The organism is Streptomyces sp. TSRI0107 (genome assembly GCF_001905845.1).
Lineage (GTDB): Bacteria > Actinomycetota > Actinomycetes > Streptomycetales > Streptomycetaceae > Streptomyces.
In genome coordinates, this window is sequence record NZ_LIVZ01000007.1 from 1 (window position 1) to 56,411 (window position 56,411).

Here is a 56,411-nt window from a genome sequence, read left to right on the forward strand (position 1 = left end):
TCCCCTCGCACACAGCGTCCTCGCTGTGTTTTTTCAAAGGAACCTCGACCATCGGTTGTCCGATGGACGGGGTATCAACATATCTGGCGTTGACTTTTGGCACGCTGTTGAGTTCTCAAGGAACGGTCGCTTCCTTTGTACTCACCCTCTCGGGCTTTCCTCCGGGCGCTTCCCTTCGGTGTTCCAAACTCTATCAGTGTTTTTCCGTCTCTCTGACCACCCTCCCGCAGACATGCAGAAGGAGACCCCGAGATAGGATCTGACAAGTTGGGTGCCGCCGGGCAAGGACGCTCGGTCGCGTCGCTCAGCCTCAAGCAGGAGTACGACTGTACACGGGGCCGTCGAGCAGGTGCAAATCGATGGAGGATGTGGTCTAGACCTCTAATCGGGCCCACTCATACGAACCGGTACTTCCTATGACATACCCTGCTGCTCAGTGCGCCGTCCGGGACAGGCAGTGACGGCCCATATATCTCCACCCCTGGGAGGTTTCCCATGACCACCGTGACCTCGCCGCTGGCAGGACGCGCCATCGGACTGGCAGCCGTGCCGGATCCGGTCTTCTCCGGGGCCATGGTCGGCCCGGGTACCGCCATCGACCCCGTGCGTGAGCCTTCCGAAGCGGTCTCGCCCGTCGACGGAGTCATCGTTTCTCTGCACCCGCACGCCTTCGTGGTCGTCGACTCGGACGGGCACGGCGTGCTCACCCACCTCGGCATCGACACCGTGCAGCTCAATGGCGAGGGCTTCGAGCTGCTGGTGAACAAGGGCGACACCGTCACGCGCGGCCAGGCCGTCGTGCGCTGGGACCCGGCGGCCGTCGAGGCGGCGGGCAAGTCCCCGGTCTGCCCGGTCGTGGCGCTGGAGGCCACCGCCGAGGCTCTGTCCGAGCTCCGTGAGGACGGCGACGTCAAGGCCGGCGACAGTCTCTTCGTCTGGAAGTGACGTCACTGCCGTCTTAGGGCGGCCAGGTAGGACAACCACCGCGGCGGCGGGACCCGCCGCACTTATCGGAGACGGGTGAGATGGAGACAACGCTGCGAGGCGTCGGCGTGAGCCACGGAGTGGCGATCGGCGAGGTTCGGCACATGGGAACGGCGGTGCTCGAGCCGCCGGCCAAGCAGATCCCGGCGGAGGAGGCGGAGCGTGAGCAGGGGCGCGCCCGCCAGGCCGTCGAAGCTGTGGCGGCCGACCTGATTGCGCGCGGCAATCTGGCGGGGGGCGAAGCCCAGGCGGTTCTCGAGGCTCAGGCCATGATGGCCCAGGACCCCGAGCTGATCGCTGACGTGGACCGGCGGATCGCCGTGGGCAGCACGGCCGAGCGGGCGGTGTACGACGCGTTCGCGGCGTACCGCGATCTGCTGGCGGGTGCCGGCGAGTACCTGGCCGGTCGTGTGGCCGACCTGGACGACGTGCGGAATCGTATCGTCGCCCGGCTGCTGGGCGTGCCGATGCCGGGTGTGCCGGACAGTGACGAGCCGTACGTCCTGGTCGCCCGTGACCTGGCGCCGGCCGACACTGCGCTGCTGGACCCGACCCTTGTGCTGGGCTTCGTGACCGAGGAGGGTGGACCGACCAGCCACAGCGCGATTCTGGCGCGGGCGCTGGGAGTGCCGGCCGTGGTGGCGCTGCCGGGTGCCGGGGAGCTCGCCGAGGGCACGGTCGTCGCGGTCGACGGCAGCACCGGTGAGATCTTCGTGAACCCCAGTGAGGACAAGAAGGCGCGGCTGACGGCCGCGGCCGCGGAGCGCAAGGCCGCGCTGGCCGCGTCGACCGGCCCGGGTGCCACCTCCGACGGTCACAAGGTGCCGCTGCTCGCCAACATCGGCGGTCCGGCGGATGTGGCCGCCGCGGTCGAGGCGGGTGCCGAGGGTGTCGGTCTCTTCCGGACCGAGTTCCTGTTCCTGGACGACAACAAGAAGGCTCCTTCCGAGGACAAGCAGGTCGAGGCCTACCGGCAGGTGCTCGAGGTGTTCCCCGAGGGCCGGGTCGTGGTGCGCGTGCTGGACGCCGGTGCGGACAAGCCGCTGGACTTCCTGACGCCGGCGGACGAGCCGAACCCGGCGCTGGGTGTGCGTGGTCTGCGGACGCTTCTGGACCACCCGGAGGTGCTGCGCACCCAGCTGACCGCGCTGGCGAAGGCGGCCGAGGGTCTGCCGGTCTACCTCGAGGTGATGGCCCCGATGGTGGCGGACCGTACCGACGCCAAGGCGTTCGCCGACGCCTGCCGGGAGGCCGGGCTGCGGGCCAAGTTCGGCGCGATGGTGGAGATCCCGTCGGCCGCGCTGCGGGCGCGCTCGATCCTTCAGGAGGTCGAGTTCCTGTCGCTGGGGACGAACGACCTCGCGCAGTACACCTTCGCCGCCGACCGCCAGGTGGGCGCGGTGTCGCGGCTGCAGGATCCGTGGCAGCCGGCGCTGCTGGACCTGGTCGCGCTGTCTGCGGAGGCGGCCAAGGCCGAGGGCAAGAGCTGCGGTGTCTGTGGTGAGGCCGCGTCCGACCCGCTGCTGGCCTGTGTGCTGACCGGTCTCGGTGTGACCTCCCTGTCCATGGGGGCGGCGTCCATTCCTTACGTTCGGGCGACGCTGGCGAAGTACACGCTGGCGCAGTGCGAGCGTGCGGCGGCGGCCGCGCGTGCGGCGGACACCGCCGAGGAGGCTCGCAACGCCGCTCAGGCGGTGCTGTCCGGCGAGTGAGTCCGGCCCGGCCGGATGTCGGCGGGTGTGCAGGGGCGCTCCACCTTCGGGTGGGGCGCCCCTGGCGCGTTCAGTGCTGGTGGGCCGGGGCGGGGCCGTCCTCCTCTCCGAGGTCGGGGGGCTCGCAGTAGTCGACTCCCGATTCGGGGGAGATGAGGTCTCCGGTCTGGGCGTCGGTGCAGTAGGCGTCGAAGACCTCGCCGGCGGTGAGGGGTTCCAGCCGGTTGCCGCGCACGCGCCAGCCGTAGACGCGGTCGGCGGTTCCGGGGGCGGTGGTGCGCATGACGAGGCCGCCCGGGCTGTGGGTGGCGAGGCCGAGGGCCAGGACGGTGGTGAATTCGAGGGCTTCGCTCTCGTCGAGTTCGGTGGTGCCGTCGCGGTCGTCGGCGTGCAGGACGGCGACGAGGGTCTCGGCGGTGCTCGAGATGCTGCAGACGAGGTGGTGGCTCCCCTGTGGGGCTGTGTCGAGGATGCGGAGGAGGAGAGCGGAGGCGCGGGTGAAGGCGGAGCGTCCGAAGTCCTCGCCGCAGGTGGGGCAGGAGCCGAGGCGGGCGAGAAGGGTGGAGGCGTAGTCCCAGGTCGCCTGTCGTACGGCCTCGTCGATGAGTGCGGGGACGAGGTCGGTGAGGGGCTGGCCTTCGTAGGCGATGGTGGGGCCTGTGGCGGCCAGTTCGGCTGTGAAGCGGCTCCGGCTCGACGGGATGTCCGGGTCCAGGCCTGTTTCCGCGCAGTAGTCGGCGTACTCCTGGGGGTCGAACAGGGCCACCGCTGTGTGGCTGCCCTGGGACGCTCGGATCTTGAGCAGGGCCTCGATCTGGTCCAGGTAGGTCTGGTGGTCGTCGAAGGTGAAGCTGCGGTAGCGCCGCATGGCACGGAAGTCGTGCTCGTCGGTGAGGAGCCCGATGGTGCCGGCGATCTCGCGGCGCAGGACGCGTCGCATGGTCAGGTGGTCGGTGTGCGCCATGTTTCCCCCTGTGCGCAGTCGATCAATGCTCACTCACAGTAACTGGTGGCACTGACAACGGGCTTCGCGTGACGCTGGACGCGACCGAGCGAGGGGGGAAAGTGCAGGTCAACGCAGTCGCCTCGGGCTCGGTGTGGTGGTCGGCGAGCCCGAGGCCGTCTGCGGAGAGTGGCCGGCGTCGGGGCGTCAGGCGCGCTTGCGGGCCAGGTCCTCGTAGAAGTGCAGCAGGTCGAGGTTGTCGATGGAGCCCGGGTTGACCGCCTTCTCCAGTGGTGTGCCCTGGAGGAGGCGCTTGACCGGGACCTCGATGCGCTTGCCGGTGAGGGTGTGCGGGATGCCGGGCACCTCGATGATCTCGTCGGGGAGGTGGCGCGGTGAGAGCTCGGCGCGGATGGTCTGCTTGATCCGGTCGAGGAGGTCGTCGTCGAGCGCGGCTCCGGGGGCGAGGTGCACGAAGAGGGGCATCCAGTAGCCGCCGTCGGGTTGCTCGATGCCGATGACGAGCGATTCCTTGATCTCGGGGAGGCGTTCGACGGCCTCGTAGATGTCGGCCGACCCCATGCGCACGCCCTGCCGGTTGAGTGTGGAGTCGGAGCGGCCGTGGATGATCACGGAGCCGCGGGAGGTGACGGTGATCCAGTCGCCGTGGCGCCACACGCCGGGGTAGGTGTCGAAGTAGCTGTCGTGGTAGCGGCTGCCGTCGGGGTCGTTCCAGAAGTAGATCGGCATGGACGGCATGGGGTTGGTGACCACCAGCTCGCCGACCTCGTCGGTCAGTGGGTTGCCGCTCGGGTCCCAGGACTGCAGGTCGGTGCCGAGCCCGGGTGCCTGGAGTTCGCCGATGTGCACGGGGAGCGTGGGGACGGCGCCGGCGAAGCAGGAGCAGACGTCGGTGCCGCCGCTGACGGAGGCGATCCACAGGTCGTCGCGGACCTCGTCGTGCAGCCAGCGGAAGCCGTCGGGCGGCAGCGGGGAGCCGGTGGTCGCCACGCAGCGCACCGCGGAGAGGTCGTAGTCCCGTCCGGGGTGCACCTCCGCCTTGCGGCATGCCATGACGTAGGCCGCGGAGGTGCCGTAGAGGGTGGCTCGGGTGCGTTCGGCGATCCGCCACTGGGCGCCGGTGTCGGGGTATCCGGGGCTGCCGTCGTAGAGGACGATCGTGGTGCCGGTGAGGAGGCCGGAGACGAGGAAGTTCCACATCATCCAGCCCGTCGAGGTGTACCAGAAGAAACGGTCCTCGGGGCCCAGGTCGCAGTGCAGGCCGAGCTGCTTCAGGTGCTCGACGAGGATGCCGCCCTGGGACTGGACGATCGGCTTGGGCAGGCCGGTGGTGCCGGAGGAGTACAGCACCCACAGGGGGTGGTCGAAGGGGACCTGTTCGAAGTCGGGTTCCACTTCGGCGCTCGTCAGTGCCGACCATTCCACGGCTCCGGCGGGGGCGTCGGTGCCGAGGAGGGGGATGTGGACGACGGCTCGGAGGGTGGGCAGCTCGCGGCGCAGTTCGGCGACGATGTCGCGGCGGTCGTGCTGCTTGCCGCCGTAGCGGTAGCCGTCGACGGTGAACAGGACGACGGGTTCGACCTGCTGGAAGCGGTCCAGGACGCTGCGGGCGCCGAAGTCGGGGGCGCAGGAAGTCCAGACGCCGCCCACCGCGGCGGTGGCCAGGAGCGCGACGACGGCTTCGGGGATGTTGGGCAGGTAGCCGCTGACGCGGTCGCCGGGGCGCACGCCGAGGGAGCGCAGTTCGGCGGCCAGGGAACCCACCTGGCGGCGCAGCTCGCGCCAGGTCACCGCGCGGGGCTCGTGGGTTTCGTCGACGCAGAGGAGGGCGGGTTCGTCCGCGCGGGTCGCGGTCGCGCGGAGCGCGTGCTCGGCGTAGTTGAGGGTCGCGTCGGGGAACCACTGGGCGCCGGGCATGGTGCGATCGCCCAGCACGCGCGCGTAGGGGGTGGAGAAGCGGACGTCGAACCATTCGGTGACGGCTTTCCAGAACGTGTCCAGCTCGTCGACGGACCAGCGGTGCAGTGCGGCGTAGCCGCCCTCGGCGGGGGCGCCGTGGTGCTCGGCGGCCCAGGCCTGGAATCTGGTGACCTGTGCCTGGGCGATGCGTTCCGGATCTGGCTGCCAGAGCGGCTGCGGGTTGACGGTCGACATGGGCGGCTCCCGGACTGTGCGCGTCGTGTGCGTCCTCCGCGCACGGGCTGGGGTGTGCGCGTGACGCGGCTGACACGGACGATGCCATGTGATCGATTTCTACACCAGGGTCCGCCCCACATACTCCGTGTCGTGAAGATGTGGTCCTGGCACGGGTGAACGGAAGTTGAACGGGACGCGCGCGTCGGCCGGACAGTGGCAGGGTGAGCAGCATGGACGGTCGTGACCTGGTGCGTTCGATAAAGGCGGTCGGTTCATTGGGGGCGGCGCAGGGGTTGCGTACCGTACGGGCGGCGTGGCGCCGGAGCCGTGCCGATGCTGCGGGGCTGCCGCCGCGCGGTGTGGAGCGCGCGCGGGTGCCCGGCGTGCTGCGGGGGGCGGAGCCGGGCCCCGGTGGGGGCATTCTGCGGTTCGACCGTTCCGAGCTGCGGATCACCGTGACGGTGAGCGGGGCGGTGTTCTGGGGCTGGGACGGGGCCGGTCCGGAGCCGTCGTACGCGCTCGCGGGACGCTGTCCGGAGCCTGATCCGCGGGCCGTGCTGGAGCCCGACAAGGACGGTGGCTGGCGGGTCGTGGCCGAGCGCATGACGGTCGTGGTCTCGCGGCACGGGGCGGTCGAGGTGCGGACACCGGGCGGGGTGACCCTGCGTCGTGATCTGCCGCCCCGGTGGTGGGAGCCGGTCGGCGGGGGCGGGGCGCGCTGGATGCAGCGGTCGGAGGTGGCCGCGGACGCGCGGTTCTTCGGGCTGGGCGGGCGGGCATCGGGGCCTCGGCTGCGGGACGGCGTGTACCGGCTCTGGAACACCGACCCGGGGCATGCCTTCGGCCCCGGGGACGATCCGCTGTACGTCACGATGCCGGTGCAGCTGGTGGTGGCGGACGTGGGGACGCATCTGATGTTCCACGACACCACGTGGGACGGCACCGTGCTGCTGCGGGAGGGCGAGGAGGGCGCGGGTTCCGGGCACGACCGGGCCGGTGCGAGCGAGCTGCGGATGGACGGTGGCCCGCTGCGCTGCTGGGTGATGGTGGGGACCCCCGCGCGCGTGCTGCTCACCTGGGCCTCGCTGACGGGGGCGCCCGCGCTGCCGCCGGCCTGGGCGCTCGGCCACCATCACGCGCGGTGGGGTTTCGGCAGCGAGCAGGAGGTGCGGCGGATCGTCGCGGGGTACCAGGAGCGTGGTCTGCCCCTGGACGCGGTGCATCTGGACATCGATCACTACGAGGAGCACCGGGTCTTCACCGTCGATCCCGACCGCTTCCCGAAGCTGCCGCAGCTGGCCGAGGAGCTGCGGCGCGACGGCGTCCGGCTGGTGTCGATCGTCGACCCGGCGGTGAAGGCCGAGCCGGGCGACGCCGTGTACGACGGCGGCGCGGCGGAGGAGGCGTTCGTGCGGGACGCCTCTGGACGGACCGTCCGGGGCGTCGTCTGGGCCGGGGAGTCGGTGTTCCCGGACTTCACGCACGCGCGCGTGCGGCGGTGGTGGGGACGTCTCTACGAGGAGCGGCTGGCCCAGGGCTTCTCCGGCTTCTGGCACGACATGAACGAGCCGACGTCGTTCGCCGCGTTCGGGGAGACGACGCTGCCGCGTTCGGCACGGCACTGTCTGGAGGGGCGCGGGGGCGACCATCGCGAGGCGCACAACGTGTACGCGCTGTGCATGGCGAGGGCCGCGTACGAGGGGCTGGCCGAGCTGGCGCCGGGACAGCGCCCGTTCGTCTTCTCGCGCTCCGGCTGGGCCGGTATGCAGCGCTACGGCGGGACGTGGTCGGGTGATGTGGCGACGGGCTGGCCGGGGCTGCGGGCGTCGCTGTCCCTGGTGATGGGGCTGGGGCTGTGCGGGGTGCCGTACTCGGGTCCCGACGTGGGCGGTTACGACGGGAGTCCGTCGCCCGAGCTGTATCTGCGCTGGTTCCAGCTGGGCGCGTATCTGCCGCTGTTCCGGACCCACGCGAGTATGCGGGCGGGGCGCAGGGAGCCGTGGGAGTTCGGCCCCGAGGTGCTGGAGCACGCGCGCGTGGCGCTGCTGGAGCGTCGCCGGCTGCTGCCGTACTTCGTGACGCTGGCGCATCTGGCGCGGCGTACCGGGGCTCCTTATGTGCGGCCTTTGTGGTGGGGGGCGCCGGAGGACCGGGCGCTGCGGGACTGCGAGGACGCCTTCCTGCTCGGTGACTGTCTGCTGGTGGCGCCGGTGCTCGACCCGGGGACGGACCGGCGGGCGGTGCAGCTGCCGCGGGGGCGGTGGTACGACACGGTGACGGAGCGGGCGTACGAGGGGCCGGCGCAGGTGCTCATGGAGGCGCCCTTGTCGCGTGTCCCGGTATTCGCGCGTGCGGGCTCGGTCGTCCCCGTACGGGGCGACGACGGTGGGCTGGAGCTGGAGGTGTGGGCTCCCGCGCCGGGGCGTACCGGGGGCGGGCTGGTGGTGCCGGACGCCGGGGAGGGCCGGCAGGAGCCGGAGATCGAGCGCTATGTGACCCGCCGGGCGGGCCGGCGGGTGGTGGTCGAGCGGGAGGGCGAGGGCGGCATGGGCGAGCCGTTCTACCCGGTGCGGGTGCGCGGGACTCGGGCGGACCGGCCTCAGACGTAGCGGCCCTCGAACCAGGCCCGCGCGACGAGGGTGTGCAGGGGGAAGGCCAGCTCCTCTGGCCTGCGCAGGAGGTGCCAGCCGCCTGTCTCGTCGGTGACGGCGGAGGCGGGCAGGCCGTCGGCGGGCCGCTCCGGGAGGAGCCCGAACAGCAGCAGGTGGCCGTCGGGAGAGCTCATGGCGTCGATGAGCCGCACGTCGCGGGCCGCGGCGTCGATACCGGTCTCCTCCCCGAGCTCGCGGACGACGGCCTGGCGCCAGTCCTCTCGGTCGTCGATGTAGCCGCCGGGCAACGCGATGCCTCCCCGCGCGGGGGCGATGGTGCGGGTGATGACGACCAGGGCGGTGCCCTGGGTGTCGTAGACGGGCTGGACGGCTACCGCGACCGGCAGTGGGTTGCGGTAGGCGACGGTGCCGCAGGCCGGGCAGGTGCGGGGCCAGCCGGAGACGCCCTCTCCATAGGGCGATCCGCAGCTCGAACAGTGGGAGCCCGGCACGGAGTTGAGGTTGGGGGTTTGGGTTTCGGACACGCCGCGGACTGTATCCGATCGCGGAGAGGGCGTCGTGGGGCGGAGGCTCAGTGCCCGTGGTGGAGGGATTTCGCGGACACGGGGAAGTCGAAGTAGGTGTCCGGGTAGGGCTCGGGCTTGTAGGTGAAGTGCCACCACTCCTCGGCAAGGTTCACGAATCCGAGGTCTTCCAGGGTGCTCTTCAGCAGCAGCCGGTTGGCGCGCTGTTCGCCCTGGACGCGTGGGTCGAGGGTGTGCGAGAGGGTGTCGAAGCAGTCGAATCCGGTGCCCATGTCGACGGAGTTGTCGGGGAATCGCTCGTCCCGCGGCGCGTAGCAGGGCACGAGGGGCTCGCCGGGGAGGTACGGCCGGGTGGGTTTGGCGGGGAGCTTCACGATGGTGAGGTCCACGGTGGAGCCTCGGCTGTGGCCGGATTTCTCGGCGATGTAACCGTCCGCGAACAGACGGGTCTTGTCGACGTTCGGGTAGAACTCGGCCTTCATCCGCTGGTCGTCGAGGTCCTTCGCCCAGCGCACGAAGTGGTCCACCGCGCGCTGCGGCCGGTAGCAGTCGTAGACCTTGAGGGTGTGGCCCTGGCGCAGCAGTTTCGTCTGGGCCTTGTGGAGGGCTTGTGCGGCGGGGCGGGTGAGGACGCACAGGGGCTGCCGGTAGCCGTCGATGCGTTCGCCGACGAAGTTGTGCGGGGTGAAGTAGCGCATCTCCTGGATGATCGTCCGGTCCACGCTGCGCAGCGCCACGAAGTCCTCGGGGGCCGTGGGTTCGGTCTTCGCCTGTGCGGTGGCGGTGGCCGCGGTCATGGTGAGCAGGGCGGCGGCCGCGGTGACGAGGCCGCGGGCCATCAGAGAGAGTCGTGTCATGTCCCCTGCATCTATCAGGCGCGGGTCACAGCAGGGAAGCGATCGGATGCAGTCCGCGCCCGATCGGGGGGACCCGAGTTCCGCTTGCCCTCTGCCGTGCCCGGTCCAGCCGTGACACACTTCTGACGATCCGTCAGACAACGGCTCGGGGAGGACCTTTGGCGCGCACCCGCACTCCTGTGGTCTCCGGCTGGTTCACCGGCGACGGGGACGACCTCCGGCTCCTGGGCACACGCTGCTCGGCGTGCCGCTCGGTGTTCTTTCCGCGCGAGGAGATCCACTGCCGCAACCCCGGCTGTCCCGGCGGGGACCTGGTGGAGGTGCCGCGCTCGCGCGAGGGGCGGATCTGGTCCTACACGGACAGCCGCTACCGGCCTCCGTCACCCTACGTGAGCGACCGGGAACTCTCCTGGGAGCCGTACGCGTTGATCGCTGTGGAGTTGCCGGCCGAGCGGCTGGTGGTGCTGGGGCAGGCGGTGCCCGGGATCACCGTCGACGACCTGGCGGTGGGCATGCCGGTGGAGGCCGTCCCCGGTGTGCTGCACGAGGACGCGGAGACGGTGTGGACGACGTGGAAGTGGCGGCCGAAGGGGGTGACTGCGTGACGGACGAGGTGGCGGTGCTGGGCGTGGGCATGCACCCCTGGGGCAAGTGGGGACGCGGCTTCGTCGAGTACGGCGTGGCGGCGGCCCGCGCGGCGCTCGCGGACGCGGGACTGCGGTGGCAGGACGTCGACTCCGTCGCCGGGGCCGACACGGTGCGCGGCGGCTATCAGGGATATGTGTCCGGGGCGACGTTCGCCAAGGCGCTGGGCTGGCAGGGCGCCCGGGTGACGAGCGTGTACGCGGCGTGCGCGTCGGGGGCGCAGGCCGTGCACACCGCGCGGGCGCAGATCCTGTCCGGGCTGGCGGATGTCGTGCTGGTGGTGGGCGCCGACGCGGCGCCGAAGGGGTTCTTCCGGCCGGCGGGCGGGGACCGGCCGGAAGAACCCGACTGGCTGCGCTTCCGTGTGCTGGGGGGCGACCAATCCGGCGTACCTCGGGCTGTACGCCCGCCGTCGGATGGCGGTGCACGGCGACACCTTGGAGGACTTCGCCCAGGTCAAGGTGAAGAACGCGGCCCTGGGCGCGCTGAATCCGAACGCGCGCTACCGGCGGCGGACCACCGCCGAGGAGGTGGCCGCCTCTCCGGTGGTCGCCGATCCGCTGCGGCTGCTCGACATCTGCGCGACGTCGGACGGCGGAGCGGCAGTGGTGCTGACGGGGATGGACTTCGCCCGTCGGCGCGGACTGACGGAGCCGGTGCGGATCCGGGCGGTGTCCACGGTGACTCCGCGCTACCCGAACACGGTGCTGGACCTCCCGGACATCGCCACCGACTCCGCGGTGGCCGTGGATCCCCCGGCCGGGACCTTCCGCGAGTCGATCGCGCGGGCCGCCTACGAGGAGGCGGGCATAGGCCCGGAGGAGCTGTCGCTCGCCGAGGTGTACGACCTGTCCACCGCGCTCGAGCTGCAGTGGTACGAGGATTTGGGGATGTGCGGCGCGGGCGAGGCGGCGAAGCTGCTGCGCGAGGGCGTGACCGGGCCGGACGGGCGCACACCGGTGAACCCCAGCGGCGGGCTGGCGTCCTTCGGAGAGGCGGTCCGGCCCAGGCGATCGCCCAGACCTGCGAGCTGACCTGGCAGTTGAGGGGCACCGCGGGCGACCGGCAGATCGCGGGGGCGCGCGTCGGCATCGCGGCCAACCAGGGGCTGTTCGGGCACGGATCGGCGGTGATCGCGGTGCGGTGAGGGGGGGTGTCACGCCGGGGCGCGCACTCGGGCAGCGCGTACGCCGGTCCGGCGGGCGTACGAACGCGACCCCGCCCTCGTAGCCCTGACGAGGGAGGCCATACGTACGCTGCGTGACCGACCAGGAATGCTGCGTGAACGTCTCATGAACTGGGCCAGGGCGTGCGCGGGCGGGGCCATCATGCTCCCGTGCGCACCTGGTCGGACACGCTCCGCTTCGCTTTCCAACCGGTGGTCAACCTGTCCACCGGCGGGATCGCGGCACTGGAGATCCTCGCCCGCCCGGAAGCCGGCGACATCCTGGCCGAGGCACGTCGGGACCCCGAACTCGACGGGCGGCTGGCCGTGTCGGCGGTCCGGGCGGCGGTTCGCCACGAGACGCTGCTGCCGCTGCACGTCAACGTGTTCGCGGGGACCCTCGCGGACCTCGGTGGGCTCGCGCCCCTGCACGACGCGGTACGCGCGGCGGGGCGGCTGCCCTGGGAGGTGACCGTCGACATCGGCCCGCCGTACACCCACGTGCCGCAGCAGGCGCTGCTGGAGGCCGTGGCCGCGCTGCGCGAGCAGGGCTTCCGGGTCAGCGCGGACGGTGTCGGCGACGGTGACGTACCGCTGCGGCTGCTCACGGATCTGGCGCCCGACCTGGTCAAGCTGGACGGGTCGTTGCTGGCGCGGCCCGCCGCGGTGCGGGCCATGCGGACGCTCTGCGACGAGTCGGGGGCGCTGCTCGCCGTCGAGGGTGTGGAGACCGAGCTGCAGTGTGCGACGGCGTTGTCGGCCGGGGCGCAACTGGCCCAGGGCCTGCTGTTCGCCCCGCCGGCCAGGCTGCCCGCGGTGGACGTGTACGTTCCGCCCCGTTCCCCGGCCTTCGAGGGGGCGACGCGGTCGGGCCCGTCGGTGCGCGAGTTCGTGCGGCCGGCCGCGCTGCTGCCCGACACCGCGTCCGCGTCCCAGGTGCGGGCCCTGCTGACCGGGTCGCCGGACGTGTCGGGGGTGCTGCTCGTGGACCGGGAGGGCGTGCCGGTCCGGTCCGTGCACCGGTCCCGGTTCCTGCTGTCGATGTCGGGCCGGTACGGGCACGCGTTGTACGCCGACCGGCCCGCCGCCCGGCTGGGCGATCCGCCGCGGACGGTCGGGGTCGACGCCACCGCCTGGGAGGTGCTGGACGTGGTGGCGGACGGCGCGCGGGACCGTACGTCGGACGATGTTGCGGTGGTCGACGTCCACGGGCGGTGCGTGGGGGTCGTACGGCTCGCGGATCTGGTCCGGGCGCTGGCCGAGTCCCGCGTCGAGGAGGCGGCCGGGCTCAATCCGCTGACGCGGCTGCCCGGTTCGGACGCGATCACCGGCGAGGTGGACCGGCGGATCGCGGACGGCCGGGTGTTCGCGGTGAGTTGGCTGGATGTCGATCACTTCAAGCAGGTGAACGACGGCGCCGGGTTCGCCGCGGGCGACGAGTTGATCCGTTCGGTGGGGCGGGCGTTGCAGCTGGCGGCGTCGGGCAGCACTCGCGTGGGGCACATCGGCGGGGACGACTTCCTGGTGCTGGGAGACCCGGAGGGGCTCGATCGGCTCGCCGCCTCGGTGCTCGACGCGCCCTGGTCGGCGGGCGGCCGGCCGGTGACGCTGTCCCTGGCCACGGTGGTGTGCGGGCCGGGCAGTGTGGCGGATCACCGGCAGGTGGCCGCGTCCCTGGCGCCGCTGAAGAGGGCCGCGAAGGCGCTGACCGGGGCGAGTTGGGTGCTGGGGCGGGCGGGGCTGCCGGGGCACGAGGTTCTGCGGGGCGTGGAGTCGGTGCCGCGGCAGGCGGGGTGCGCCGTGTCGGAGCCGGGGCGAGGCTGATCGGCCCGCGGGCGGCCGGTACCGCGGCCGTCGGTACGGCCGTGCCGTGCACGGCGGCACGGCCCGCACAAGTGACCGAAAACCGTTGCGGTCGCCGACCTTGACGGTCCCTGGGCGCCGGTGAACACTTCCCGGTGTCGGCCGACATCGCCGTACATTCTCGGCGTATTCCGGCGCCGCGCCGCATGGGCTCCTGAGCCACGGCCCACTCCCCCACAGGCGTTTCACGCAAGCCACTGAGCCAGAGAGCCACGGGAGCAACGGGAACCGCATCCTGCACAGGGCATCGGGGTCGTTCACCCCGGGACAGGGCCTAGGAGCCGCCATGAGCAACGGAGACATCCTCGTCGGCGAGATCATCGGCACCGCGATCCTGATCCTCTTCGGTGCCGGCGTGTGCGCCGCCGTCACCCTCAGACACTCCAAGGCGCGGGCCTCCGGGTGGATCGTGATCGCGTTCGGCTGGGGGTTCGCGGTGCTGGCGGGCGCGTACACGGCCGCACCGCTCTCCGGCGGGCATCTCAATCCGGCCGTCACCCTCGGGATCGCCGTCGACACCGGTGAGTGGGGCGAGGTCTGGGTCTATCTGCTGGGGCAGATGATCGGTGCGATGCTCGGCGCGGTCCTCGCCTACCTGGTCTACTTCGCGCAGTTCCAGGCCAACGTCCGGACGACGGGAACGACCGAGGGGACGGCCGACGAGCCCACGCCGACGCTCGGCGTGTTCTCCACCGTCCCGGAGATCCGCCACCCGGTCGCCAACCTGGTCACGGAGATCATCGCCACGATCGCGCTGGTCCTGCCGATCCTCGCCTTCGGGCTGACCGAGGGACTCGGCGAGTCCGGCACCACGGCGCTGATCGTCTCCCTGCTCGTCGTCGGCATCGGTCTCTCGCTCGGCGGGCCGACCGGGTACGCCATCAACCCCGCGCGCGACCTCGGCCCGCGCATCGTGCACAGCTTCCTGCCGATACCGAACAAGGGAACCTCCGACTGGGGTTACGCCTGGGTCCCGGTGGCCGGCCCGCTGATCGGAGGAGCACTCGCCGGCCTCGTCTACAACGCAGCCTTCTGAACCGAGCCCGAGAGGTGGCCATGACGGACAACGCCGAGAGGTACGTCGCCGCGATCGACCAGGGCACCACGTCGAGCCGCTGCATCATCTTCGACCACGGCGGCGCGATCGTCGCCGTCGACCAGCGCGAGCACCGCCAGATCTTCCCCAAGCCCGGCTGGGTCGAGCACGACGCCACCGAGATCTGGTCCAAGGTGCAGGCGGTGGTCGCCGGGGCGCTCGCCAAGGCCGGACTGCGGGCCGACCAGCTCAGCGCGCTCGGCATCACCAACCAGCGCGAGACGACGGTGCTGTGGGACCGCGCGACCGGCATGCCCGTGCACAACGCCATCGTGTGGCAGGACACGCGCACCGCCGCGCTCTGCGCCGAACTGGGCGGCGCGGACGGGCAGGACCGCTTCCGTGAGCGGACCGGACTGCCGCTGGCGAGCTACTTCTCCGGGCCCAAGGCCGCCTGGCTGCTCGACAACGTGCCGGGGCTGCGGGCGCGGGCCGAGCGCGGCGAGATCGCCTTCGGCACCGTCGACTCCTGGCTGATCTGGAACCTCACGGGCGGCACGGACGGCGGCCGGCACGTCACCGACGTGACCAACGCCGGGCGCACCATGCTGATGAACCTGAACACCCTTCAGTGGGACTCCTCCATTCTATCCGCGATGAACGTCCCCGAGGCCGTCCTCCCCGAGATCCGGTCGTCCGCCGAGGTGTACGGCACGGCGGTCGGCCCGCTCGCCGGCGTACCCGTCGCGTCGGCGCTCGGTGACCAGCAGGCAGCGGTGTTCGGGCAGGCGTGCTACGACGTGGGGGCGGCGAAGAACACGTACGGCACGGGCAGTTTCCTGCTGCTGAACACCGGCAACCGGCCGGTGCCGTCGAAGAACGGGCTGCTGACGACGATGGGCTACAAGATCGGCGAAGCGGCGCCGGTCTACTGCCTGGAGGGCTCGATCGCCATAACGGGCGCGCTCGTCCAGTGGTTCCGGGATCAGCTCGGGATCATCCGTACCGCCGACGAGATCGAGCCACTGGCGGCGAGTGTCGAGGACAACGGCGGCGCGTACGTCGTGCCCGCCTTCTCTGGGCTGTTCGCGCCGTACTGGCGCTCCGACGCGCGCGGAGTCGTCACGGGGCTGACCCGGTACGTGACGAAGGCGCATCTCGCCCGCGCGGTGCTGGAGGCCACGAGCTGGCAGACGCGTGAGGTCGTGGACGCCATGTACCAGGACTCGGGGGTGCCCATCACCACCCTGAAGGTCGACGGCGGGATGACGAGGAACAATCTGCTGATGCAGCACCAGGCGGACGTGCTGGGCGTGCCCGTGATCCGGCCCCGGGTGTCGGAGACGACCTGCCTGGGCGCCGCGTACGCCGCCGGACTCGCCACCGGGGTGTGGAACGACCTGGACGAGCTCAAGGCGCACTGGCGGAAGGACGCCGAGTGGGTTCCGGCCATGGAGGAATCGGTGCGGGAACGCGAGTACCACAACTGGCGCAAGGCCGTGGAGAAGAGCCTGTGCTGGGTCGAGGACGGCGACGGCTAGGTCCGCGCGGGCGGGGTATCCGATGTGGACCACGGTCCGTACCCCAGTCGGCGGGGGTACGGGCCGTGCCTGTGGGCCGCGTCAGGTGGTGACGGCCTGACGGCGGTCCGCCGCGTGGGCCATCGCGTGGCGGACCACGCCGACCAGGACGTCCTTCACCGACTCGCGGTCCCGGGCGTCGCAGAGCAGCAGCGGAACCGCGTCGTCCAGATCGAGGGCCCTGCGGACCTCGTCCGCCGGGTAACGGGCGGCTCCCTCGAAGCAGTTGACGCCGACGAGGAAGGGTATGGACCGTCGCTCGAAGTAGTCGACGGCGGCGAAGCAGTCCTCCAGCCGACGGGTGTCGGCGAGGACGACCGCGCCGAGCGCGCCCTCGGAGAGTTCGTCCCACATGAACCAGAAGCGCTCCTGACCGGGCGTGCCGAAGAGGTACAGCACCAGGTCCTCGCGCAGCGTGATGCGGCCGAAGTCCATCGCCACGGTGGTGGTGTGCTTGCCTTCCACACCGCTGAGGTCGTCGACCGGGCGTCCGGCCTCGGTGAGTGGTTCCTCGGTGCGCAGTGGTCGGATCTCGCTGACCGCTCCGACGAGGGTGGTCTTGCCGACGCCGAAGCCGCCGGCCACCAGGATCTTGAGCGTGACGGGCTCGACCGGGGGCTTGCCGCGCTCAGAACGCCCGAAGATCATCGATCTGTTCTCCTGCTCGCTGGGGGTGGGTGGACGGGGGGCCGTAGCCTCCGCCGCCGGGGGTTTCGACGACGAGTACGTCGTCGGGGCCGACGGACGCGGTGTCGCTGCCGGCGAGGGCGGTGACCGTGCCGTCGGCGTGCTCTACGCGGTTGGCGCCCAGGGCGCCGGGCTCGCCGCCAGCCATGCCGTACGGCGGGACGCGGCGGTGCTGGGAGAGCGTGGTGACCGTCATCGGCTCGCGGAAGCGGATGCGGCGCACGGCTCCGTCGCCGCCGCGCCAGCGGCCCGCTCCCCCGCTGCCGCGGCGGACCGAGAACTCCTCCAGCAGCACGGGCAGCCGCCATTCGAGGACTTCCGGGTCGGTCAGCCGGGAGTTGGTCATGTGGGTCTGCACGACGCTCGCGCCGGGGAAGCCGTCACCGGCGCCGGAGCCGGAGGCGATGGTTTCGTAGTACTGGTGGCGTTCGTTGCCGAAGGTGACGTTGTTCATCGTGCCGGAGCCCTCCGCCTGGACGCCGAGCGCCGCGTACAGGGCGCCGGTGATGGCCTGGGAGGTCTCCACGTTGCCGGCGACGACCGCCGCAGGCGGTTCCGGCGCGAGCATCGAGCCCGGCGGCACGACGATCCGGATCGGGCGCAGGCAGCCGTCGTTGAGCGGGATGTCGTCGGCCACCAGGGTGCGGAACACGTAGAGGACGGCCGCGTTGACGACGGCGTACGGCGCGTTGAAGTTGGTGGCCAGCTGGGCTGAGGTACCGGTGAAGTCGACGGTGGCGGAGCGGTTTTCGCGGTCCACGCGCACGCGTACGCGGATGACGGCGCCGGAGTCGGTCTCGTAGGCGTACTCGCCGTCGTCGAGGGCGTCGATGACGCGGCGCACCGCTTCCTCGGCGTTGTCCTGGACGTGCCGCATGTAGGCCTGGACGACGTCGAGGCCGAAGTCCTCGATCATGCGGGTGACTTCGTCGACGCCTTTCTGGTTGGCGGCGATCTGGGCGCGCAGGTCGGCGAGATTGGTCCGCGGATTGCGGGAGGGGTGGGGCGCCTCGGTGAGCAGGCGGTGGGTCTCCGTCTCGCGGAAGCGGCCGTTCTCGGCGAGCAGCCAGTTGTCGAAGAGGACGCCTTCCTCCTCGATGGTGCGGCTGTCGGCGGGCATCGAGCCGGGGGCGATGCCGCCGATCTCGGCGTGGTGACCGCGGGAGGCGACGTAGAACAGGATCCGGTCACCCTCTGTGTCCGACGGGCGGTTGGTGTCGAAGACGGGGGTGATCACGGTGACGTCGGGCAGGTGGGTGCCGCCGTGGTACGGGTCGTTGACGGCGTAGGTGTCGCCGGGGCGCATCCGGGAGCCGCGCCGGCGGATGACCTCCTTGACGCTGGTTCCCATGGAGCCCAGGTGGACGGGGATGTGCGGGGCGTTGGCCACCAGGTTTCCGTCCGGGTCGAAGAGGGCGCAGGAGAAGTCCAGGCGTTCCTTGATGTTGACGGACTGGGCGGTCGATTCCAGGCGGGCGCCCATCTGTTCGGCGATCGACATGAAGAGGTTGTTGAAGACTTCGAGGAGAACGGGATCGACTTTTGTGTCGATGTCGGAACTCTCCGTAATCGCGGTGCGTTCCATGACCAGATGCCCGTCGTCGGTGGCCGTGGCCTGCCAGCCGTGGTCGACGACGGTCGTCGCACTGGCCTCGGTGATGATCGCGGGGCCGGTGACGGTCTCGCCGGGCGGCAGTGCCTCCCGGCGGTGCAGGGGTACGTCGCGCCAGGTTCCGCGGGTGTGGAGGCGGACCGTGTCCGGGGTGGCGGTGCGGCCCTCGTACGGGGCGAGGGCGGAGAGATCGGGGGGTGTGGTGAGGCCGGTGGCTTCCACGGAGAGGGCTTCGACGACGATCGGGCGGTCGAGGGTGAAGGAGTACGTGGCGCGATGACGTGCTTCGAAGTCCTGCCGCATGCCGGTGGGGTCGGTGAGCCGGACGGTGAGGGCGGTGTCGGTGCCGTCGTAGCGGAGCTGGGCGCGTCGGGTGACCTCGACACGGTCCTCGGGGATGTCCTCGGCGAGGAGTTCCGCGCGGGCGGCGGCCTCCAGGTCGTCCGCGGTCTTGAGGACGCCGGGCATCGCCGCGGGCTCCAGTGGCGCCTCGACGGACTGTTCCCGCATGGCGGTGGTGTCGGCGAGGCCGATGCCGAGGGCCGAGAGGACTCCCGCCATGGGCGGGACGAGGACGGTGCGGATGCCGAGCGAGTCGGCGACCATGCAGGCGTGCTGGCCGCCCGCCCCGCCGAAGGTGGTGAAGGCGTAGCGGGTGACGTCGTGGCCTTTCTGGACGGAGATCCGCTTGACGGCGTTGGCGATGTTGGCGACGGCGATCCGCAGGTATCCCTCGGCGACCTGCTCGGCGGTGCGGTCGTCGCCCGTGCGTTCGTGGATCTCCCGTGTGAGGGCCGCGAAGCGGTCGCGGACCAGGGCAGCGTCCAGCGGCTGGTCGCCGCCGGGGCCGAACACGCGGGGGAAGTACGCGGGCTGGATGCGGCCGAGCATGACGTTGGCGTCGGTGACGGTGAGCGGACCGCCGCGGCGGTAGCAGGCGGGGCCCGGGTCCGCGCCCGCCGAGTCCGGCCCTACGCGGTAGCGGGAGCCGTCGAAGTGCAGCACCGAACCGCCGCCCGCCGCGACGGTGTGGATGTCGAGCATCGGCGCGCGCAGCCGGACGCCGGCGATCCGCGTGGTGAAGACGCGTTCGTAGGCGCCGGCGAAGTGGGACACGTCCGTGGAGGTGCCGCCCATGTCGAAGCCGATGACGCGGTCGAAGCCGGCCAGCTGCGACATCCGGGCCATGCCGACGATGCCGCCGGCCGGTCCGGACAGGATGGCGTCCTTGCCGCGGAACTGGCCGGCCTCGGTGAGGCCGCCGTTGGACTGCATGAACATCAGCCGTACGCCGTGGAGCTCGTCGGCGACCTGCCGGACGTAGCGGCGCAGCACCGGCGACAGGTAGGCGTCGACGACTGCGGTGTCGCCGCGCGGCACGAGCTTCATCAGCGGGCTGACCTCGCTGGACAGCGAGATCTGCGGGAAGCCGATGCGGGCGGCGAGGTCGCCGACGGCGCGTTCGTGCGCCGGGTGGAGGTGACTGTGCAGGCAGACCACGGCGACGGCACGGATCCCGTCGTCGTACGCCTGCCGGAGCGGCCCGGCGAGGGCCTCCAGGTCGGGCGCGCGCAGCACCGTGCCGTCGGCGGCGATGCGCTCGTCGACCTCGACGACCCGCTCGTGCAGCAGCTCGGGCAGGTCGATGCGGCGGGCGAAGATGTGGGGGCGGTTCTGGTAGGCGATGCGCAGGGCGTCGCGGAAGCCGCGGGTGACGACCAGGAGGGTGCGTTCGCCCTTGCGCTCCAGCAGGGCGTTGGTGGCGACGGTCGTCCCCATGCGTACGGCGTCGACGGGCTCCTCGGAGCCCGCCAGCAGCTCACGTACGCCGGCGACGGCCGCGTCGGACCAGGCCGGGCTGTCCGACAGCAGCTTGTGGGTCAGCAGCCGGCCGTCCGGACGCCGCGCGACGATGTCGGTGAAGGTGCCGCCCCGGTCCACCCAGAACTGCCAGCCTGTCACGTCTCCACCTCGCTTCCGCGCTGCTCACAGCGCCCGGAGGCCGTTGATCACGTCGCGCAGAATACTCTCGTCCGGCAGCTCGGCAGGGGGTACGGGGCGGGTCACGTGGACCAGTTCCGCGTCCACCAGGTCGCCGATCAGGACCCGTACGACACCGATCGGAATGTCGAGTTCCGCGGCGAGTTCGGCGACCGACTGCGGAGTGTCACGGCACAGTCCGACGATGTCCACGTGTTCCGGGGACAGCGTCGGGTCCGTGTCCGGGTCGTCCGCGTGGGGTTCCGTCACGACCACCGCGATCAGATCGAGGCGGTGCTGGGCCGCATGGCTGGTGCGGCCGCGCGTCATGGCGTAGGGACGGACGACCGGTCCTGCCTCGTCGTCGAACCAGTGGCTTCTTGCCTGACCGTCTGCGCTCATGTCATCCCACTACCCGCCCGCGGGCAGGTCGGTGCGCGGGGCGGTGGCGAGATGCGTCCCGACGCGCTTCACCAGGAGCGTCATCTCGTAGGCGACCTGGCCGATGTCCGAGTCGGCGTCGGAGAGGACGGCGAGGCAGCTGCCGTCGCCGGCGGCCGTGACGAACAGGAAGGCGTCGTCGAGCTCGACCATCGTCTGCCGGACGCTGCCCGCCTCGAAATGGCGGCCGACGCCCTTGGCGAGGCTGTGGAATCCGGAGGCCACGGCGGCCAGGTGCTCGCTGTCCTCGCGGGTCAGGCTCTTGGACACCCCCGTGGGCAGTCCGTCGCCGGACAGGACGACGGCCTTGCGGATGCTTGCCACGCGGTCCACCAGGTCGTCGAGGAGCCAGTTCAGCTCGCCGGACTTGCCGGTCGTGACATGGTCGGTCGCCTTCGGTGCGGTCATCGACCGTCCCCCTTAGTCGTTCCCTGTGGTGCTGTGCCGCTGTGGGCGTCGTCGCCCGCGGCGTTCTCCTCGCGGCCGCGCCGCCAGCCGCGCTGGAGCGAGGCCATACGGCTGCGGACCTCGTCGGCGTCCCGCTCGGCGGGTGCCGCTGCGCCGTCGGTGCCACGGCGTGCCGGGTCGTTTTTGAGCTGCGGCGCGAGGCTGGCCTGCCGTACGCGTCGGGGCAGCGGGTCGGAGCCGGTACCGGGCTCCTCGGGTGCGGGGCGCCGGCTGGTGCCTGGTGCGTCGGTCCGGGGGGCGCCGGTGCCAGGGCCTCCGGAGCGGGCGGTGGTGTGGTCGCCAGGGGCTGGGGCCTGCGGGTCGGCGTGGCTGCCCGGGGCCTGCGTTTCGGTGGGACGGCCCAGGGCTCGCGGTGGCGAGTCGGCGGGGCCGGTCAGGGCCCGGGGCGGGGAAGCGGTGGGGCCACTGAGGGCGCGGCGCGGGGGTGCGGTGTCGTCGTTCGGCTCGCGGGCCGGGGAGGTGGAGTCCCGGCGGCTCTGCGCGGTGGTGGGATCGGGGCGGTCCCGGGAGTCGGTGCGGCCGTCGAGGGGTCCCGGCGAGCCAGCGGTGCGGCCGTCGACGGGCCCCGGCGAGCCCGCGGTGCGGCCGAGCGGGGAGCTGCCGCGGCGGCGGGTCGGCAGCGGAGCCAGGTGGTCCGCTTCCGGTCGGCGCGAGGTCGGGCCGGTCGCGGGCTCGTCGTCCCGTTCCGCTCGGCGCGGCCGCTGCTCGGTGACCGGGCGGCCGTGCGAGCTGACCAGCTTGGGTGTGCGTCGGCGGGGCAGCGGGACGGGAGCGTCGAGGCGGTCGTCGTCGTCCCGGCCCTCGGTGGCGGACGTGTCACGGATGCCGGAGGCGGTGTGGTGACGGTCGCCGGGGCGGCCCGGCGTCTCCTCGTCCATGGGGACGAGGGAGCGGCGCGGGCGGAACAGCCCGCCGCGTTCGCTCTCCTCGCTGTCGAGCACTCCGGGGAAGTCCTCGATCGTGTCGAGGTCGACGGGCGCCTCCAGTTCGACCGGTCCGTCCAGCAGCGAGGCGGGCAGCCCGGGCAGTTTCACCGGTACCTGGGAGAGCGCGGTCCTGCGTCCGCTCTCGGCGTCGGCGTCCTTGGGGGGCCGCGGCCGGTCGAGGCGGAAGCCGACGCCGTTGGTGTCCGGGACGTCGTCCGTCAGCAGCGTGTCGGGGATGAAGACGACAGCGGTGGTGCCCCCGTAGGGGGAGGGCTGGAGGGAGACCCGGACGTTCTGCCGCTGGGCGAGCCGGCTGACCACGAACAGTCCGAGCCGGTCGGTGTCGGACAGTTCGAACTCCGGGGTCTCGGCGAGCCGGAGGTTGGCGTCGAGGAGCGCCTCGGCCGCCATGCCGAGGCCCCGGTCGTGGATCTCCAGGGTGAAGCCGTTGGCGACCCGTTCCCCCACGACCTGGACGGCGGTGTGCGGAGGAGAGAACACGGTGGCGTTCTCCAGGAGTTCGGCCACGAGATGGGTGAGGTCCGCGACGGCCGGGCCGGTGACGGCGACGCGCGGCAGCCGGCGGACCTCGATCCGCTCGTAGTCCTCGACCTCGCCGACGGCGGCGCGCACGATGTCCATGAGCTGGATCGGTTTGCGCCACTGCCGCGACGGGGCCGCGCCGGAGAGGATCACCAGGCCCTCGGCGTGCCGGCGCATGCGGGTGGTCAGGTGGTCGAGGCGGAACAGGTCGGCCAGTTCCTCGGTGTCCTCGGTCCTGCGCTCCATGGTGTCCAGCAGAGTGAGCTGCTTGTGCAGGAGGACCTGGCTGCGACGGGCGAGGTTGACGAAAACCTCGGAGACACCGGCGCGCAATTCGGCCTGTTTCACGGCGGCTTCGACGGCGGCGCGCTGGAGGGTGTTGAGTGCCTGGCCGACCTCGCCGATCTCATTCTTGTCGTACTCCAGCCGCGGGACCTCGGTCTCCACGTCGACTTGCTCGCCCACGGAGAGCCGGCGCATCACGCTGGGCAGCCGGACGCCGGACGCCTCATGGGCATCCAGCCGCAGCTGGCGCAGATCGCGGATGAGTCCGCGGCCGATGCGCACGGAGACGAAGAGGGAGACGAGCAGTGCGGCCAGGCCGAGGACGCCGGCGACGACGACCTTGACGATGACGCCGGTCGCGATGGGACGGACGCGTTCCTGGTAGCGGTCGGCCGCCTCGTCGTCGAGTGTGCCGAGTTCTTCGAGCACACTCCCGGCGGCGGTGTCCCAGCTCTGAGCGGTGACGCCGCTGGGCATGCCGGACCGGATCTTCACCGCGGCCTCTTCGGCGACCCGCAGGGGCGCGGTCTCGGCGTTCTTCCAGAACCGCTCGTACCGGTCCCGGTCCGCGGTCGGCAGCAGGGACCGGTTGACGTCGTACAACAGGGTGCGCTGGGCGATGAGGTCGGAGATCTGGCGGATCTCGCCGGGGGTGAGCCTGCCGACGACCAGGGCGGAGCCGAGCAGGGCGTCCTCGCGGGAGAGCAGTTCGCGGGCGCGGGAGAGATTGACGAGGGCGCGGTGCTGGGTGTCCATCTCCACGTTGTCGACGACGTGGATGTTGCTCAGCAGGGAGTAGCAGGGGTCGACCAGCCGGTTGTACAGGACGAATGCCTGGGAGCGGTTGACGGTGCCGTCGGCGACGCTGCGCCGCAGGGCCTCGATACCCTCGAACGCGTCCAGTACGGCGGTCAGCCGCTCGTCGGCGTCACCCAGGGCGTCGCGCACCTCGGAGTCCCGGGCGTTCTCACGGATCTCGGCGACGGCCTCGTCCGTGGCGGCCTGACTGCGTTTCAGGGCGGCGAGGCCGTTGGAGGCGCGGGGATCGGCGAGGTAGACGAGGGTCTGGCGGCGTTCCTGCTGGAGGACGCGGACGGTGTCCTCGGTGGGGTACCCGATCTCTTCGACGAGGGACGACACACTGAACAGTCGGCCTGCCTCGCGGCCCGTGAGTACCGTGGCGAAGGCCCAGATCGCGGTCAGGGACACCAGCGGCACGAGAAGCAGCGCCACGATCTTCCGGCGGATGGACTTCCCGCGAAAGCGCATGGCCTCCCCCAGCTCGACCCCCACCGGCAGGGGGCACACCTGTGCGTCAACAAACGGCGCGAGCCTACTACCGACGCACACGTAACTCGAAGGACGATCCGGAAGGCGAACTTCCGTACTGGACGCGGAGCAGGGGGAGTTGTCGGGTCATTGCGGGAGATTGCCTCCCCGATTCCGGCACCGGGGGAGCTGCCTGGCGCGATCGTCTGGACCGGACGATTGGCCGGAATTTTTCGCCGGTCGGGAATCTTCGGGGAGTGCCGTTCGTCCTTCATGGCAGGGAATGGGGGCGGAATCGGCCACAGGAGCCGCAACCCGCACCCCGGCGGCGTAAAACAGCGCAAGCCGGGCAGCCACTGGGGAGTCGGGGTCTTCGGACCGGCGAGCGGGCTGCTGGCGGTGGGGAGTGACACGGTGATGGGCACGGCGGAGCGACGCGAGGCACCCGCGCGGGGTACGGCGGCGCACGTGACGGTGGAGCGGGGCACCAAGGTTCCGGATCGCGACGTTCCGGTCGGCACGCGGGCGGATGCGATCGCGGACGAGGGTGCTGTTCGGGCCGTGAGTACGGTGGTCGCCCCCAGGTCGGGGGAGCGCGACGACGTCCAGGAACGGTCGCAGTACCGGCCGTTGTGGGTCGAGGAGCCCGCGAAGCGGCGAAGGCTGCCCGACCCGGTGCGTACCGCCGCTGTGCGGGCGGTGCTCATCATCGCCGTGACGCTGATCCAGGCGATGGTGGCCTTCCTGAGCACCTTGGCCGGATCCTGGCTGGCGTTCCCCATGGTGCTGAGCAGCGTGGCCAGCACGGTGGTGGCCACCTGGGGAGTGCTCGACGTGTGGGTGACGCGCCAGGTGTGGAGCCAGCGCAACGGCGTGGTGTCCGCACCGAGCAGCACCGCACGGGCGCTGCGCCGCGAGCGGCGCCGGATGCGCCGGCAGGCCCGGGCCGCCGAGCGGACGCAGGAGCGAATACGCCGGACCGGCGGCGCGGAGCAGCTGTCCCATTCGTGAGGGGGTGACCCTTCCTTCCGGGAGGTTCAGAGCCCGGAGCGGTCCATCTGCCCCTCTCCACGCGCTACGCGTGAGTTCGCGACGGGCCCGCATGAAGGGGCGGGGCCGGTCGACGGCGAGGACGGCGGTCGTACGCCCGTGCCGCTCGTAGAGCGCGAGGAAGCCGCGGGTGGCGGGGGCCGGTGTCGGCGCCGGGACCACTGTCGGTGCCGGGGCTCGAATCGACGCCGAGGCAAAAGTCGACGTCGAGGCCGGTGTCGACGCCGAGGAAACCGGTGCTCCCGCGCAGGGCCAGGGCACCTCCCCCTCGACGACCCGCACCGCATCCCCCTCGCGCCGCCGCCCCGGCGAACTGGATGCGCGCCCCGGATTGATCGGACCAGAAATAGCGCACGGACTGGATGCTCTTGACGGTGTGCCCGGCGAGGAGGTTGGCCACGGCGACCCGGGGCTGCTCGGTGGCGGAGGTCCAGTGCTCGGTGCGGGTGCCGGCGACGCGGGCGGCATCGCCGACGGCGACGACCTGAGGCAGGGAGGTGACACAGCCGTCGTCGCACAGGACTCCGTCGTGCAGGGCGAGTGCCGAGCCCGTCGGCCAGGCGGTGCCGGGGGTGGCGCCGATGCCGACGATCACCGTGCCGGCGGGGAGGGTACGGCCGTCGGTGAGGTCGACGCCGGTCACGGTGACCGTGCCGCGCAGGCCGGCCACTCCGACACCAGTAGCCAGCTCCACTCCCCCGCGTCGATGCAGTGTGGCGCACACCGCGGCCATCTCGGCGCCGACTTGGGCACGAGCGGCAGCGGGGCGGCCTCGACGACGGTGACGGAGTGCCCGAGGGCGGCGCACCAGGACGCCGTCTCCGCACCGATGAAACCGGCGCCGATGATGACGACCCGGCGCGGGTCGGCGGCGAGGTCCTCGCGCAGGGCACGGGCGTCATCGAGGGTGCGCAGGGTGTGGACGCCGGCCGGCCGAACGCCGGGCAAGCGGCGGGCCGAGGCGCCGGTGGCGATGACGACGCCGTCGCTGGGGACGGTGCGGCCGTCGGCGAGCAGGACGGCGCGGCCCCGGGCGTCGAGGCCGTGGGCGCGGACGCCGAGCAGCCACTCGGCGGCGAGTTCGGCGCGTTCCTCGTCGTCCGGCAGGGCCAGCCGGGTCTCGTCGGCGCTTCCGGTGAGGAAGTCCTTGGACAGAGGTGGCCGGTCGTAGGGCGGGTGGGGTTCGGCCCCGATGATCACCAGTCGGCCGTCGAAGCCCTGGGCACGCAGTTGACGGGCCGCGTAGAGGCCGGAGAGGGAGGCGCCGACGACGGTCAAGGTTTTCATGGGGTGCCGCTCCTCTCAGCTGCGCACCGGGGGCGGTCATGCGGCGGTGCCCTCCTCCGCGGCGAGGTGGGTGCAGGTGCCGTCGATGGCGTAGAGCTCGCCGTCGTCAGTGTGGAACACGGCGACGGGGGGTGTCGTCTCGACGCGGATGGACTCGCCCTCGGGGAGGTCTTCGAAGCGGCAGACGGGTATCACGGGCCCCCTCTCGATCCACGCGGGGTCCGGGACCTCTTGCTCCAGGCAGTCGGGAAGTTCAAGGGGTGACTGACCGTCATCGGTCCGGGAGGTCCGGGAGATCCGGCCGGTCGGGTGCCCTGGCCCAGGACCGCCGTTCGGGTGCCCTGTTCGGGACACGGCCCCTTCTGGGATCCGGACGCTTCGATAACATGATGTTTCACATGGCGCATGAACGAGCGCTGTGCGCAACAGAAGACGGGCGGGGCGACCATCGCGTCAAGGGTTTCCCGCAGATGCGGCCCAAACCGGGCCGTCAGGTGGTGAGAGTCGAACTATGGCCCGCACGCAGAAACAGTCCGACCACGGCGACGCGGAAGCCGGGAGCGCGGCGAGGCAGGGCGGACGGGGTGCCCCCAGCGCCGTGCAGTCGGTGGACCGTGCCGTGAGCGTCCTGGAGATCCTCGCCCGGCACGGCGAGGCGGGGGTCACCGAGATCGCCGACGAGCTGGAGGTGCACAAGTCCACGGCGTTCCGGCTGCTCGGCGTCCTGGAGAACCGCGGCCTGGTGGCCCAGGCGAAGGACCGCGGCAAGTACTACCTGGGGGCCGGCATCCTGCGGCTGGCGGGTGCGGCGGCCGTCCGGCTGGACATCTCGCAGGAGGGCGTCCCGGTGTGCCGGGAACTCGCCGACGAGCTGGGCGAGACGGTGAACATCGCGGTCCTGGACGACGACGCGGCCGTCAACATCATGCAGGCCCGCGGCACCGCGTCCGTGACCGCGCAGAACTGGCTCGGCCGGCGCACGCCCCTGCACGCCACCTCCAGCGGCAAGGTGCTGTTCGCGCACATGCCGCCCACCCTGCGCGAGGGTCTGCTGGCGAGGCCGCTGCCCCGCTTCACGGACCGCACGGTGACCGGCGCCTCCATGCTGCGCGGCGAGTTGGAAGCGGTGGTCGAGCAGGGCTACGGGGTCACCGTCGAGGAGCTGGAGCTTGGGCTGGCGGCCGTGGCGGCGCCGGTGCGGGCGCACGACGGCAAGGTCATCGCCGCGATCAGCGTCTCGGGTCCGGTGTACCGGCTGAATGCCGACCGGCTGCCGGAACTGGCCAAGCGCACGGTGGCGGCGGGCGCCGAGCTGTCGCGCCGGATGGGCTACGGCTTCTGACAGACGCACAAGACGGCGCCGCACAAGACGGCGTTCTCAGTATGTTCCCCACCACGCAACCCATCGTTTATTGCGCAACAGCAGAAGAGCTTGTCGCGCCACACGAGGTCCGTGCCGTAGTCGCTGTGAAGAAGGGCGCGCCTGTCGAGGTGCACACAACCGCGGCGCTCGGCGGCTGGGCGGGCGCGGAGCCGGCCTCCGGGCCGGACGTGCGCACCGACGACGAGCTGCTGGACTACATCCGCAAGACCCACAACACCGCCCACCACCCGTCCTGCACGGTGAGGATGGGCGCCGACGACGACCCCTCGGCCCCACTCGACGCGCGACTGCGGTCAAGGGGGTCGAGGGGCTGCGGTGGCGGACGGATCGGTGATGCCGGATCTCGTCACCGTGAACCCGTGCATCACGACGATGGTGATCGGCGAGAAGTGCGCGGACCTTCTGAAGGAGGACCGCCAGGCGGCCGTCTGGACGGGCGCTAGGCGGGCGCTAGGCAGGCGCTAGGCAGGCCGCTTGAACATCCGCGTCGCCGTGATCTCGCTGTGCACCGCCTCGCCCGCCTGGGGCTGCTGGGGCAGACCCGGGCGGAGGTGTTCCTCCACGCTGATGTACTTCAGGCCGGCACGCAGGTCGGCGTCGTTGCGCAGGCGGATGACCAGCGGGAACTCGGCGAGCGCGGTGGTGTCGAACAGGCCGGTGGTGTACAGCAGCTGCACGCCGAGCGCGTCCGAGACCGCCCGCTGGAGCTCCAGCAGGTACGTCGCGTTGGCGCGGCCGATCGGGTTGTCGAGGAACAGCGTGCCCGCGTGGCGGTGCTTGTCGCGGCCCCGGTCGTTGGAGCGCAGTGCCGCCATCGTGCAGTACAGGGCGATGGCGGCGGTGAGCAGCTGGCCGCCGGAGAACACGTCGCCCATCTGCCCGACGGGGACGCGCTCGGCGCGCAGCACGGCGTCCGGCTTGAGGATCTCGACGGCGACGCCCTTGGGCTGGAGCGCGGCGGCGACTCCGCGCAGCAGCAGGGACATGCCGTCGCGCCGCAGGTCGGAGTTCTTCTTGACCGCGGCCCGGGTGGCCTCGTCGACGACCTCGCCGAGCCGTTCGGTGAGGGTGGCCTGGTCGGGTTCCTCGAAGCGGATCCGCAGGAACTCCTGCCCGGACCACTCCCCCAGTCCCTCCGGCAGCCGGGACAGCCGCTGCGCGGAACGCAGGGTGGCCAGCGACGACTCGACCAGTCCGCGCAGCCGGTCCACGATCGAGTCCCGGTTGCGTTCCAGCTGTGCCAGCTCGTCGGTGAGGACGCGCAGCCGGGGCGCGAAGGCGTCGGCCCAGCGCTGGGCGTGCTCGGGCAGCGCGGCGGCGGGCAGTTCGCGGATCTGCTGCCGTGCGGGGGTGCGCACCTGCTCGTAGCGGGTGGAGTTGGCGTGCCGGACGAGGACGTCGCTGGCCTCGCGGACGGCGGCCTCGGCGGCGGACAGGTCGGCGGCGCAGCCGCGCAGCGACCGGCGGGCCTCGGCGGCGGACTGCCGGGCCTCCTCCAGGGTGCCCGGGTAAGGCTCCGGCTGCTCCTGCTCGTCCTCGGCGGCGTGCTCGCGCAGCAGGTCCCGCAGGAGCGCGGCGATCTCGTCGAAGCCGCCGGCGGCGTCCTCGGCGGCGCGGTGGGCGGCGAGCAGTTCGGCGTGCGCCTCGCGGGCCTGGGCCAGCGCCTCGGTGCGGGAGGCGAGTTCGCCGGTGGCGGTGCGCAGCAGGCCCTGGGCGTGCTCGGCGTCGCGCGGGATCAGTTCCTCGGGCAGTTCGGTGTGCGCCTCGGCGTCCTCGGGGGCGTGCCGTTCGGCCTCGCCGCGCAGCCGGCCCAGCTGCTCGCTGGCGCTGGACATGCGGGTCTCCAGCAGCTGCACCAGTTCCTCCGCGCGGGCGGCGGCGGCCTGCCGGGACGGCCCGTCGGAGCCGTCGGGTGACTGCAGGAGCTGTTCGGCGCGGGTGCGGACCTTGTTGCTCAGCCGGTCCAGTTCGGCGCGCGCCGCGCTCTCGTCGCTCTCCGCGCGGGCCTGCTCGGCGCGCAGGTCGGCGCCGACGCCGACCTTCTCGTACACCTGGGAGGCCGCGCGGTAGGCCTCGCGCAGGGCCGGCAGGGACGACTTCGGCGCGTCGGTGTCGTCGTCCGGTACGTCGTCGGGGGCGCCCGCGATCTCGGCGCGCTCGGCGCGCAGGGCCCGCGCGGTGCGGCGGGCGTCGTCGGCGGCGCGCTGGGCGGCGCGGCGGTCCTCGTCGGCGGCGCGGGCGCGCTCCAGGCAGGTCTGGGCGCGGGCCTCCGACTCGGTGGCCTCGTCGGCGAGTTCGCGCAGCTTGACCTGCCAGCCGGCGCGCTCGCGCAGCCGGAAGGCGAGTCCGGCGAGGGCGTCGGCGGCGCGCCGGGCCTTCTGCGCGGCCTCCTGCTTCTCGTCGCGGACCTGGGCCGCCTCGGCGGCGGCCTCCTCGGCCTCGGCCCGCGCGCTGCGCGCCTCGGCGAGTTCGGCTTCGGTCTCCTCGGCGAACGCGCGTGCCTCCCGGGCGGCCTGGGCGAGTTCGCTGAGCCGTCCGGCGGGGCAGCCGGTGCGCCAGGAGGCGAGCCGGGCGGCCAGTTCGCGGTCCTTGCCGAGGCGGGCCGCGAGGGCGCGGATCTCCTCGTCGCGTTCGGTGGCCCGGGCGCGCAGCGCCTGCCGCTCCTCGTCGGCGGCGTGCTCGTCGTGCATGGCCGGGTTCGGCGGTACGAGGAAGACGTCGCCGGTGTCGGGGCCGGCGGCCGGTGTCGGGGCGAGCAGGGCGGCGGCGGTGCCGACGGCCACGGCGGACCGGGGCAGCAGGGCGGCGTCGCTCAGCGCGTCCCGGGCGCGGGCGTGCGAGTCGGGGTCGGTGATGATGACGCCGTCGACCAGTTCGGGGCGTGCGGCGAGGACGCGGGCGTGGTCGGCGGGGTCGACGGCCTGGGCGAGGTAGCGCCAGCCGGGCAGTGCCGGGATGCCGTGTTCGCCGAGGTATTCGACGGTGGCCAGCACGTCCGGGCCGGGCGGGAGCAGTCCGCCGTCGCCGAGGGCGCCGAGGATGCGGGAGTCGTCGGCGGCGGCGGTGCGCAGGTCGAAGAGCTGGCGTTCGGCGGAGGAGACGGTGTCGTCGAGGAGTTCGCGCAGTTCGTCGGCGAAGCGGTCCAGTTCCTCGGGAGTGAGGGTGGCCTCGGGGGTGAGGGTGCCCTCGCGGCGGGCGGCGTCCTCGGCGGGGGTGTCCGTGCCCGTGCGCGGTGCCGGAACCAGGGCTCGTGCCCCGGCGGAGGCCCCGGGCAGGCTCAGCAGTTCCGCCAGCCGTTCCTCGGCTGCCAGCGCCTCGGCGGTGCGCCGCTCGCCCTCGTAGGACCGTTCCGCGGCGGTGGCCGCGTCGGCCGCGCGGGCGGCGGTGAGTTCGGCGCGGGACTCGGCGGAGGCCGCCTCCCGCGCGTGTTCGGTCGCCCGGCGGGAGGCCTCGCGGGCGGTGTCCCAGGCGGCGACGGCGGTCTTCTCGGCGTCGCTGGCGGCGAGGGCCGCCCGCGCGGGGTCGGCGTCGGGCGCGCTGTCGTCGAGCCAGCCCGCGCGGACCGCCTCGGCGGTCTCCTGCTCGACCTCGTCGAGCCGCTGGCGCAGGTGTCCGGCCTCGCTCCGGGCGCGCTGCGCCTCGGTGGCGGCGGCGGTGGAGTCCCGGTAGGCGGAGTCGCCGGCCTCCTGGAGCGCGGCGGAGCGCTCCTCCTCCTCGTTGGCGAGGGTCTCGGCGCTCTCGGCGGCGGCGTGCAGCGCGCGGACGAGGTCGACGGCGGCCTTGGTGCGGGCGGCGAGCGCGGGGGCGGCGTCCCGCTCGGCCTCCTGGATGGCGGCGGCCACGCGGGCGACCCGGTCGGCGGCCGCGCGGTGGCGCAGTACGGCCTCGGCGGCCTGCCACGCGGAGTGCAGGGTGCGCGCGTCGGCGAGTTCGCGTTTCTGCGCGGCGGCCGACTTCTCCGCGGCGGCGAGCGCCAGGGAGGCGTGCCGGTAGGCGAGTTCGGCGGTGATCAGGGCGCTGCGCTCACGGGCGTTCTCGGCGTGGGTGACGGCGTAGGCGGCGGCCGTGACCCGCTGGGCGAGGTCGGCGGCCCGCACCCGTTCCTGCGCGCCCCGCGCGGAGAGCCGGCGGGCGAGGACGCGGGTCCTCCGCTCGGCCCCGGCGTGCACGTCCCGGGCGCGGGAGCGGGCCTCGGCGGCCTCCACGATGCGGCCGAGCAGGTCCACCGACCCGGCGGTGAAGTCCCGTTCGGCGATCAGTTCGGAGCGCCGGCCCAGCTTGTTGCCGAAGCCGCTGACGAGGTCGGCGAGCCCGTCGGTGTCGCGGGTGTCGGTGACGGCGCGCAGCAGCAGGTCGGTGAAGTCGGAGTCCTTCTTCACCGCGAACAGGCCGGCGGCCTCACCCTCGTCGGCGTTCATCTCCCGCTGGTAGCGGAAGAGTTCGGGGTCGAGGCCGAGGTCGCCCAGGTGCTCGATCCACCGGTCGTGGATCTCCTCCCAGTGCACCTCCAGGTGCGGGTAGGCCTTGCCGGCCTCGGTGAGCGCGTCCCGGAAGCCCTTCATGGTGCGGCGGCGGCCCTGGGCGCCGGACTGGCCCTCGGCGGGCGGCCGTACGGCGGTGGCCTCGGCGACGGGCAGGTTGTCCAGGGTGAGTCCGGGGCCGGGCCGGAAGGAGTACCAGGCCTCGGCGAACTTCCGCGGGTCGTTGGAGACCTGCCGGCCGCGCCACTCGCTGACCTTGCCGACGACCACGCACTCGCCGGTCTGCACGTGCTGCCACTCCAGGGCGACGTGGCCGCAGTCGTCGGCGAGCAGGAACTTGCGCAGCACGCCGGAGCTGGCGCCGCCGAGGGTGTTGCGGTGGCCCGGCAGCATCACGGAGAAGATCAGCTTGAGCAGGACGGACTTGCCGCCGCCGTTCTCCAGGAAGAGGACCCCGGCGGGCGCGGGCCGGCGCGGCGGTCCGACGGGCTCCTCCTCGAAGAACTCCGCCTGGGTGGGTGCGGGGTCGGGCACGGGCTCGCCCACACCGCGCAGGTCAAGCACGGTGTCGGCGTAGCGGGCACCGGCGGGTCCGATGGAGTAGAGGCGGACCCGGGACAGCTCGTACATGGCGGACTCTCGTAAGGCTTCGTCAGATCGGGGAGGTTCTTGGTGCGGGGGCGGGGGGTCAGCCGGAGTGGAACGGCAGTCCCGCGTCGGCCACCAGCTCGAGGTCGTCGGTCTCGTCCGCGGGCAGCAGGGTCGGTGTGCCGTCGGTGACCGGGACGACGCCCAGTTCCAGCAGTTCGGCCATCGCGGCGCTGCCCGCCATGTCGCGGACCTGGAGCTGGTAGCGGGCGGTGGTGCGGTAGGTGCCGCCGCTCTCGTCGCCGGTGCGCTGGAGGAAGCCGGAGTCGGTGAGGAAGGTGACGGCCTTGGCGACGATGCCGGTGGTGGAGGCGGCCGGCCGGCGGGCGTCCTTCGTCGCGCCGGTGGCGCTGCGTCTGGCCCAGATCCGCCAGGCGGCCTCCAGTCCGGGCGCGTCGGTCGCGGGGTCGGTGTTCTCGCCCTGTTCGGCGGCGCGTTCCTCCAGGCGGCGGCAGGCCTGCCGGACGAAGGCGTCGACGCCGTTGACGGTGACGCGGCCGATGTAGCCGTCGTCGGCCAGGTCCTCGGGGCGCGGGAACGCCATCGCGGCAACGGCGAGGTGGGCCAGTCCGTGCAGGAACCGGTCGCCGGAGTCGGCGGCGGTGCGACGCGCGTAGTCGCTCATGCGCACGGCGAACACCGAGTCCTCGGCGGCGGTGACCGCCATGCCGGCGCGCGGGGACACCTCCAGGACGACCAGGCCGAGGCCGGCGGCGACGGCGTCCGCGAGGCGGGCGAACGGCGGGTCCTCCCGGTAGCGGCGCAGCAGGTCGGCGTACTCCTGGTCGCGGGCGGGCAGCAGCTTGGGCTGGAGCCCGAAGGCGACGAGCCGCGCCGCGTCGGCGGCGTCGGCGGGGGTGACGGGGGCCTGCGCCGCGGGGGCAGGTGCCTCCGGCTCACTCCACTCGACGTGCTCGGTCACGGTCGGTGCTCCTTGTTGCGCTGGTGCTCACTCATGCTGCTTCCGTCCTGTCCGCCGCCATGCCGGCCGCGTCCAGCAGGGCCGTGCCGACGATGAGGTCGGCGCCGCCGAACTCGGGATCGTCGAGTTCGGTGCCGTCGTCCACGGCGAACAGGAGTTTCTCCTCGCCCTGCCGGTAGGCGGTGCCGACGGGCGGGCTGGCCGCGTGGACGGCCAGCAGGGCGACCAGGTACGGCAGGTCGGGGTCCTGCCGCCGGGCCTGGGCCAGCAGGCCCGACAGCCTGCGCGGCGCGTCGGCCGGGAGGTCCAGCAGTTCCATCGCGGCGGCCAGCTGTTCCTCGCTGAACCGGCTGTCGTCCGGGGTGGCGATGAGGTCGGGCTCGGGCATCTCGGCGCCCAGGTGCTCCCGCTCGACGGGCGGGGTCAGCAGGATGTCGACCAGGTCCCCGACCCGGACGGACACCGGGGTGCGCAGGCCGGTGCCCTTGGCGAAGTACGCGTCGGTGACGCGGATCGCCTGTTCCAAGGGCAGCGGCAGGATCGGGGCGAGGAGGTGGCCGTACAGGTCCGTCCCCGAGGTGGCGGCGGGGGTCGCGAAGGCCTGCCGGTCCTGCTCGGCGCGGAACAGCGGGCCGGCCTCCAGCAGGCGGGACTGGAGCTGGGTGTGGCGGCGGATGCAGTCCTTGACGATGTCGACGAGCTCGGCGGCGCGCCGCTTGTGCTCGGGGTCCTCGGACTCGTCGCGGGCCTTGCGGATGTTGGTGAGGATCGCGTTCTCGTGGCGGTAGCGGTCGGCCACGTGGTCCAGGGCCTCGGCGATCATGTCGGGGACGGCGGTGAGCCAGTCCACCGCGCGGACGTTGCGCCGGGTGGCGTCCAGCGCCTTGCGCAGGGTCTCCGAGTACTGCACGGTGCGGTACCGGGCCTGTTCGGCGGCGAGCTGGGCGTCGGCGAGACGGCCGCGGCTGATCAGCACCTCCAGTTTGACCTCGGCGGCGATCTGCGCGCTGGTGACATCGGTGTCGAGGGCGCCGACGAGGACGTTGACCGCCTCGTCCGTGGTCCGCAGGTAGACGCTGCCGCCGGGGCCGGGGACCTCCTCGATCAGCTTGAAGTCGTAGTCGCGGCGGACGTACGTGCCGTCGGGGGCGAAGGTGCCGTACACCGCGCGGAAGCCGCGGTCGACGCTGCCGACGTTGATCAGGTTCTCCAGGACCCAGCGGGCCACCCGCTCGTGCTCGGCGGCGGGCCGTCCCGGGGCCTGCGCGGCGACGCGGGGGACGAGCCGGGCGACGACCTGGTCGTGGTCGGCGCCGGTGTCGAAGTCCATGTTGAGGGTGACGAGGTCGATCGCGGCGAGGGCGATCTCCGCCATGCCGTACACCGTGTACTCACCCGCGAGGTTCGCCTTGCGCGCGTCGAGGTCGTGCAGCGGCGCGGTGCAGGCGAGCGCGCGCAGCCGCCGCGCCAGTCCCTCGTCGGCGGCCGGGCCCGGTGCGGGGCGCGGCCCCGCGCTGAGCTGGGGCGGAACGCTGTCCGTCGATGCAGGCGAAGTCACGGTGCACAGACTAGGTCCTCGGTCTGACAACGACCCAAACGACGCAGAGGGGGCCCACCGCCGCGCTGTCAAACCGGCCGTTCTCCGCCGGGCTCCCCGCCCGTGGCCCGGATGGTCCAACTCCGCACGCGCTCGCTGGGCGCACCGGCGAGAGTGGGCAGCATGACGGAACCTGGCGAGCGACGGCGCCGCACGGCCACCGCCCCGGAGCGCGGGCACGCGCCGCGGGGCGCCGGCGGCGCCGCCGAGCGGGCCGCCGAGGGCTTGAGCGCTCTCATCCGGCACCGCCTGGAGGGCGTTTCCGCGGTGCGGCGCACCGACGACGACGGCTGGATCGTCAACATCGACGTCCTGGAGCTGGCGCGCATCCCCGACACGACCAGTCTGCTCGCCGTCTACGAGGTGGAACTGGACTCGACGGGCGAGTTGACGCAGTACCGCCGGATCGCGCGCTACCGGCGCGGCGCCCAGGACCAGTGACCGGCCCCTCGCGGCCCGCCCGGAAGGACAGCACATGATCACGTACGAAGAAGAGGTCGTCTGCGCCCCCCGCGCCGGAAACCTCTACGACGTCCTGGATCTCATACTCGACCGCGGGATGGTGATCGACGTCTTCGTCCGCGTCTCCCTCGTCGGCATCGAGATCCTGAAGGTCGACGCCCGGATCGTGGTCGCCAGCGTCGACACCTACCTGCGGTTCGCGGAGGCGTGCAACCGCCTCGACCTGGAGCACGACGCGCGCAGCAAGACCGTGCCGGAGCTGTTCGGCGCGCCGATGGCCAAGTCGCTCGGCAAGGCGGGCGCGAAGCGGGCCGGGCGGACGCTGAGCGACAAGGTGCGCGGCCTGCTCACTCCCCCCGAGGGCCGGGCCGAGGACGAGGACGAATACGAACGCGGGTACGGCGAGTACGGCGACTACGGGGACTACGGGGACGCGCACGAGGACGAGGTGCCGGAGCGGGAGCCCGTGGGCCGTCGCGGCGGCCAGGGGCGGCGGCCGGAGCGTCGGCCCGACCGTCCGCGCCGCAGGCCGCCCGCGGAACGCCCCGCACGCGGTGAGCGCGACCGCCCGGCCCGCCCCCGTCCCCGCCCCCGCCGACGCGCGGAGGAGGAAGAGGAGGAATGACGGTGAGCACTGCCGTCACCACGCTCGGCACCCTGTACGTCTACGGCATCACCCCCGCCGGCGTGGCCGCGCCGCGCACCGCGGGCGTGGCCGGCGCGCCGGTCCGGCTGCTGACCGAGTCCGGGCTGTGCGCGGTGGTCTCCACGCCGCCGGAGCGGCTGCGTCCCCGGCGCCGTGACCTGGCGGCCCATCAGGCGGTGCTGGCGGAACTCGCCGGCCAGGGACCGCTCCTGCCCATGCGGTTCGCGGTGGTCAGCCCCGGCTCCGACGCCCTGCGCGCCCAGCTGCGCCGGGACCGGCGGACCCTGCTCCGCCAGCTGGACGGCGTCCGGGGCTGCGTGGAGATGAACCTCAAGGGCACGGTCGTCCCCGGCTACTTCGCCCAGCTCGTACGCCGCGACGAGCACCTGGGCGCCCTGGCCGCCCGCGCCCGCCGTAGCCCCGACTACCAGACGAACGTACGGCTGGGCGAGGCGCTCGCCCGCGGTGTGCGCGGCGAGGCGCGGCGCGCCGCGCGGCAGGTCCTCGCCCGGCTGGCCCCCCTGGCCCGGCGCACGGCGGCGGGCCAGGTCGACGACGACCAGGTGCTGAGCACGTCGTTCCTGCTGCGCGCCGCGGACGAGCGGCGGTTCCGGGACGCCGTCGCGGACCAGGCCCGCGCCTACGGCGACCGGCTGGCGCTCAGCGTCACCGGGCCCCTGCCGTGCTACAGCTTCGTCGACCCGCGGCCCACCCCGGCGGGGCGGTGACGCGATGGGACTGGTGAGCGGTCTCCTGCTGCTGCCCCTGGCGCCGGTGCGGGGCACCCTGTGGGTCGCCGACCACCTGCTGGCCGAGTCCCGGCGTCAGGCCCACGATCCGCGGCGCGTGCGGGCCCGCCTCGCCGCGCTCAACGAGGCCCTGGACAAGGGCGTCATCGACGAGGCCGCCTTCGAGCGCGAGGAGGAGCGGCTGCTCACCCTGCTGGACGGCCTCCCGGACACCCCCGGCCGCGCTCGGACGAAGCCCGAGCCCCCACAGAGGACTAAGCCCGAACGCCCGCAGAGGACGAAGCCCGAACGCCGACAGAGAAGGCAACCATGAACGAGATGAAGGTGGCCATGGCAGCGGCCGTGGCAGGCGGCTACCTCCTGGGACGGACGAAGAAGGGGAAGCTGGCCCTGGTCGTCGGCTCCTACCTCGCGGGACGGCGCCTCGGTGTCTCCCCCGCCCAGCTGGTCTCCCAGGGCCTGGCGAGGCTCCAGGAGGCCCCGCAGTTCCAGGAGTTGTCGGACCAGGTGCGCGGCGAGCTGATGCAGGCGGGCCGCACGGCGGTCTCCGGCGCGGCCAACCGCCGGCTCACGGGCCTCGCCGACGCCCTCCGGGACCGCACCGACGCCCTCAACGGCGCGCCGGGCTCCGTCGGCGCACGGGGCGGGCGCCGGGACGACGACTACGGGGAGGACGACTACGAGGACTACCCGGAGGACGAGTACGCGGACGACGACGAGTACGACGAGGCGTACGACGACGAGGCCCGTGATCTGAAGCCGCCCGCCCGGACGGCCCCGGCCCGCGAGTCGGCCCCGAAGCCCCCGGCGAAGAAGGCCGCCGCCAAGAAGACCGCGGCCAAGAGGGCTCCTTCGGGCGGCGGCGCCACCCGTTCGCGGCGAGGACGGTGACCCCGGATGGCGACGACGCGGGAACGGGGCGACCGGGCGAGCGGGCACACGGCCCTTCCGCTGGACGACCTCAAGGACGCGCTGAGCGGTTACGTCTCCGCCCTGGGCGGCAGCCTCATGAAGAAGGCGGTGCACGGGGTCGGCAAGCTGGCCACCCGGCTGACGGAGGGCGGCGCGGGCGGCCGGAGCGGCAGCGGAGGCGTCAAGGCCACCCACATCATGGAGGCCGTGGACGTCGGCGTGCCTCTGCGCACCGCCTACGACCAGTGGACCGCCTTCGAGGACTTCAGCGGTTTCACCAAGGGCGTGCGCAGCGTCAGCAAGTCCGACGACGTCGAGTCCACCTGGCACGCCAAGGTCGGTCCCTCCAAGCGCAGTTGGCGGGCGACCGTCCAGGAGCAGGTGCCCGACGAGCGGATCGTGTGGACGTCCGAGGGCGCCAAGGGCACCACCCGCGGCGTCGTCACCTTCCACGAGCTGGCGCCCCGCCTGACCAGGATCGTCGTGGTCGTCGAGTACGACCCGGCGGGCCTCTTCGAGAAGACCGGCAATCTCTGGCGCGCCCAGGGGCGCCGGCTGCGCCTCGACCTGAAGCACTTCGCACGGCACGTCACGCTGCACGCCGACGAGGAGGTGGAGGGCTGGCGCGGCGAGATCCGCGACGGCGAAGTGGTCCGCACGCCCGAGGACGTGCGGGCCGACGAGGAAGGCGACGAAGAAGGCGACGAGTACGAGGCGGACGCCGAGGAGGACAGGGAGGACGAGGAGGCCGGGGAAGAAGACGAGGAAGAAGACGCCGATGAGGACGAGTACGACGACGAGGACGAGGACGGCGACTACGACGAAGAGGACGAATACGACGAGGGCGAAGAGGGCGAGGGCGACAGAGCCCGCCGTACGCGTCGCTGACCACCCGGGGAGCGCGCAGTGACCGACGTGAGCACCTGGCCGCCGGGCGCGGAGACGCAGCAGTACGCACCCGTCACCGGCAACCTCGCCGACCTTCTCGAACGAGTCCTCGACAAAGGCATCGTCATCGCGGGCGACATCAAGATCGATCTGCTCGACATCGAGCTGCTGACCATCCGGCTGCGCCTGTTCATCGCCTCGGTCGACACCGCGCGGAAGGCGGGCATCGACTGGTGGGAGACGGACCCGGCGCTGTCCTCCCGGGCCGCGAGGGACGCGCTCGCGCAGGAGAACGCCCTGCTGCGGGAGCGTCTCGCGGCGCTGGAGGAGGCCGTACGGGAGGCTCTGGACGAGGAGCCGGAGGAGGTCCGATGAACGCCGACGCCACCCTCGTGTGCGCCTTCGCCGTGCTGTCCGCCCGCCCGGCCGGCGCGGAGCCGCACGCCCACCCCGGTCACGACGGGGGCGGACCGCTGCGCGTCCTGCCGGCCGGGGACCTCTTCCTGCTCGTCCAGGACGTACCGGCGGCCGGGTTCGGCGAGGCGGCGCTCGCCCAGCGGCTGGAACGTCCGGACGAGCTGGAGCGCGTCGCCCGCGCGCACCACCGGGCCGTGGAGACGGCCGCGCGGTGGGGTCCTGCCGTACCGCTTCCGCTCGCGACGCTGTACCTCACCGACGACACCGCCGTACGAGCGGTCGTGGAGCGGGAGGCGGAGCTGGCCGCGCTGCTCGACCGGTTGCGAGGCCGTACGGAGTGGGCGGTGAAGGTCCATGCCGCCACGGCCGCCACCACCTCGCCGCCCTCCGACGCAGGCATAAGGCACAACGGCGACGCAGGCATAAGGAACAACGGCACCGAGAACGACGGCACCGGGACCGACCGAGGTGTCGCGGGACGCGCCTACCTGCGCCGGGTCAGCGCGCGGCGCCGCACCCGGCAGGAGGAGCACGAGCAAGCCCTGGCCGAGGCCCGGGCGGTGGACCGGGAGCTGAGGCGGCACGCCGTCGCCGCGACCCGGCACCGGCCGCAGAGCAGCGAGCTGACCGGAAAGGACGCCCCGCAACTACTGAACGGGGCCTACCTCGTCGACGACGCCGACCGGGCGGCCTTCACCGGGGCGCTGGAGCGGCTGACCGCCGCGGGTCGGCTCCGGGGCGTCGAGGTCGTGGCGTCGGGGCCGTGGGTCCCGTACTCCTTCGCGCGCCTGGACGAGCAGCGGCAATGCGCGGAACGGGACCCGGAGCAACAGCGGGAGGTCGGCGCATGACCGTGCCCGACACCCGGGAACCGGGGCGGCCGTTCGTCCCGTGGGACGAGCCGGAGCCCTACGCGCCGGTCGGCGTGCCGCTGGTCGACCTGCTGGACCGGGTGCTGGCGACCGGGGTCGTGGTCAGCGGGGACCTGGTCCTCGCCATCGCCGACGTGCCGCTGGTGCGGATCTCGCTGCACGCCCTGCTGTCGTCGGTCAACGAGCGGGTGCCCGCTCCCTGGCCGGACAGCGGGCCGCTGTGAGCGCGCGGCGGGCCGGGAACGTCGACCTGGACCCGGAGCGGGTGGCGAACGACCTGGCGGCCCTGGTCCTGACGGTGGTCGAGCTGTTGCGGCAGCTCATGGAACGCCAGGCGGTGCGCCGGTTCGACGAGGGCACGCTGAGTGAGGAGCAGGAGGAGCGGCTCGGGACGGCCCTGATGCTGCTCGACCGGCGGATGGACGAGCTGTGTGAGCAGCACGGGCTGAGCCGCAGCGACCTCAACCTCGACCTGGGTCCGCTCGGACCGCTGCTGGCGGACCCCGAGCCGTGAGCCGGCCGGCGGATCCGGCAACCCCGCGTGCGGCGGCGGGACGGGCCCGCCGCTCACCTTCGACGCCCGGACGACCCGGTCCCGGATGATCCGGACGGCTAGGCTCTGTCGTTTGGATCAGCCCAGCTGCGAGGGACGGTGCGTCCTGGCCGGGTCGAGCGGGGTCTGGTGCGTGCAGCTGCAAGGCGGAGGAGGCGGCGCGTCGGCGACTGACGACAACGCGGCAGATGTGCGTGCCAGATCCTGCGACGCCGGGATGATCCAAACGACAGGGCCTAGCCCTGGCCCTCTTCCCCGACCCGCCTCCGGTACACCTCCACCACCCGTTCCAGCGAGTCGTCGAGATAGCCCGCGAGCAGCCGCTCGGCCTTGACGCGGTCGCCTTCCCGCAACGCCTCGAGAATCACGGCGTTGCGCGCGATGTACGGCTCGTGCAGGCGCCGTGGTTCGTCCACGACGTGGAAGGCCAGGCGCAGTTCGGCGAAGACGCTGCGCATCAGCTCGTCGGTGCGCTCGCTGCCGGCGAGGGCGACCAGCTCCCGGTGGAAGTGGATGTTGGCCGTACCCACCGCTTTCCAGTCACCTTCGCGCGCCGCCCGCCGGCCCGCCTCGACGGCCGCGGCGAGCGCGCCGACGTCGTACGGCGGGGCGCCCAGCCCCCGGACGACGGCGCACTCGACGAGCCGGCGGGTGCGGTAGATGTCCTCGACGTCCTCCACGGTCAGCACCCGGACGAAGACCCCCCGGTTCAGTTCGTGGACGAGCAGCCGTTCGTGCGTGAGCAGGCGGAACGCCTCGCGCAGCGTGTTGCGGGAGACGCCGAGCGCCCCGCCGATGCTGTCCTCGGACAGCCGCGTGCCGGGCGGGAAGTACCCGTCGGCGATACGGCTCCTGAGGATGTCCGAGACCCGCTCGGCGGTGCTGGTGCGCCCGAGGAGCGCGCGGTCGTCGGCGAGATCCGTCAGCTGCTCTGCCATGCCCGGAATTCAAGCGCAGCCAACAGGACGAAACAACAGGGGTATTGAAGGATCGTTGAACGATCCTCTACGTTGCTGTGCGTTGGCTCACTTCTGAAGCACCCTCCGTCCTCCCCTTGCGAGGTGCCCATGAGCACGACTCCTCCACCGAAGGCCCTGACCGGCGACACACGCGGCGAAGCGGATCAACACACCGACGACACAGGCCCGTTGGGCTGGCTGCGCGCGCTGGGGCCGCGCGGCCGACGCGCCTTCGCCGGCGCGTTCGGCGGCTATGCCCTGGACTCGTACGACTACTTCACGCTGCCGCTCAGCATGGTCGCGCTGTCGGCGTACTTCGGCCTGGACAGCGGCCAGACCGGCCTGTTCACCACCGTCACCCTCGTCGTGTCCGCGATCGGCGGCGCGCTCGCCGGGGTGCTCGCGGACCGCGTCGGCCGGGTCAAGGCGCTGATGATCACCGTGATCACGTACGCCGTGTTCACCGTGGCCTGCGGCTTCGCCCCCACCTACGAGACGCTGCTGGTCTTCCGGGCGCTGCAGGGCCTCGGGTTCGGCGGCGAGTGGGCGGTCGGCGCCATCCTGGTCGCCGAGTACTCCAGCGCCAGGCACCGCGGCCGCACCCTCGGCGCCGTCCAGAGCTCCTGGGCCGTGGGCTGGGCGCTCGCGGCGATCGTGTACACGCTGGTCTTCTCGGTCCTCGACGACGACCTGGCCTGGCGGGTGATGTTCTGGACCGGCGCGCTGCCCGCGCTGCTGGTCGTGTGGATGCGCCGCCGGGTGCACGACGCGCCCCAGGCCGTCGCCGTACGCGAACACAACCCCGTGAAGGGGTCGTTCACGGCCATCTTCAAACCCGGACTGCTGCGCACCACGCTCTTCGCCGTGCTGCTGTCCACCGGCGTCCAGGGCGGCTACTACACCCTCGCCACCTGGGTGCCGACCTACCTGAAGACGGAACGCGACCTCTCGGTCGTCGGCACCGGCGGCTACCTGGCCTTCCTGATCTCCGGTGCCTTCATCGGCTATCTGACGGGCGGTCACCTCACCGACCGGCTGGGCCGACGGCGCAACATCTGGCTGTTCGCGCTGCTGTCGGCGGTCTGCATCCTGGCGTACGCGAACATCCCGAGCGGCGCCGACTCCCTGCTGCTCGTGCTCGGATTCCCGCTCGGGTTCTGCATGTCGGCGATCTTCAGCGGCTTCGGCTCCTTCCTGAGCGAGCTGTACCCGACGGCGGTGCGCGGCACCGGCCAGGGCTTCACGTACAACACCGGCCGCGCGGTGGGCGCCGTCTTCCCCACGACGGTCGGCTTCCTCGCCGACAGCTGGGGCGTGGGCGGCGCGCTGGTCTTCGGCGCGGTCGGCTACGGCATCGCCGCGCTGGCGCTGCTCGGTCTGCCGGAGACCCGTGGAAAGGAGCTGACGTGACCCGCCCGCGGCACCACTCCCCCGCCGTCACCGCCACCGGGGACCGCCCCCTGACCCTGGTCGACGCCCGCGCGCACGCGTGGACCCCCCGTGAGGCCCGCGCCCGCATCCGCGCGGGGCTGGCCGGCCCCACCGCCGGGGTGGCGGCGGGCCACACCCAGGTGAACCTGATCTCGGTGCCCGCGGACTGGGCGTACGACATGCTGCTGTTCTGCCAGCGCAACCCCAAGCCGTGCCCGGTGCTCGACGTCACCGACGCGGGCTCCTGGACGACGGTGCTCGCCGACGGCGCGGACCTGCGCACCGATCTGCCGCGCTACCGGGTGTGGCGGGACGGCGAGCTGGTCGACGAGCCGACGGACGTCCTCGGCCACTGGCGGGACGACCTGGTGTCGTTCCTGATCGGGTGCAGCTTCACCTTCGAGTGGGCGCTGACCCGGGCGGGTGTCCCGGTCCGCCATGTCGAGCAGGGCCGCAACGTCCCGATGTACGTCACCAGCCGCCCCTGCCGGCCCGCCGGCCGGCTGCACGGCCCCATGGTGGTGTCCATGCGGCCGGTACCGCCGGAGCACCTGGCGGCGGCGATCCGGGAGACCAGTCTGCTCCCGGCCGTGCACGGCGGCCCCGTACACTGCGGCGACCCGTCGGCACTCGGCATCGACGACCTCGGCCGACCCGACTTCGGCGAACCGGTGACGGCCGAGCCGGACGACATCCCGGTGTTCTGGGCCTGCGGTGTGACCCCGCAGGCGGCGGTGACGGCCTCGCGCCCGCCGTTCGCGATCACCCACGCACCGGGCCGGATGTTCCTCACCGACGCCCGCGACGAGCAGTACCGCGTGGGCTGATCCGAGCCCGACCGAGCCTGACCAAGCAAGAGGGGACCATGACCGCGATCGATCTGAACGCCGACCTCGGCGAGGGCTTCGGCCGCTGGCGGCTGACCGACGACGAACAGCTGCTGTCCGTCGTCACCAGCGCCAACGTGGCCTGCGGCTTCCACGCGGGTGACGCGGCCACCATGCGCCGGGTGTGCGAGCTGGCGGCCGGGCGCGGGGTGACGATCGGCGCCCAGGTCTCCTACCGGGACCTCGCCGGGTTCGGGCGCCGCGCGATGGACGTGCCGCCCGCCGAGCTGGCGGCCGAGGTGGCCTACCAGATCGGCGCCCTGGAGGTCTTCGCGCGGGCGGCGGGCGCCCGCGTGGCCTACGTCAAACCGCACGGCGCGCTGTACAACCGCGTGGTGCACGACGAGCAGCAGGCCGGCGCCGTCGTCGAGGGGGTGCTCCTCGCGGACGCCGCGCTGCCCGTGCTGGGACTGCCCGGCTCGCGGCTGCTGGAGCTGGCCGCCAAGGCGGGCCTCCCGGCCGTCACGGAGGCGTTCGCCGACCGCGCGTACACCGAGGAGGGCACGCTGGTGCCGCGCGGGCAGGAAGGTGCCGTGATCACCGACCCGGAGGCCGTCGTGGAGCGGTCTGTGGGCCTCGCCCGGTCCGGGACCGTGACCGCCCGCTCCGGCGTTCCGATCGAGGTCCGCGCGCGGTCCCTGTGCCTGCACGGGGACACGCCCGGCGCGGTGGAACTGGCCCGGCGGGTCCGGCGGCGGCTGGAGTCGGCGGGCGTACGGGTGGAGGCCTTCGCATGAGGGTGCTGCCCGTCGGGGCCACCGCGCTGCTCGTCGAGGTGGCCTCCGGTGAGGAGGCGCAGGCCCTCCACGCGGAGCTGCTGCGCCGCCGCGCGGAGGGCTCGCTGGCGGTGCGGGAGATCGTGCCCGCCGCGCGGACCGTCCTTCTCGACGGGCTGACCGACCCCGGCCGGCTGGCCGCCGAGCTCGCCGCCGCCGACGTACCGCCCGCGCCGCCGCGCCCCGGGGCGGTCGTCGACATCCCGGTGCGCTACGACGGCCCCGACCTGGCCGACGTCGCCGCCCACTGGGGCGTGTCCGCACAGGAGGTGGCCCGCATCCACGCCGGGACCGAGTTCCGGGTCGCCTTCTGCGGGTTCGCCCCCGGCTTCGGCTACCTCACCGGACTGCCGCCGCGCTACGACGTCCCGCGCCGGGCCACGCCGCGCACCGCGGTGCCGGCCGGGGCGGTGGCGCTGGCGGGCCCGTACACCGGCGTCTACCCGAGGTCGTCGCCCGGCGGCTGGCAGCTCATCGGCAGCACGGAGGCGGTGCTGTGGGACCACGCGCGCGTACCGGCCGCGCTGCTCGCACCGGGCACGCGGGTGCGTTTCGTCCCGGCGGGGACGGGTGCGGGGGCGAGGGCGGGGGCGGTGGCGACATGACGGACCGCGCACTCGCCGTCGTACGGGCCGGAGCGCTGACCACCGTCCAGGACCTCGGGCGCCCAGGCCACGCCCACCTCGGCGTGCCGCGCTCCGGGGCGCTGGACGCCCCCGCGGCAGCCCTGGTCAACCGGCTGGTCGGCAATCCGCCGGAGGCGGCCGTCCTGGAGACGACCCTCACCGGCTGCGCTGTCCGGCCGCGCTCGGCCGTCACCGTGGCGGTCGGTGGTGCCCCCTGCGCGGTGACCGTGGACGGCCGGCCCGCCGCCTGGGGCGCCCCCGTACGGGTGCCCGCCGGGGCGCTCCTGGACGTGGGCGCGGCGCGGGCCGGCCTGCGGAGCTACGTCGCCGTCTCCGGGGGCGTGGCCGTCGAACCGGTGCTCGGCAGCCGCTCCACGGACCTGCTGTCGGGGCTGGGCCCGGCGCCGCTCACCGACGGCGCCGTGCTGCCGCTCGGCGCGCCGGGCGAGCCGCACGCGCGCGTGGACGCCGCTCCGCAGCCCGCGCCGCCCTCCGAGCTGGTCCTGCGGGTCACCTTCGGGCCCCGCGACGACTGGTTCACGCCGGAGGCGCTGCGCGCGTTCACGTCCCGTCCCTACCGGGTGTCCGCGGCGAGCAACCGCATCGGGCTGCGCACGGAGGGCCCCGCCCTGGCGCGGGCCCTCACGGGTGAGCTGCCCAGCGAGGGCATGGTGCTGGGCGCGGTCCAGGTGCCCCCGGACGGCCGCCCGGTCGTCTTCCTGGCCGACCACCCGACCACGGGCGGCTACCCGGTGATCGCGGTCGTCCGTCCCACCGACCTCGCGCCGGCAGCCCAGGCGGTCCCCGGCACCCCGGTCCGTTTCGTGGCGGTACGCCGCCGCTGACGGGCCCGGGGCGGCACGGCCGCTGCACGGCGGAACACCGCCACCGACAGGCCCAGGACGACCCGACCGCTCCACGACGGAACACCGCCACCGACAGGCCCAGGACGACCCGACCGCTCCACGACGGCACACCGCCACCCACGGCCCCGGACCCGCCCAGGGCACCCCTACGCCGCGCCCGTCCGTCCCACCACCGGCAGCGCGGCCAGTGCCGTCGACACCGCCTGGGTCGCGCGCAGGTCGAGGCGGGCGCTGGTGCCGCGGGCGTCGTGGTGGAGCTCGTCGGCGGCGAGCCGCAGCAGTTGGGGCAGCAGGTCGGTGCACCGGCGGGCCACCCAGCCGGTGCCCGCGGTGGCCAGCCACCACAGTGCGGCTCCTCGGGTCGGCGCCGGCGAGGCGGGCTCCGGCGAGGGGGCCGGGCCGGTCGCGAGGCCCGCCCCGGCCAGCAGCGCGTGGAAGCGGACCGCCAGCTGCCGGTGGCCCCTCTCTCCGGGGTGCAGCCGGTCCGCGCTCCACATCGCCCGGTCGCCGAGCCAGGCGTCCTCGCAGGCGTGCAGGTGCACGGCGCCGTAGCGCTCGGAGAGGGCGTGGACCACGGTGTTGACCGCCCGCTGGCGCCGGGCGAGGGGGCGGGCGAGCGCCCCGGGCAGCCGCAGCATGGCGCCGGGGTCGGGCAGACAGGCGGTGAGCAGGACCGCGCCCTGCGCGGTGAACGCCGCGTACACCGCGTCGAGCCGCGCGGCGACCGCGTGGATGTCGAAGGTGCGGCGCAGGGTGTCGTTGACCCCGACGACGACGGACACCAGGTCCGGGCGCAGGGCCAGCCCGGCGGGCAGCTGGGTCTCCAGCACGTCCCTGGTCTGCGCCCCGCTGACCGCGAGGTTGGTGAACCGGACCGGCTCGGGGGCGAGGCCGGGGGCGAGCAGCGCGGCCCAGCCGCGCCACCCGCCGGCCACGGGATCGCCCACCCCTTCGGTCAGCGAGTCGCCGAGCGCGACGAACCGCGGGGGTCTCATCCGACGCCCTCCGCGACTCCGGCGGCCTCCGCGACTCCGGCGCCCTCGGCGACTTCGACGCCCTGCCCGACTCCGGCGCCCCGCCCGACTCCGGCGCCCTCCCCGACTCCGGCGCCCTCCTCGGCGAAGGCACCGCTCAAAACCGTCGTGTCGTGCGCGGCGAGGAACGCCTCCACCGCGGTGCCCCAGCCGAAGCACTCCGCACGCGCGCGTGCCGCGTCGCGCCGCTCCCGCACGGGTCGCTCCAGCAGCGCCTCCACGGCGTCCGCGAAGCCCTCCCCGGTGTCCGCCGCTACGGCCCCGGCGGATCCGACGACCTCCGGCAGGGCGGAGGACGCGCTCACCGCGACGGGCGTCCCGCAGGCCATGGCCTCCAGCGCGGCCAGCCCGAACGTCTCCGCGGGCCCGGGCGCCAGGCAGACGTCGGCGCCGGCCTGGAGCGCCCCGAGCAGCCCTCGGTCGAGGACGTGCCCGAGGAAGGTGACCGGCAGCTCCCTTTCACGCGCCCGCTGTTCGAGCCGTCCGCGCAGCGGCCCGTCCCCGGCGACCACGAGCACCGCCCGCCTGCCCCGCCGGCGCAGCTCGGCGAGGGCGTCCAGCGCGGTCCCGGGCCGCTTCTCCACGGACAGCCGGGAGCACATCACCAGCAGTTCCTCGTCCACGCGTGCGTGGCGGCCGCGTATCTCCGGGTCCCGCAGCGAGGGGTGCCGGTGCGTCAGATCGACGCCGAGAGGGGCCCGTACGACGTTGCGGGCCCCGATGCGCACGAACTCCCGCTCGGCGAACTCGGTGGTGCACACGACCTTGGAGTAGGTGTGCGCGGTCCGCGTGTTGAGCGCGTCGGCGGCGCGCCGGGCCGCCCCTTCGGGCAGGCCCCAGGTACGCAGCACCCCGTCGGCGGTCTCGTGGGACACCATCACGGCGGGCACCCGCGCGCGCCGCGCCCACCGGCCGGTCCACCGCAGCGTGGTGCGGTCGGAGACCTCCAGGCGGTCGGGCGCCAGGTCCTCCAGGAGGGCGGCGACGCGGCGTCGGTCGGTAAGGACGCGGTAGCCGCCGGTGCCCGGCAGCAGCGGTCCGGGCAGGGTGATGACCCGGCCCTGCTCGGTGTCCTCGTCGGTGTGCCGTTCGCCGGGCACGATCAGGACAGGTTCGTGGCCGGCCGCCCGGTAGCCCTTGCCAAGTTCGCGCAGCGCGGTGCGCAGGCCGCCGGACGCGGGGGCGACGAAGTTGGCCAGCCGGACGATCCGCAGCGGGGTGCCGGTCATGCCGCCAGCACCGCCTTCCGCGCGGCGAGCACGTCCTCGTAGTGCTCGATGAGCCGGTCCCCGACGGCCGCCCAGGTGCGGTCCTCGACGGTCGCCCGCGCGGCGGCGCCGTACGCGGCGCGCCGCACCGGGTCGGCGGCGAGGGACGCCACGGCGTCCCGTACGGCGTCCGCGTCGCGTGGCGGGACCAGCAGCCCGGTGCGGCCGTGGTCCACCAGGTCGAGCGGGCCGCCGGCGGCGGGCGCGACGACGGGCACCCCGCTGGCCATGGCCTCCTGCACGGTCTGGCAGAAGGTCTCGAAGGGGCCGGTGTGCGCGAAGACGTCGAGCGAGGCGAAGATCCGGGCGAGGTCGTCGCCGGTGCGGCGGCCGAGGAAGGCCGCGCCGGGCAGCGCCTCCTCCAGGCCGGGCCGGCTGGGGCCGTCGCCGACGACAACGACCCGCACGCCGGGCAGCCCGCAGACACCGGCGAGCAGTTCGACCTGCTTCTCGGGGGCGAGCCGCCCGACGTAGCCGACGATCAGCTCGCCGCCGGGGGCGAGTTCGCAGCGCAGCGCCTCGTCCCGGTGGCCGGGCCGGAAGCGCACGGTGTCCACACCGCGCGGCCACAGCTCCACGCGGGGCACGCCGTGTGCCTCCAGGTCGCGCAGGGAGGCGGTGGACGGCGCGAGGGTGCGGTCGGCGGCCGCGTGCACGGAGCGGATGCGCCGCCAGGCGGCGGCCTCGCCGGCGCCCATGTAGGTGCGGGCGTATCCGGCCAGGTCGGTCTGGTAGACGGCCAGGGCGGGGACGCCGAGCCGGGCGGCGGCGGCCATGCCTCGGACGCCGAGCACGAAGGGGCTGGCGAGGTGGACGATGTCCGCGCGGTGGTCGACGAGTGCGGCGGCGAGGCGGCGGCTGGGCAGGGCGACGCGGACCTGGGGGTAGCCCGGGAGCGGGAGGGAGGGGACGTGGACGACGGGGCACGGCGCGAGGGCGTCGGGCCGCTGTCCGGGAGCGGGGGCCGGGGCGACGACGATGGGTGCGTGACCGCGATCGACGAGGTGCCGGGCGGTCTGGAGCGCGCAGTGGGCCACGCCGTTCACATCGGGGGGAAAGGATTCGGTCACGATGACGACACGCATAGGGGTGTTGTCGCCGCGCTGGACGTGGCCGCGTCAACGTGGATCTTTCCGGCCGAGGAACGTCCCATGAGCGTTGGCACCCGCACCCGGGCGGGTCAGACCGCGGCCATGCGGGGCTGACCCCCGGGTCACCCCGTGTTCACACGAGGGGGCGCACCGGCCCTGCCCGGGGTCGGGTGTCGTCCGCCTGGGGTCGTGCCGTCCGGCGCGCGCCGGACCTCGGTTCACACGGCGGGCGCGTCCGGTCCGATGCGGCTGCGTACGGCCGTCTGGACCTCGGCCTCCTCGGCCGGGTCGGCGGCGAGCCGGCGCAGTTGCTCCACGACCCGGGTGTCACCGGTCTCGGCGTGCCGGGCGGCGAGTTCGCGGGTGGTCTCCTCGCAGTCCCACAGGCACTCGACGGCGAATCCGGCGGGGAAGGAGGGGTCGGTGGCGGCGAGCGCGCGGGCGGCGCGGCCGCGGAGGTGGGAGGAGGCGGTCTCCCGGTAGATATGGCGCAGGACCGGGGCCGCGCAGCCGATGCCGAGGCGTCCGGCGCCGTCGACGAGGGTCCACAGGGTCGGCGCGTCGGGGCCCTCGCCCCGGATCGCCTCGCGCAGGGCACCGAGGACCAGGTCGCAGTCCTGGGCTCCGCCCCGGCAGGCGAGCACCCGGCCGGCGGCGGCGCCCAGCTGATCGGGCCGGCGGGCCCAGCCGCGCGCCCGGTCCACGGCGGCGACGCTGCTCATGCGTTCGAAGGCGTCCACGGCGGCGTCCACGACGGCCGGGGAGCCGGTGCTCACGGCGGCCTCGATCAGATCGAGGGCGTCGGGATCGCCGCTGTCGGCGAGGTACCGCAGCGCGGTGCTGCGGGCGCCGTCCGTGCCCTCCTTGGCCGCCTGCACGATCTCGGGCCGGTCCTCGGGGCCGGCGACGGCGACCAGGCAGCGGGCGGCCGGTACATGGAGGGCGGCGCCGCGTTCGAGGCCCTGCTGAGCCCATTCGAACACCGCTCGCACGCTCCAGCCCGGGCGTGGCCCGGTGGGCCGCATCTGCCGCTGCCAGCGGTCGAAGCAGCCGGTCTCCTGGGCGGCGCGCACCCGCGCGGAGATCCATTCGCGGGGGTCCTCGGCCCACAGCCGCCAGGGCCGGGGTTCGAAGGAGTCCCGTACGGCGGCGGCCAGCTCGGCGTCGCCCTCGGGGTCGGCGGGGAAGCGCGCGAGGACGGGGGCGGCGAGGCCGCGCAGGGCGGCGTCGTCGTCGCGCAGGGCGAGTTCGTCCAGGGCCCATGCCCAGTTGGTGCCGTGGGCGGCGTACCTGCGCAGCAGTTCCAGGGCGTCCCGCCTGCCGTAGGAGGCGAGGTGGCCGAGGACGGCCAGGGCGAGCCCGGTGCGCGACTCGTCGCCGTCGAGGATGTCCTCGGGGTCGAAGAGATGCGCCTCGATGGCGTCCAGCTCGCCGTTCAGGTCCAGGTAGAGACGGGCGTAGTAAAGGGAGCGGTTCTCCACCTGCCAGTCGTGGCGGGGGTCGCGGAGCACGCAGTGGTTCAGGGCCGTCAGGGCCTCGTCACGGGGGGCGGTGAGCGCGTGGAGCGTACCGTCGCCGCGGCCCCGCTGGAGCAGGCCGAGCAGCGTACCGCTGGGCGCTATGACCGGATCGAACATGGGAAACAGCCTCACATCAAGCGTCGACGCAACCGGGAAACGTGCACTACCTGGCCGCGTGACAACACGTCGGGGCGCCCGCCGTCTCTAGCTTGCTGTAGACCATCTTCCTCTGCCTCTCGTCGGTGGCCCATGCGGACCGCATCACGGCCCGCGCGGTGCGGCAACACCTGCCCAGCCATCGCGTCCGTGAATCACGACGTCATGATGACTCGGCAGTTCTCGATGCCGCGACCGAAATTTCCGGCGGCCCCGTACCGCCTCCCCCGTGGTCGTTGTCTTCCCTGGTCGGAACGTGCGTTTTACCTGATCAGGCGCTGTGAATCAATCCGCGCCGAACAGCTTCAGCAGCTCGGCCTTGCCGAACATCCGGGCGGTGTCGACGGCTGAGGGCGTGCCGGCGGAAGGGTTGGCTCCGCCTTCCAGCAGTGCCCTGATGACCGCTTCCTCGCCCTTGAAGACCGCCCCGGCGAGCGGTGTCTGGCCTCGGTCGTTGACATGGTCGGCCTCGGCGCCCCGGGCGAGCAGCGCCCGTACGGTCTCGGCGTGGCCGTGATAGGCGGCGAGCATCACCAGGGAGTCGCCGCGGTCGTTCGTGAGGTTGGCCGGAACGCCCGCGTCCACGTACGCCACGAGCGCCTCGGTCTGTCCCTGCCGGGCCAGATCGAAGATCTTCGTCGCCAGCTCCACGACCTCGGGGTCGGGGGCTTCACTCATCGGCCGGACCGCCTCTCACTACAACCGTTCAGGTGAATCGCCAGGGTACTGGCTCCCACGGCACATGACCCGATGTGCCCGAGGTAAAGATCACCACAGACCCGGTCGGGCGCAACCGCGCTGCTCAACCGGCCGAAGACGGCTCGGCCGGCCGGGGGAAATCCACCGAATTTCACCCAGTTGCACCTTTTATCGTATGGATACATCCTGTGAGCCTGGAAGTACTCATGGTGACTGTCCCCACGAACCAGGAGATCTCAAATGATCCTGTCCATCTCAGGCGTGGTCCTGCTCGGCGTCATCGTCTTCCTCTTCTTCCGCAAGGACGGCCTCAAGGCCTCGCACTGCCTGGTCTCCGTCCTGTTCGGCTTCTACCTGGCGAGCACGGCGATCGCCCCCGGCATCAAGGCCGGCGGCGAGAGTCTCGCGAGCCTCCTCGGAGGCCTCAAGTTCTGACGTCCGTCCCGCCCGTACGCACCTTCAGGAGACAGCAGTGGCCCGGCGCCCCCTCCCCCGCATCCTGAGCACAGGCAGCGCGCAGATCGCCCGGAGCCGGGAGCTGGCCCGGACGGCGGCCGACAGCGCCACCGACGTCCTCCATCCGCTGATCACGATCACCCGGGGTCTGCGCCGGCTGGCGGCGGCCGGACGGCGCAGATGGGCCGAGACCCCCAAGGACAGGCGCGGGCCGCTGCTGTTCCTGATGGCCTCGGCGGTCATGGTCGTGGCACTGGTGCCGTACGGACCGCTGCTCGCCGTCATCACCCTGATGGCGGCGGCAGCCTGGCAGGGCCGGGACCGCGGCCCGGACGAGCCCGACGGCCCCGACGAGTCGCAGGCCGAGCGGCTGAAGTCGTTGTACGAGGCGCTCGTCCCGTACTTCTCGACCGCCGAGGACCCCGAACCGCTGTACTCCCACGGCGGCGACTGGGACAAGGCCTTCCCCGGATACGAGTTCGACGGCTCGGGCCGGGTCGCCCACCTGGTGGTCCGCTATCCGGCCTACTTCCCGGACGGCGAGGCGGAGGCCCGCCGCCGCATCGAGTACCTGCTCACCGCGAAGTCGGGCCGCGGCCGGGAGTACCACTTCGCCTGGGACGAGGAGGGCAACCAGCTCGCCGTCACCGCCCTCGCCCCGCTGCCCACCGACATCGCCGCCCAGCGTTTCGTCACCGCCCCCGGCGAGACGGTCCTCGGCTTCACCGACCCCTCCGAGGTCCAGCGCACCCTCCCCCTCACCCACGGCGAGGAGCGGCGCGACGTCCCCCCGGTCGTCTGGCGCACCGGCGTCCGCTCGACCGAGCCGCACCTCCTGGTCGCCGGCCAGCCGGGCACCGGCGCGACCACCCTGTTGCGCTCCATCGCGCTCCAGGCGCTGCAGCACGGTGACGTCCTCATCGTCGACGGCGGCGGCACCGGCGAGTACGCCTGCCTGACCGGACGCGACGGCGTGCTGGCCGTCGAGTGCGGACTGGCCGGCGCGCTGGCCGGCCTGGAGTGGGCGGCGACCGAGACCGAGCGCCGCCTGATCGCCGCGAACGAGGCCCGGCAGGAGGGCAACCCGCCGCCGGAGGACATCAGGCGGCCGCTGTGGCTGCTGCTGGACCGGCCGACGGTACTCACCCACATCGCCGCCGCCGACGGTCACAAGGACCCGCAGTCGCTGCTCCAGGTGCCGCTGCGGCACGGCAGGGCCGCGGGGGTCACGGTGGTCGTCGCCGAGCAGTTCGACAGCCTGGACGCCCTCGGCGACGCCGTACGCCAGCACACCCGCGCGCGCGTCGTCCTCGGCCCGGCCACCGCCGGCCGGCTGGAGTCGTTCCTGGGCGCCCCCGCGCAGACCACGCCGGTCACCCATGTCCCCCCGGGCCGCGGCTACGCCCGTCTCGGCGCGGGTCCGGTGCTGCGCCTCCAGGTCCCGGCGACGCCCGACCCGTACGACGACGCCACCAGCGACGCCCACCGGCAGGCCGTGCTGGAGCTGCTGCCCCCGCGCACGACCCCGGCGGAGGACGTCGAACCGGAGAGCGCGGAGCCGACGGCCGCGGGACCGACGACCGCGGAGCCGACGACCACGGAGCCGGTGAAGGGCACGCAGCCGGAGCCCGCGGTGGAGCAGGTCCCCGATCCGGTACCGGCCAAGGCCGTCGTGGCGGAGAGTTCCTGACGCCCCCCGACCGGAGGCATGCGAAGAGGCGGGTCCGCACCGGCGGGCCCGCCTCTTCGGGTCACGCGACGAAGGTCCGCGGCGCCTCCGCGCCCACCGTTCCCCCGCTCTCCACCAGCCGGGCCGCCGCGGCCAGCCGCACCGCGGCCTCCTCCGCCACCGCGCCGCCCACGGTGAACGGCAGCCGCACATACCCCTCGAACGCCCCGTCGACACCGAAGCGCGGCCCGGACGGCACCCGCACCCCGACCCGCTCGCCCGCCTCGGCGAGCCGCGACCCGGACAGCCCGCCGGCGCGCACCCACAGGGTCAGACCGCCCTTGGGCACCTCGAACTCCCACTCGGGCAGCTCCCGCCGCACCGCGGCGACCAGCGCGTCCCGGTTCTCCCGGGCCTGCCGCCGCCGCAGCTCGACGGCCTGCTGCCAGCCCCCGGTGCTGAACAGCCAGTGCACCGCCAGCTGCTCCAGCACCGGTGTCCCCAGGTCGGCGTAGGCCCGCGCGGCGACCAGGCTGCGGATCACGTCCGGTGCCGCCCGAACCCAGCCGATGCGCATCCCGGCCCAGAAGGCCTTGCTGGCCGATCCGACCGTGATCACCGTGGACCCGGCGGGGTCGAAGGAGCACACCGGCGGCGGCATCGCGCCCTGCATGTCCTCGTCGAGCCACAGCTCGCTCATCGTCTCGTCGGCGACCAGCACGGTCCCGGCCGACCGGGCCGCCTCCACCAGCCGCCGCCGCTGGTGCTCGCCGGCGAGCGCGCCGGTGGGGTTGTGGAAGTCGGCGACGACGTAGGCGATCCGGGGCGCGGCGTCCCGCAGCACCTGCCGCCAGCGGTCCATGTCCCAGCCCGTCAGCCCCTCGGCCATCGCGACGGGCACCAGCCGGGCGCCGGCCTCCCGCATCAGCTGGAGGATGTTGGCGTACGAGGGCGACTCCACGGCGATCCGCTCGCCCCGTCCCGCGAAGAGATGACAGATCGCGTCGATGGCGCCCATCGCACCGGTCGTCACCATGATCTGCTCGGGCATCGTGGAGATGCCCCGCGCGGTGTAGCGCTCGGCGATCATCGCGCGCAGGGCGGGCAGCCCGGCCGGGTAGTCGCCGTGCGTGTGCGCGTACGGGGGCAGTTCCTCCAGAGCGCCTTGCACCGCGCGGGTGAGCCACGGCTCTGGGGCGGGGAGCGCCGCGCAGCCGAGATCGATCATCGAGCCCAGCGCCTCGGGCGGCAGCGGTTCCAGGCCCCGCGCGGGGAGGGGGTTCCCGGCCGGTACGGCGGTCCAGCTGCCGGCGCCGCGCCGGGACTCCAGGAAGCCCTCGCCGCGCAGCGCCTCGTAGGCGGCCGCGACCGTCGTACGGCTCACGGACAGCGCGAGGGCCAGTTCACGCTCGGCGGGCAGCCGGGCGGCGACCGGCACGCGGCCTTCGAGGACCAGCAGCCGGATGCCGTCGGCGAGCGCCCGGTAGGCGGGCGGACGCCTGCTGCCGGGGCCGGCCGGGCGGTCTTGCTGGGACTTGAGCAGCCGGGCAAGCTGTGCGGCACCCACCGCCGAGGTCCACTGCGCCATGGTTACCAGTCCACCTTCCCCGAATTGGCCATGGATGGCGTTTCATCCCAAGCCACAGAGTGTCATGTGTCAGTCCACCATCACCAATCAGGGGGGAACGTCTTGTCCACTCAGGGCCATCTCATACGCCGGCTGGTCCAGCTGTACCTCGGTCTCGCGCTGTACGGCGCGAGCTCCGCCCTCCTGGTGGAGTCGGGACTCGGGCTGGAGCCGTGGAACGTGCTCCAC

At 73.2% G+C, this 56,411-nt stretch carries 46 protein-coding genes and 4 pseudogenes (1 of these 50 running past the window's edge); 29 read left to right on the forward strand and 21 right to left on the reverse strand.

Going from position 1 to position 56,411, the window contains the following annotated elements; translation table 11 throughout:
- Positions 1–495: 495 nt before the first annotated feature.
- Together AMK31_RS19240 and ptsP are read left to right on the forward strand one after the other, a co-directional pair.
- Positions 496–945 (forward strand): PTS sugar transporter subunit IIA, encoded by a 450-nt coding sequence (locus AMK31_RS19240; RefSeq protein ID WP_073941818.1) that lies wholly within the window; start codon positions 496–498, stop codon positions 943–945.
- 80 nt (positions 946–1,025) lie between these two features.
- Complete coding sequence (gene ptsP, locus AMK31_RS19245; protein ID WP_073941819.1) at positions 1,026–2,696, forward strand: phosphoenolpyruvate--protein phosphotransferase; 1,671 nt, start codon at positions 1,026–1,028, stop codon at positions 2,694–2,696.
- A 70-nt stretch (positions 2,697–2,766) separates the two neighbouring features.
- On the opposite strand, the gene AMK31_RS19250 is transcribed toward ptsP, so the two are convergent.
- Together AMK31_RS19250 and AMK31_RS19255 are read right to left on the reverse strand one after the other, a co-directional pair.
- Positions 2,767–3,660, reverse strand: a complete 894-nt coding sequence (locus tag AMK31_RS19250; protein ID WP_073941820.1) for a hypothetical protein — start codon at positions 3,658–3,660, stop codon at positions 2,767–2,769.
- A gap of 186 nt (positions 3,661–3,846) precedes the next feature.
- Complete coding sequence (locus tag AMK31_RS19255; protein WP_073941821.1) at positions 3,847–5,814, reverse strand: acetoacetate--CoA ligase; 1,968 nt, start codon at positions 5,812–5,814, stop codon at positions 3,847–3,849.
- Between the two features lie 212 nt (positions 5,815–6,026).
- On the opposite strand from AMK31_RS19255, the gene AMK31_RS19260 reads away from it, so the two are divergent.
- The gene (locus tag AMK31_RS19260) at positions 6,027–8,405 is read left to right on the forward strand and encodes a glycoside hydrolase family 31 protein (protein WP_073941822.1); all 2,379 of its coding nucleotides are present in this window, start codon (positions 6,027–6,029) and stop codon (positions 8,403–8,405) included.
- On the opposite strand, the gene AMK31_RS19265 is transcribed toward AMK31_RS19260, so the two are convergent.
- Together AMK31_RS19265 and AMK31_RS19270 are read right to left on the reverse strand one after the other, a co-directional pair.
- On the reverse strand, positions 8,396–8,932 hold the full coding sequence (locus AMK31_RS19265) for an NUDIX domain-containing protein (protein ID WP_073941823.1): 537 nt from the start codon (positions 8,930–8,932) through the stop codon (positions 8,396–8,398). The two genes, AMK31_RS19260 and AMK31_RS19265, sit on opposite strands and share 10 nt — an antisense overlap.
- Positions 8,933–8,979: 47 nt before the next feature.
- Positions 8,980–9,789 (reverse strand): M15 family metallopeptidase, encoded by an 810-nt coding sequence (locus AMK31_RS19270; RefSeq protein ID WP_079186876.1) that lies wholly within the window; start codon positions 9,787–9,789, stop codon positions 8,980–8,982.
- Positions 9,790–9,968: 179 nt separating this feature from the next.
- Here AMK31_RS19270 and AMK31_RS19275 point away from each other — a divergent pair, with 179 nt between their 5' ends.
- The 5 genes and pseudogenes from AMK31_RS19275 to glpK all read left to right on the forward strand — a co-directional run bounded on the left by AMK31_RS19275 (position 9,969) and on the right by glpK (position 16,039).
- Positions 9,969–10,394, forward strand: coding sequence for a Zn-ribbon domain-containing OB-fold protein (locus tag AMK31_RS19275; protein ID WP_073941824.1), 426 nt, complete (start codon positions 9,969–9,971; stop codon positions 10,392–10,394).
- Positions 10,391–11,581: pseudogene (locus AMK31_RS19280) on the forward strand (lipid-transfer protein). Before AMK31_RS19275 ends, AMK31_RS19280 begins: the two are co-directional and overlap by 4 nt.
- A 189-nt stretch (positions 11,582–11,770) precedes the next feature.
- Positions 11,771–13,423: a GGDEF domain-containing protein gene (locus AMK31_RS19285; RefSeq protein ID WP_073941825.1), complete on the forward strand. Its 1,653-nt coding sequence runs from the start codon at positions 11,771–11,773 to the stop codon at positions 13,421–13,423.
- Positions 13,424–13,748: 325 nt separating this feature from the next.
- Entirely contained in the window at positions 13,749–14,498 is a 750-nt protein-coding gene (locus AMK31_RS19290) for an MIP/aquaporin family protein (protein WP_073941826.1), read from the forward strand.
- 20 nt (positions 14,499–14,518) lie between these two features.
- On the forward strand, positions 14,519–16,039 hold the full coding sequence (gene glpK, locus AMK31_RS19295) for a glycerol kinase GlpK (protein WP_073941827.1): 1,521 nt from the start codon (positions 14,519–14,521) through the stop codon (positions 16,037–16,039).
- Positions 16,040–16,120: 81 nt separating this feature from the next.
- Here glpK and AMK31_RS19300 read toward each other — a convergent pair whose 3' ends face one another.
- The 5 genes from AMK31_RS19300 to AMK31_RS19320 are packed head-to-tail and all read right to left on the reverse strand — an operon-like array spanning position 16,121 to position 24,289.
- On the reverse strand, positions 16,121–16,726 hold the full coding sequence (locus AMK31_RS19300; protein ID WP_073941828.1) for a GTP-binding protein: 606 nt from the start codon (positions 16,724–16,726) through the stop codon (positions 16,121–16,123).
- Positions 16,707–20,339, reverse strand: coding sequence for a hydantoinase B/oxoprolinase family protein (locus AMK31_RS19305; RefSeq protein ID WP_073941829.1), 3,633 nt, complete (start codon positions 20,337–20,339; stop codon positions 16,707–16,709). The genes AMK31_RS19300 and AMK31_RS19305 overlap by 20 nt, the downstream gene beginning before the upstream one ends.
- A 24-nt stretch (positions 20,340–20,363) precedes the next feature.
- Positions 20,364–20,759: a DUF742 domain-containing protein gene (locus AMK31_RS19310; RefSeq protein ID WP_073941830.1), complete on the reverse strand. Its 396-nt coding sequence runs from the start codon at positions 20,757–20,759 to the stop codon at positions 20,364–20,366.
- 9 nt (positions 20,760–20,768) lie between these two features.
- Positions 20,769–21,206, reverse strand: coding sequence for a roadblock/LC7 domain-containing protein (locus tag AMK31_RS19315; protein WP_073941831.1), 438 nt, complete (start codon positions 21,204–21,206; stop codon positions 20,769–20,771).
- Entirely contained in the window at positions 21,203–24,289 is a 3,087-nt protein-coding gene (locus AMK31_RS19320) for a sensor histidine kinase (protein ID WP_073942406.1), read from the reverse strand. The genes AMK31_RS19315 and AMK31_RS19320 overlap by 4 nt, the downstream gene beginning before the upstream one ends.
- A gap of 417 nt (positions 24,290–24,706) precedes the next feature.
- On the opposite strand from AMK31_RS19320, the gene AMK31_RS19325 reads away from it, so the two are divergent.
- On the forward strand, positions 24,707–25,300 hold the full coding sequence (locus tag AMK31_RS19325) for a hypothetical protein (RefSeq protein ID WP_073941832.1): 594 nt from the start codon (positions 24,707–24,709) through the stop codon (positions 25,298–25,300).
- A gap of 63 nt (positions 25,301–25,363) precedes the next feature.
- Here AMK31_RS19325 and AMK31_RS19330 read toward each other — a convergent pair.
- Both AMK31_RS19330 and AMK31_RS19335 read right to left on the reverse strand, forming a co-directional pair.
- Positions 25,364–26,626: pseudogene (locus AMK31_RS19330) on the reverse strand (FAD-dependent oxidoreductase); the annotation flags it as partial.
- A 66-nt stretch (positions 26,627–26,692) separates the two neighbouring features.
- Positions 26,693–26,821 (reverse strand): annotated as a pseudogene (locus tag AMK31_RS19335) (Rieske 2Fe-2S domain-containing protein); the annotation flags it as partial.
- Positions 26,822–27,137: 316 nt separating this feature from the next.
- Between AMK31_RS19335 and AMK31_RS19340 the strand changes: the two are divergent.
- Entirely contained in the window at positions 27,138–27,968 is an 831-nt protein-coding gene (locus AMK31_RS19340; RefSeq protein WP_198948521.1) for an IclR family transcriptional regulator, read from the forward strand.
- 164 nt (positions 27,969–28,132) lie between these two features.
- Positions 28,133–28,475 (forward strand): annotated as a pseudogene (locus AMK31_RS19345) (GMC oxidoreductase); the annotation flags it as partial.
- Here the strand turns inward: AMK31_RS19345 and AMK31_RS19350 are convergent.
- Genes AMK31_RS19350 through AMK31_RS19360 form a run of 3 tightly spaced genes read right to left on the reverse strand, consistent with a single transcriptional unit; the run spans position 28,472 to position 35,619 of the window.
- Complete coding sequence (locus AMK31_RS19350) at positions 28,472–33,121, reverse strand: hypothetical protein (RefSeq protein WP_073941833.1); 4,650 nt, start codon at positions 33,119–33,121, stop codon at positions 28,472–28,474. The pseudogene AMK31_RS19345 and the gene AMK31_RS19350 sit on opposite strands and share 4 nt — an antisense overlap.
- Positions 33,122–33,179: 58 nt before the next feature.
- The gene (locus AMK31_RS19355; RefSeq protein WP_073941834.1) at positions 33,180–34,061 is read right to left on the reverse strand and encodes a hypothetical protein; all 882 of its coding nucleotides are present in this window, start codon (positions 34,059–34,061) and stop codon (positions 33,180–33,182) included.
- A 31-nt stretch (positions 34,062–34,092) separates the two neighbouring features.
- Positions 34,093–35,619, reverse strand: a complete 1,527-nt coding sequence (locus tag AMK31_RS19360) for a hypothetical protein (RefSeq protein WP_073941835.1) — start codon at positions 35,617–35,619, stop codon at positions 34,093–34,095.
- A gap of 162 nt (positions 35,620–35,781) precedes the next feature.
- Here AMK31_RS19360 and AMK31_RS19365 point away from each other — a divergent pair, with 162 nt between their 5' ends.
- The 10 genes from AMK31_RS19365 to AMK31_RS19410 are packed head-to-tail and all read left to right on the forward strand — an operon-like array spanning position 35,782 to position 41,118.
- Complete coding sequence (locus AMK31_RS19365; RefSeq protein WP_073941836.1) at positions 35,782–36,099, forward strand: gas vesicle protein GvpO; 318 nt, start codon at positions 35,782–35,784, stop codon at positions 36,097–36,099.
- 34 nt (positions 36,100–36,133) lie between these two features.
- A complete protein-coding gene (locus tag AMK31_RS19370) occupies positions 36,134–36,745 on the forward strand; it encodes a gas vesicle structural protein GvpA (protein ID WP_073941837.1) in 612 nt (203 codons plus the stop codon).
- Positions 36,742–37,494: a GvpL/GvpF family gas vesicle protein gene (locus AMK31_RS19375; protein WP_073941838.1), complete on the forward strand. Its 753-nt coding sequence runs from the start codon at positions 36,742–36,744 to the stop codon at positions 37,492–37,494. Before AMK31_RS19370 ends, AMK31_RS19375 begins: the two co-directional genes overlap by 4 nt.
- Before the next feature lie 4 nt (positions 37,495–37,498).
- Positions 37,499–37,828 carry a gas vesicle protein GvpG gene (locus AMK31_RS19380; RefSeq protein ID WP_079186878.1) on the forward strand — a complete coding sequence of 110 codons (330 nt, stop codon included), beginning with the start codon at positions 37,499–37,501 and terminating at the stop codon, positions 37,826–37,828.
- The gene (locus AMK31_RS40705) at positions 37,825–38,406 is read left to right on the forward strand and encodes a hypothetical protein (RefSeq protein ID WP_073941839.1); all 582 of its coding nucleotides are present in this window, start codon (positions 37,825–37,827) and stop codon (positions 38,404–38,406) included. The genes AMK31_RS19380 and AMK31_RS40705 overlap by 4 nt, the downstream gene beginning before the upstream one ends.
- A 6-nt stretch (positions 38,407–38,412) precedes the next feature.
- A complete protein-coding gene (locus tag AMK31_RS19390) occupies positions 38,413–39,315 on the forward strand; it encodes an SRPBCC family protein (RefSeq protein ID WP_073941840.1) in 903 nt (300 codons plus the stop codon).
- Between the two features lie 18 nt (positions 39,316–39,333).
- Positions 39,334–39,690 carry a gas vesicle protein gene (locus tag AMK31_RS19395; protein WP_073941841.1) on the forward strand — a complete coding sequence of 119 codons (357 nt, stop codon included), beginning with the start codon at positions 39,334–39,336 and terminating at the stop codon, positions 39,688–39,690.
- Positions 39,687–40,583: a GvpL/GvpF family gas vesicle protein gene (locus AMK31_RS19400; RefSeq protein WP_079186879.1), complete on the forward strand. Its 897-nt coding sequence runs from the start codon at positions 39,687–39,689 to the stop codon at positions 40,581–40,583. The genes AMK31_RS19395 and AMK31_RS19400 overlap by 4 nt, the downstream gene beginning before the upstream one ends.
- Positions 40,580–40,828 (forward strand): gas vesicle protein, encoded by a 249-nt coding sequence (locus AMK31_RS19405; protein WP_073941842.1) that lies wholly within the window; start codon positions 40,580–40,582, stop codon positions 40,826–40,828. Before AMK31_RS19400 ends, AMK31_RS19405 begins: the two co-directional genes overlap by 4 nt.
- Entirely contained in the window at positions 40,825–41,118 is a 294-nt protein-coding gene (locus AMK31_RS19410; protein ID WP_073941843.1) for a gas vesicle protein K, read from the forward strand. The genes AMK31_RS19405 and AMK31_RS19410 overlap by 4 nt, the downstream gene beginning before the upstream one ends.
- Before the next feature lie 275 nt (positions 41,119–41,393).
- Here AMK31_RS19410 and AMK31_RS19420 read toward each other — a convergent pair whose 3' ends face one another.
- On the reverse strand, positions 41,394–42,095 hold the full coding sequence (locus AMK31_RS19420; protein ID WP_073941845.1) for a GntR family transcriptional regulator: 702 nt from the start codon (positions 42,093–42,095) through the stop codon (positions 41,394–41,396).
- Positions 42,096–42,224: 129 nt separating this feature from the next.
- Here AMK31_RS19420 and AMK31_RS19425 point away from each other — a divergent pair, with 129 nt between their 5' ends.
- Genes AMK31_RS19425 through AMK31_RS19445 form a run of 5 tightly spaced genes read left to right on the forward strand, consistent with a single transcriptional unit; the run spans position 42,225 to position 46,681 of the window.
- Positions 42,225–43,526 carry an MFS transporter gene (locus tag AMK31_RS19425; RefSeq protein ID WP_073941846.1) on the forward strand — a complete coding sequence of 434 codons (1,302 nt, stop codon included), beginning with the start codon at positions 42,225–42,227 and terminating at the stop codon, positions 43,524–43,526.
- The gene (locus tag AMK31_RS19430) at positions 43,523–44,374 is read left to right on the forward strand and encodes a putative hydro-lyase (protein ID WP_073941847.1); all 852 of its coding nucleotides are present in this window, start codon (positions 43,523–43,525) and stop codon (positions 44,372–44,374) included. Before AMK31_RS19425 ends, AMK31_RS19430 begins: the two co-directional genes overlap by 4 nt.
- A gap of 38 nt (positions 44,375–44,412) precedes the next feature.
- Positions 44,413–45,171: a LamB/YcsF family protein gene (locus tag AMK31_RS19435; protein ID WP_073941848.1), complete on the forward strand. Its 759-nt coding sequence runs from the start codon at positions 44,413–44,415 to the stop codon at positions 45,169–45,171.
- Complete coding sequence (locus AMK31_RS19440) at positions 45,168–45,815, forward strand: 5-oxoprolinase subunit B family protein (RefSeq protein WP_073941849.1); 648 nt, start codon at positions 45,168–45,170, stop codon at positions 45,813–45,815. Before AMK31_RS19435 ends, AMK31_RS19440 begins: the two co-directional genes overlap by 4 nt.
- Positions 45,812–46,681, forward strand: coding sequence for a biotin-dependent carboxyltransferase family protein (locus tag AMK31_RS19445; protein ID WP_073941850.1), 870 nt, complete (start codon positions 45,812–45,814; stop codon positions 46,679–46,681). Before AMK31_RS19440 ends, AMK31_RS19445 begins: the two co-directional genes overlap by 4 nt.
- 167 nt (positions 46,682–46,848) lie before the next feature.
- Here AMK31_RS19445 and AMK31_RS19450 read toward each other — a convergent pair whose 3' ends face one another.
- From AMK31_RS19450 to AMK31_RS19470, 5 genes are all read right to left on the reverse strand, one after another.
- The gene (locus tag AMK31_RS19450; protein WP_073941851.1) at positions 46,849–47,697 is read right to left on the reverse strand and encodes an SGNH/GDSL hydrolase family protein; all 849 of its coding nucleotides are present in this window, start codon (positions 47,695–47,697) and stop codon (positions 46,849–46,851) included.
- Positions 47,694–48,965 carry a glycosyltransferase gene (locus AMK31_RS19455; protein WP_079186880.1) on the reverse strand — a complete coding sequence of 424 codons (1,272 nt, stop codon included), beginning with the start codon at positions 48,963–48,965 and terminating at the stop codon, positions 47,694–47,696. Before AMK31_RS19455 ends, AMK31_RS19450 begins: the two co-directional genes overlap by 4 nt.
- A complete protein-coding gene (locus AMK31_RS19460) occupies positions 48,962–50,089 on the reverse strand; it encodes a glycosyltransferase family 4 protein (RefSeq protein ID WP_073941852.1) in 1,128 nt (375 codons plus the stop codon). Before AMK31_RS19460 ends, AMK31_RS19455 begins: the two co-directional genes overlap by 4 nt.
- Positions 50,090–50,313: 224 nt before the next feature.
- Entirely contained in the window at positions 50,314–51,732 is a 1,419-nt protein-coding gene (locus AMK31_RS19465) for a HEAT repeat domain-containing protein (RefSeq protein ID WP_073941853.1), read from the reverse strand.
- A 324-nt stretch (positions 51,733–52,056) separates the two neighbouring features.
- Positions 52,057–52,449: an ankyrin repeat domain-containing protein gene (locus AMK31_RS19470; protein ID WP_073941854.1), complete on the reverse strand. Its 393-nt coding sequence runs from the start codon at positions 52,447–52,449 to the stop codon at positions 52,057–52,059.
- Between the two features lie 261 nt (positions 52,450–52,710).
- Here AMK31_RS19470 and AMK31_RS19475 point away from each other — a divergent pair, with 261 nt between their 5' ends.
- A complete protein-coding gene (locus AMK31_RS19475) occupies positions 52,711–52,905 on the forward strand; it encodes a hypothetical protein (RefSeq protein WP_073941855.1) in 195 nt (64 codons plus the stop codon).
- A 37-nt stretch (positions 52,906–52,942) separates the two neighbouring features.
- Entirely contained in the window at positions 52,943–54,616 is a 1,674-nt protein-coding gene (locus AMK31_RS19480; RefSeq protein WP_073941856.1) for an ATP-binding protein, read from the forward strand.
- A gap of 61 nt (positions 54,617–54,677) precedes the next feature.
- Here the strand turns inward: AMK31_RS19480 and AMK31_RS19485 are convergent, their stop codons facing one another.
- On the reverse strand, positions 54,678–56,183 hold the full coding sequence (locus AMK31_RS19485; protein ID WP_073941857.1) for an SCO1417 family MocR-like transcription factor: 1,506 nt from the start codon (positions 56,181–56,183) through the stop codon (positions 54,678–54,680).
- A gap of 102 nt (positions 56,184–56,285) precedes the next feature.
- Here AMK31_RS19485 and yczE point away from each other — a divergent pair, with 102 nt between their 5' ends.
- Positions 56,286–56,411, forward strand: the start of a protein-coding gene (gene yczE / locus AMK31_RS19490) for a membrane protein YczE (protein WP_073941858.1). The gene runs 528 nt beyond the window's last position; the window shows 126 of its 654 coding nt (coding positions 1–126); it begins with the start codon at positions 56,286–56,288; its stop codon lies beyond the right edge, outside the window.

What these genes read in the sequence shown, in the direction of transcription:
- AMK31_RS19445 (WP_073941850.1), top strand. Translation starts at nt 45,812, where the DNA reads ATGACGGACCGCGCACTCGCCGTCGTACGGGCCGGAGCGCTGACCACC.
- AMK31_RS19240 (WP_073941818.1), top strand. Translation starts at nt 496, where the DNA reads ATGACCACCGTGACCTCGCCGCTGGCAGGACGCGCCATCGGACTGGCA.
- AMK31_RS19370 (WP_073941837.1), top strand. Translation starts at nt 36,134, where the DNA reads ATGATCACGTACGAAGAAGAGGTCGTCTGCGCCCCCCGCGCCGGAAAC.
- AMK31_RS19255 (WP_073941821.1), bottom strand. Translation starts at nt 5,814, where the DNA reads ATGTCGACCGTCAACCCGCAGCCGCTCTGGCAGCCAGATCCGGAACGC.
- AMK31_RS19420 (WP_073941845.1), bottom strand. Translation starts at nt 42,095, where the DNA reads ATGGCAGAGCAGCTGACGGATCTCGCCGACGACCGCGCGCTCCTCGGG.
- AMK31_RS19315 (WP_073941831.1), bottom strand. Translation starts at nt 21,206, where the DNA reads ATGACCGCACCGAAGGCGACCGACCATGTCACGACCGGCAAGTCCGGC.
- AMK31_RS19350 (WP_073941833.1), bottom strand. Translation starts at nt 33,121, where the DNA reads ATGTACGAGCTGTCCCGGGTCCGCCTCTACTCCATCGGACCCGCCGGT.
- AMK31_RS19460 (WP_073941852.1), bottom strand. Translation starts at nt 50,089, where the DNA reads ATGCGTGTCGTCATCGTGACCGAATCCTTTCCCCCCGATGTGAACGGC.
- AMK31_RS19250 (WP_073941820.1), bottom strand. Translation starts at nt 3,660, where the DNA reads ATGGCGCACACCGACCACCTGACCATGCGACGCGTCCTGCGCCGCGAG.
- AMK31_RS19475 (WP_073941855.1), top strand. Translation starts at nt 52,711, where the DNA reads ATGATCCTGTCCATCTCAGGCGTGGTCCTGCTCGGCGTCATCGTCTTC.
- AMK31_RS19365 (WP_073941836.1), top strand. Translation starts at nt 35,782, where the DNA reads ATGACGGAACCTGGCGAGCGACGGCGCCGCACGGCCACCGCCCCGGAG.
- AMK31_RS19435 (WP_073941848.1), top strand. Translation starts at nt 44,413, where the DNA reads ATGACCGCGATCGATCTGAACGCCGACCTCGGCGAGGGCTTCGGCCGC.
- AMK31_RS19390 (WP_073941840.1), top strand. Translation starts at nt 38,413, where the DNA reads ATGGCGACGACGCGGGAACGGGGCGACCGGGCGAGCGGGCACACGGCC.
- AMK31_RS19400 (WP_079186879.1), top strand. Translation starts at nt 39,687, where the DNA reads ATGAACGCCGACGCCACCCTCGTGTGCGCCTTCGCCGTGCTGTCCGCC.
- AMK31_RS19260 (WP_073941822.1), top strand. Translation starts at nt 6,027, where the DNA reads ATGGACGGTCGTGACCTGGTGCGTTCGATAAAGGCGGTCGGTTCATTG.
- AMK31_RS19380 (WP_079186878.1), top strand. Translation starts at nt 37,499, where the DNA reads ATGGGACTGGTGAGCGGTCTCCTGCTGCTGCCCCTGGCGCCGGTGCGG.
- AMK31_RS19320 (WP_073942406.1), bottom strand. Translation starts at nt 24,289, where the DNA reads ATGCGCTTTCGCGGGAAGTCCATCCGCCGGAAGATCGTGGCGCTGCTT.
- AMK31_RS19300 (WP_073941828.1), bottom strand. Translation starts at nt 16,726, where the DNA reads ATGATCTTCGGGCGTTCTGAGCGCGGCAAGCCCCCGGTCGAGCCCGTC.
- glpK (WP_073941827.1), top strand. Translation starts at nt 14,519, where the DNA reads ATGACGGACAACGCCGAGAGGTACGTCGCCGCGATCGACCAGGGCACC.
- AMK31_RS19485 (WP_073941857.1), bottom strand. Translation starts at nt 56,183, where the DNA reads ATGGCGCAGTGGACCTCGGCGGTGGGTGCCGCACAGCTTGCCCGGCTG.
- AMK31_RS40705 (WP_073941839.1), top strand. Translation starts at nt 37,825, where the DNA reads ATGAACGAGATGAAGGTGGCCATGGCAGCGGCCGTGGCAGGCGGCTAC.
- AMK31_RS19465 (WP_073941853.1), bottom strand. Translation starts at nt 51,732, where the DNA reads ATGTTCGATCCGGTCATAGCGCCCAGCGGTACGCTGCTCGGCCTGCTC.
- AMK31_RS19270 (WP_079186876.1), bottom strand. Translation starts at nt 9,789, where the DNA reads ATGACACGACTCTCTCTGATGGCCCGCGGCCTCGTCACCGCGGCCGCC.
- AMK31_RS19405 (WP_073941842.1), top strand. Translation starts at nt 40,580, where the DNA reads ATGACCGTGCCCGACACCCGGGAACCGGGGCGGCCGTTCGTCCCGTGG.
- AMK31_RS19375 (WP_073941838.1), top strand. Translation starts at nt 36,742, where the DNA reads ATGACGGTGAGCACTGCCGTCACCACGCTCGGCACCCTGTACGTCTAC.
- AMK31_RS19440 (WP_073941849.1), top strand. Translation starts at nt 45,168, where the DNA reads ATGAGGGTGCTGCCCGTCGGGGCCACCGCGCTGCTCGTCGAGGTGGCC.
- AMK31_RS19450 (WP_073941851.1), bottom strand. Translation starts at nt 47,697, where the DNA reads ATGAGACCCCCGCGGTTCGTCGCGCTCGGCGACTCGCTGACCGAAGGG.
- AMK31_RS19340 (WP_198948521.1), top strand. Translation starts at nt 27,138, where the DNA reads ATGGCCCGCACGCAGAAACAGTCCGACCACGGCGACGCGGAAGCCGGG.
- AMK31_RS19290 (WP_073941826.1), top strand. Translation starts at nt 13,749, where the DNA reads ATGAGCAACGGAGACATCCTCGTCGGCGAGATCATCGGCACCGCGATC.
- AMK31_RS19425 (WP_073941846.1), top strand. Translation starts at nt 42,225, where the DNA reads ATGAGCACGACTCCTCCACCGAAGGCCCTGACCGGCGACACACGCGGC.
- AMK31_RS19470 (WP_073941854.1), bottom strand. Translation starts at nt 52,449, where the DNA reads ATGAGTGAAGCCCCCGACCCCGAGGTCGTGGAGCTGGCGACGAAGATC.
- AMK31_RS19325 (WP_073941832.1), top strand. Translation starts at nt 24,707, where the DNA reads ATGGGCACGGCGGAGCGACGCGAGGCACCCGCGCGGGGTACGGCGGCG.
- ptsP (WP_073941819.1), top strand. Translation starts at nt 1,026, where the DNA reads ATGGAGACAACGCTGCGAGGCGTCGGCGTGAGCCACGGAGTGGCGATC.
- AMK31_RS19310 (WP_073941830.1), bottom strand. Translation starts at nt 20,759, where the DNA reads ATGAGCGCAGACGGTCAGGCAAGAAGCCACTGGTTCGACGACGAGGCA.
- AMK31_RS19455 (WP_079186880.1), bottom strand. Translation starts at nt 48,965, where the DNA reads ATGACCGGCACCCCGCTGCGGATCGTCCGGCTGGCCAACTTCGTCGCC.